General features: G+C 63.7%; 61 protein-coding genes and 1 pseudogene (2 of these 62 only partly in view). 33 read left to right on the plus strand and 29 right to left on the minus strand.

The annotated features are described in order from the left end of the window. Both IG197_RS22785 and IG197_RS22790 read right to left on the minus strand, forming a co-directional pair. A protein-coding gene (locus IG197_RS22785; RefSeq protein WP_192315102.1) for a serine hydrolase crosses the window boundary here: on the minus strand, positions 1 to 42 show its 5' portion. The gene continues 1,314 nt to the left of window position 1, outside the view; only the first 42 of its 1,356 coding nucleotides appear in the window; the start codon lies at positions 40 to 42; the stop codon falls past the left edge of the window. An 86-nt stretch (positions 43 to 128) separates the two neighbouring features. Next, the gene (locus IG197_RS22790) at positions 129 to 1,325 is read right to left on the minus strand and encodes a diaminopropionate ammonia-lyase (RefSeq protein ID WP_192315104.1); all 1,197 of its coding nucleotides are present in this window, start codon (positions 1,323 to 1,325) and stop codon (positions 129 to 131) included. Between the two features lie 102 nt (positions 1,326 to 1,427). Here IG197_RS22790 and IG197_RS22795 point away from each other — a divergent pair, with 102 nt between their 5' ends. Next, entirely contained in the window at positions 1,428 to 1,913 is a 486-nt protein-coding gene (locus IG197_RS22795) for an Lrp/AsnC family transcriptional regulator (protein WP_246765219.1), read from the plus strand. A gap of 133 nt (positions 1,914 to 2,046) precedes the next feature. Beyond that, complete coding sequence (locus IG197_RS22800) at positions 2,047 to 2,415, plus strand: hypothetical protein (protein ID WP_192315108.1); 369 nt, start codon at positions 2,047 to 2,049, stop codon at positions 2,413 to 2,415. A 52-nt stretch (positions 2,416 to 2,467) separates the two neighbouring features. Here the strand turns inward: IG197_RS22800 and IG197_RS22805 are convergent, their stop codons facing one another. The 3 genes from IG197_RS22805 to IG197_RS22815 all read right to left on the minus strand — a co-directional run bounded on the left by IG197_RS22805 (position 2,468) and on the right by IG197_RS22815 (position 4,246). Further along, complete coding sequence (locus IG197_RS22805) at positions 2,468 to 2,731, minus strand: hypothetical protein (RefSeq protein WP_182573309.1); 264 nt, start codon at positions 2,729 to 2,731, stop codon at positions 2,468 to 2,470. A 128-nt stretch (positions 2,732 to 2,859) separates the two neighbouring features. Further along, positions 2,860 to 3,840 (minus strand): 4-hydroxy-tetrahydrodipicolinate synthase, encoded by a 981-nt coding sequence (gene dapA, locus IG197_RS22810; RefSeq protein ID WP_192315109.1) that lies wholly within the window; start codon positions 3,838 to 3,840, stop codon positions 2,860 to 2,862. Beyond that, a complete protein-coding gene (locus IG197_RS22815; RefSeq protein ID WP_154384791.1) occupies positions 3,815 to 4,246 on the minus strand; it encodes a hypothetical protein in 432 nt (143 codons plus the stop codon). The genes dapA and IG197_RS22815 overlap by 26 nt, the downstream gene beginning before the upstream one ends. 230 nt (positions 4,247 to 4,476) lie before the next feature. On the opposite strand from IG197_RS22815, the gene IG197_RS22820 reads away from it, so the two are divergent. After that, a complete protein-coding gene (locus tag IG197_RS22820; RefSeq protein ID WP_192315111.1) occupies positions 4,477 to 5,094 on the plus strand; it encodes a glutathione S-transferase family protein in 618 nt (205 codons plus the stop codon). A 42-nt stretch (positions 5,095 to 5,136) separates the two neighbouring features. Here IG197_RS22820 and IG197_RS22825 read toward each other — a convergent pair whose 3' ends face one another. Both IG197_RS22825 and IG197_RS22830 read right to left on the minus strand, forming a co-directional pair. Continuing rightward, positions 5,137 to 5,559 carry a glyoxalase/bleomycin resistance/extradiol dioxygenase family protein gene (locus tag IG197_RS22825; protein WP_067959564.1) on the minus strand — a complete coding sequence of 141 codons (423 nt, stop codon included), beginning with the start codon at positions 5,557 to 5,559 and terminating at the stop codon, positions 5,137 to 5,139. A 197-nt stretch (positions 5,560 to 5,756) separates the two neighbouring features. Next, positions 5,757 to 6,629, minus strand: a complete 873-nt coding sequence (locus IG197_RS22830; protein WP_192315113.1) for a LysR family transcriptional regulator — start codon at positions 6,627 to 6,629, stop codon at positions 5,757 to 5,759. Between the two features lie 88 nt (positions 6,630 to 6,717). On the opposite strand from IG197_RS22830, the gene IG197_RS22835 reads away from it, so the two are divergent. Then, positions 6,718 to 6,948 (plus strand): DUF1127 domain-containing protein, encoded by a 231-nt coding sequence (locus IG197_RS22835; protein ID WP_182573303.1) that lies wholly within the window; start codon positions 6,718 to 6,720, stop codon positions 6,946 to 6,948. 38 nt (positions 6,949 to 6,986) lie between these two features. On the opposite strand, the gene uvrB is transcribed toward IG197_RS22835, so the two are convergent. Both uvrB and IG197_RS22845 read right to left on the minus strand, forming a co-directional pair. Then, entirely contained in the window at positions 6,987 to 10,040 is a 3,054-nt protein-coding gene (gene uvrB / locus IG197_RS22840) for an excinuclease ABC subunit UvrB (protein WP_192315115.1), read from the minus strand. Positions 10,041 to 10,150: 110 nt separating this feature from the next. Next, positions 10,151 to 10,570 (minus strand): SH3 domain-containing protein, encoded by a 420-nt coding sequence (locus tag IG197_RS22845; protein WP_192315116.1) that lies wholly within the window; start codon positions 10,568 to 10,570, stop codon positions 10,151 to 10,153. Positions 10,571 to 10,822: 252 nt separating this feature from the next. Here IG197_RS22845 and IG197_RS22850 point away from each other — a divergent pair, with 252 nt between their 5' ends. From IG197_RS22850 to IG197_RS22860, 3 genes are all read left to right on the plus strand, one after another. Next, positions 10,823 to 11,914: a glycosyltransferase family 4 protein gene (locus tag IG197_RS22850; RefSeq protein WP_192315118.1), complete on the plus strand. Its 1,092-nt coding sequence runs from the start codon at positions 10,823 to 10,825 to the stop codon at positions 11,912 to 11,914. A 72-nt stretch (positions 11,915 to 11,986) separates the two neighbouring features. Beyond that, on the plus strand, positions 11,987 to 13,048 hold the full coding sequence (locus IG197_RS22855) for a CapA family protein (protein ID WP_192315120.1): 1,062 nt from the start codon (positions 11,987 to 11,989) through the stop codon (positions 13,046 to 13,048). Between the two features lie 105 nt (positions 13,049 to 13,153). Next, positions 13,154 to 14,107: a DUF3137 domain-containing protein gene (locus IG197_RS22860; RefSeq protein ID WP_192315122.1), complete on the plus strand. Its 954-nt coding sequence runs from the start codon at positions 13,154 to 13,156 to the stop codon at positions 14,105 to 14,107. 111 nt (positions 14,108 to 14,218) lie between these two features. On the opposite strand, the gene IG197_RS22865 is transcribed toward IG197_RS22860, so the two are convergent. Next, positions 14,219 to 14,476: a SemiSWEET family sugar transporter gene (locus IG197_RS22865; protein ID WP_154384799.1), complete on the minus strand. Its 258-nt coding sequence runs from the start codon at positions 14,474 to 14,476 to the stop codon at positions 14,219 to 14,221. Between the two features lie 463 nt (positions 14,477 to 14,939). On the opposite strand from IG197_RS22865, the gene IG197_RS22870 reads away from it, so the two are divergent. Next, positions 14,940 to 15,182 carry a DUF1344 domain-containing protein gene (locus tag IG197_RS22870; RefSeq protein ID WP_067959585.1) on the plus strand — a complete coding sequence of 81 codons (243 nt, stop codon included), beginning with the start codon at positions 14,940 to 14,942 and terminating at the stop codon, positions 15,180 to 15,182. A 144-nt stretch (positions 15,183 to 15,326) separates the two neighbouring features. Here IG197_RS22870 and IG197_RS22875 read toward each other — a convergent pair whose 3' ends face one another. Next, positions 15,327 to 15,740 carry a hypothetical protein gene (locus tag IG197_RS22875; protein WP_192315124.1) on the minus strand — a complete coding sequence of 138 codons (414 nt, stop codon included), beginning with the start codon at positions 15,738 to 15,740 and terminating at the stop codon, positions 15,327 to 15,329. Between the two features lie 248 nt (positions 15,741 to 15,988). On the opposite strand from IG197_RS22875, the gene IG197_RS22880 reads away from it, so the two are divergent. Continuing rightward, positions 15,989 to 16,927, plus strand: coding sequence for a diacylglycerol kinase family protein (locus IG197_RS22880; protein WP_192315126.1), 939 nt, complete (start codon positions 15,989 to 15,991; stop codon positions 16,925 to 16,927). A 64-nt stretch (positions 16,928 to 16,991) separates the two neighbouring features. Here the strand turns inward: IG197_RS22880 and IG197_RS22885 are convergent, their stop codons facing one another. The 4 genes from IG197_RS22885 to IG197_RS22900 all read right to left on the minus strand — a co-directional run bounded on the left by IG197_RS22885 (position 16,992) and on the right by IG197_RS22900 (position 21,278). Then, complete coding sequence (locus IG197_RS22885; RefSeq protein ID WP_067959595.1) at positions 16,992 to 17,213, minus strand: DUF6500 family protein; 222 nt, start codon at positions 17,211 to 17,213, stop codon at positions 16,992 to 16,994. A gap of 223 nt (positions 17,214 to 17,436) precedes the next feature. Beyond that, positions 17,437 to 18,354 (minus strand): NAD(P)-dependent oxidoreductase, encoded by a 918-nt coding sequence (locus IG197_RS22890; RefSeq protein ID WP_192315128.1) that lies wholly within the window; start codon positions 18,352 to 18,354, stop codon positions 17,437 to 17,439. Positions 18,355 to 18,361: 7 nt separating this feature from the next. Then, on the minus strand, positions 18,362 to 19,573 hold the full coding sequence (locus IG197_RS22895; RefSeq protein WP_192315130.1) for a mandelate racemase/muconate lactonizing enzyme family protein: 1,212 nt from the start codon (positions 19,571 to 19,573) through the stop codon (positions 18,362 to 18,364). A gap of 88 nt (positions 19,574 to 19,661) precedes the next feature. Then, the gene (locus IG197_RS22900) at positions 19,662 to 21,278 is read right to left on the minus strand and encodes a GMC family oxidoreductase (RefSeq protein WP_192315132.1); all 1,617 of its coding nucleotides are present in this window, start codon (positions 21,276 to 21,278) and stop codon (positions 19,662 to 19,664) included. A gap of 181 nt (positions 21,279 to 21,459) precedes the next feature. On the opposite strand from IG197_RS22900, the gene IG197_RS22905 reads away from it, so the two are divergent. Continuing rightward, positions 21,460 to 21,852 carry an acyl-CoA thioesterase gene (locus IG197_RS22905; protein WP_154384803.1) on the plus strand — a complete coding sequence of 131 codons (393 nt, stop codon included), beginning with the start codon at positions 21,460 to 21,462 and terminating at the stop codon, positions 21,850 to 21,852. Between the two features lie 199 nt (positions 21,853 to 22,051). Here IG197_RS22905 and IG197_RS22910 read toward each other — a convergent pair whose 3' ends face one another. Then, positions 22,052 to 22,420 (minus strand): helix-turn-helix domain-containing protein, encoded by a 369-nt coding sequence (locus IG197_RS22910; RefSeq protein WP_067959608.1) that lies wholly within the window; start codon positions 22,418 to 22,420, stop codon positions 22,052 to 22,054. Between the two features lie 102 nt (positions 22,421 to 22,522). Between IG197_RS22910 and IG197_RS22915 the strand changes: the two genes are divergently transcribed. Continuing rightward, a complete protein-coding gene (locus IG197_RS22915) occupies positions 22,523 to 23,128 on the plus strand; it encodes an NADPH-dependent FMN reductase (protein ID WP_154384804.1) in 606 nt (201 codons plus the stop codon). A 225-nt stretch (positions 23,129 to 23,353) separates the two neighbouring features. On the opposite strand, the gene IG197_RS22920 is transcribed toward IG197_RS22915, so the two are convergent. From IG197_RS22920 to IG197_RS22940, 5 genes are all read right to left on the minus strand, one after another. Then, a complete protein-coding gene (locus tag IG197_RS22920) occupies positions 23,354 to 24,643 on the minus strand; it encodes a hemolysin family protein (RefSeq protein WP_192315134.1) in 1,290 nt (429 codons plus the stop codon). A gap of 93 nt (positions 24,644 to 24,736) precedes the next feature. After that, positions 24,737 to 25,444, minus strand: a complete 708-nt coding sequence (locus IG197_RS22925) for an LssY C-terminal domain-containing protein (protein WP_192315135.1) — start codon at positions 25,442 to 25,444, stop codon at positions 24,737 to 24,739. Between the two features lie 146 nt (positions 25,445 to 25,590). Further along, positions 25,591 to 26,592 carry an extensin family protein gene (locus tag IG197_RS22930; protein WP_246765220.1) on the minus strand — a complete coding sequence of 334 codons (1,002 nt, stop codon included), beginning with the start codon at positions 26,590 to 26,592 and terminating at the stop codon, positions 25,591 to 25,593. Between the two features lie 112 nt (positions 26,593 to 26,704). Continuing rightward, positions 26,705 to 27,289, minus strand: coding sequence for an extensin family protein (locus IG197_RS36300; RefSeq protein ID WP_246765221.1), 585 nt, complete (start codon positions 27,287 to 27,289; stop codon positions 26,705 to 26,707). Positions 27,290 to 27,791: 502 nt separating this feature from the next. Next, entirely contained in the window at positions 27,792 to 28,217 is a 426-nt protein-coding gene (locus IG197_RS22940) for a DUF3775 domain-containing protein (RefSeq protein WP_192315137.1), read from the minus strand. A gap of 155 nt (positions 28,218 to 28,372) precedes the next feature. Here IG197_RS22940 and IG197_RS22945 point away from each other — a divergent pair, with 155 nt between their 5' ends. Both IG197_RS22945 and IG197_RS22950 read left to right on the plus strand, forming a co-directional pair. Beyond that, the gene (locus IG197_RS22945; RefSeq protein WP_192315138.1) at positions 28,373 to 28,723 is read left to right on the plus strand and encodes a DMT family protein; all 351 of its coding nucleotides are present in this window, start codon (positions 28,373 to 28,375) and stop codon (positions 28,721 to 28,723) included. 60 nt (positions 28,724 to 28,783) lie between these two features. Beyond that, positions 28,784 to 29,371 (plus strand): tetratricopeptide repeat protein, encoded by a 588-nt coding sequence (locus IG197_RS22950; protein WP_192315139.1) that lies wholly within the window; start codon positions 28,784 to 28,786, stop codon positions 29,369 to 29,371. Positions 29,372 to 29,415: 44 nt separating this feature from the next. Here IG197_RS22950 and IG197_RS22955 read toward each other — a convergent pair whose 3' ends face one another. Then, positions 29,416 to 29,895 carry a hypothetical protein gene (locus IG197_RS22955; RefSeq protein WP_192315140.1) on the minus strand — a complete coding sequence of 160 codons (480 nt, stop codon included), beginning with the start codon at positions 29,893 to 29,895 and terminating at the stop codon, positions 29,416 to 29,418. A gap of 126 nt (positions 29,896 to 30,021) precedes the next feature. On the opposite strand from IG197_RS22955, the gene IG197_RS22960 reads away from it, so the two are divergent. From IG197_RS22960 to IG197_RS36090, 6 genes and pseudogenes are all read left to right on the plus strand, one after another. Then, positions 30,022 to 30,561: a tetratricopeptide repeat protein gene (locus IG197_RS22960; protein WP_192315141.1), complete on the plus strand. Its 540-nt coding sequence runs from the start codon at positions 30,022 to 30,024 to the stop codon at positions 30,559 to 30,561. 158 nt (positions 30,562 to 30,719) lie between these two features. Next, positions 30,720 to 31,232: pseudogene (locus IG197_RS36855) on the plus strand (LysR family transcriptional regulator); the annotation flags it as partial. Positions 31,233 to 31,359: 127 nt separating this feature from the next. Then, positions 31,360 to 31,617 carry a hypothetical protein gene (locus IG197_RS36860; RefSeq protein WP_371746559.1) on the plus strand — a complete coding sequence of 86 codons (258 nt, stop codon included), beginning with the start codon at positions 31,360 to 31,362 and terminating at the stop codon, positions 31,615 to 31,617. A 70-nt stretch (positions 31,618 to 31,687) separates the two neighbouring features. After that, on the plus strand, positions 31,688 to 32,146 hold the full coding sequence (gene msrB / locus IG197_RS22970) for a peptide-methionine (R)-S-oxide reductase MsrB (RefSeq protein ID WP_210346931.1): 459 nt from the start codon (positions 31,688 to 31,690) through the stop codon (positions 32,144 to 32,146). Further along, positions 32,143 to 32,652 carry a peptide-methionine (S)-S-oxide reductase MsrA gene (gene msrA, locus IG197_RS22975; RefSeq protein ID WP_192315145.1) on the plus strand — a complete coding sequence of 170 codons (510 nt, stop codon included), beginning with the start codon at positions 32,143 to 32,145 and terminating at the stop codon, positions 32,650 to 32,652. Before msrB ends, msrA begins: the two co-directional genes overlap by 4 nt. Before the next feature lie 268 nt (positions 32,653 to 32,920). Continuing rightward, the gene (locus IG197_RS36090) at positions 32,921 to 33,211 is read left to right on the plus strand and encodes a hypothetical protein (protein ID WP_210346881.1); all 291 of its coding nucleotides are present in this window, start codon (positions 32,921 to 32,923) and stop codon (positions 33,209 to 33,211) included. A 122-nt stretch (positions 33,212 to 33,333) separates the two neighbouring features. Here the strand turns inward: IG197_RS36090 and IG197_RS22985 are convergent, their stop codons facing one another. Continuing rightward, positions 33,334 to 34,467: a PQQ-dependent sugar dehydrogenase gene (locus tag IG197_RS22985; protein WP_192315147.1), complete on the minus strand. Its 1,134-nt coding sequence runs from the start codon at positions 34,465 to 34,467 to the stop codon at positions 33,334 to 33,336. Between the two features lie 281 nt (positions 34,468 to 34,748). Between IG197_RS22985 and greA the strand changes: the two genes are divergently transcribed. The 6 genes from greA to IG197_RS23015 all read left to right on the plus strand — a co-directional run bounded on the left by greA (position 34,749) and on the right by IG197_RS23015 (position 40,098). Beyond that, positions 34,749 to 35,222: a transcription elongation factor GreA gene (greA, locus tag IG197_RS22990; RefSeq protein WP_115731214.1), complete on the plus strand. Its 474-nt coding sequence runs from the start codon at positions 34,749 to 34,751 to the stop codon at positions 35,220 to 35,222. Between the two features lie 43 nt (positions 35,223 to 35,265). Then, a complete protein-coding gene (locus tag IG197_RS22995) occupies positions 35,266 to 36,351 on the plus strand; it encodes a glycosyltransferase family 4 protein (protein WP_371746483.1) in 1,086 nt (361 codons plus the stop codon). 295 nt (positions 36,352 to 36,646) lie between these two features. Next, positions 36,647 to 37,501: a glycosyltransferase family 25 protein gene (locus tag IG197_RS23000; RefSeq protein WP_067959654.1), complete on the plus strand. Its 855-nt coding sequence runs from the start codon at positions 36,647 to 36,649 to the stop codon at positions 37,499 to 37,501. Between the two features lie 12 nt (positions 37,502 to 37,513). Continuing rightward, positions 37,514 to 38,287: a glycosyltransferase family 25 protein gene (locus IG197_RS23005; RefSeq protein WP_192315148.1), complete on the plus strand. Its 774-nt coding sequence runs from the start codon at positions 37,514 to 37,516 to the stop codon at positions 38,285 to 38,287. Positions 38,288 to 38,331: 44 nt separating this feature from the next. Beyond that, the gene (locus IG197_RS23010) at positions 38,332 to 39,123 is read left to right on the plus strand and encodes a glycosyltransferase family 25 protein (RefSeq protein ID WP_192315150.1); all 792 of its coding nucleotides are present in this window, start codon (positions 38,332 to 38,334) and stop codon (positions 39,121 to 39,123) included. Positions 39,124 to 39,225: 102 nt separating this feature from the next. Beyond that, the gene (locus IG197_RS23015) at positions 39,226 to 40,098 is read left to right on the plus strand and encodes an FkbM family methyltransferase (RefSeq protein ID WP_192315152.1); all 873 of its coding nucleotides are present in this window, start codon (positions 39,226 to 39,228) and stop codon (positions 40,096 to 40,098) included. A gap of 31 nt (positions 40,099 to 40,129) precedes the next feature. Here IG197_RS23015 and IG197_RS23020 read toward each other — a convergent pair whose 3' ends face one another. Beyond that, positions 40,130 to 40,600: an Lrp/AsnC family transcriptional regulator gene (locus IG197_RS23020; protein WP_067959664.1), complete on the minus strand. Its 471-nt coding sequence runs from the start codon at positions 40,598 to 40,600 to the stop codon at positions 40,130 to 40,132. A 241-nt stretch (positions 40,601 to 40,841) separates the two neighbouring features. Here IG197_RS23020 and trxB point away from each other — a divergent pair, with 241 nt between their 5' ends. The 5 genes from trxB to IG197_RS23045 all read left to right on the plus strand — a co-directional run bounded on the left by trxB (position 40,842) and on the right by IG197_RS23045 (position 44,270). Then, on the plus strand, positions 40,842 to 41,816 hold the full coding sequence (trxB, locus tag IG197_RS23025; RefSeq protein ID WP_154384817.1) for a thioredoxin-disulfide reductase: 975 nt from the start codon (positions 40,842 to 40,844) through the stop codon (positions 41,814 to 41,816). A 32-nt stretch (positions 41,817 to 41,848) separates the two neighbouring features. Further along, positions 41,849 to 42,745, plus strand: coding sequence for a LysR family transcriptional regulator (locus tag IG197_RS23030; RefSeq protein ID WP_067959672.1), 897 nt, complete (start codon positions 41,849 to 41,851; stop codon positions 42,743 to 42,745). 292 nt (positions 42,746 to 43,037) lie between these two features. Continuing rightward, positions 43,038 to 43,352, plus strand: a complete 315-nt coding sequence (locus IG197_RS23035; protein WP_067959677.1) for a helix-turn-helix transcriptional regulator — start codon at positions 43,038 to 43,040, stop codon at positions 43,350 to 43,352. 2 nt (positions 43,353 to 43,354) lie between these two features. Continuing rightward, on the plus strand, positions 43,355 to 43,822 hold the full coding sequence (locus IG197_RS23040) for an SRPBCC family protein (protein WP_067959679.1): 468 nt from the start codon (positions 43,355 to 43,357) through the stop codon (positions 43,820 to 43,822). 28 nt (positions 43,823 to 43,850) lie between these two features. After that, positions 43,851 to 44,270, plus strand: a complete 420-nt coding sequence (locus IG197_RS23045) for a GFA family protein (RefSeq protein ID WP_067959682.1) — start codon at positions 43,851 to 43,853, stop codon at positions 44,268 to 44,270. Positions 44,271 to 44,317: 47 nt separating this feature from the next. On the opposite strand, the gene IG197_RS23050 is transcribed toward IG197_RS23045, so the two are convergent. Further along, positions 44,318 to 44,857 (minus strand): isoprenylcysteine carboxylmethyltransferase family protein, encoded by a 540-nt coding sequence (locus IG197_RS23050; RefSeq protein ID WP_192315154.1) that lies wholly within the window; start codon positions 44,855 to 44,857, stop codon positions 44,318 to 44,320. A gap of 756 nt (positions 44,858 to 45,613) precedes the next feature. Between IG197_RS23050 and IG197_RS23055 the strand changes: the two genes are divergently transcribed. Beyond that, positions 45,614 to 46,048, plus strand: a complete 435-nt coding sequence (locus IG197_RS23055) for a GFA family protein (protein WP_246765223.1) — start codon at positions 45,614 to 45,616, stop codon at positions 46,046 to 46,048. 106 nt (positions 46,049 to 46,154) lie between these two features. Here IG197_RS23055 and msrP read toward each other — a convergent pair whose 3' ends face one another. Further along, positions 46,155 to 47,114 carry a protein-methionine-sulfoxide reductase catalytic subunit MsrP gene (gene msrP, locus IG197_RS23060; protein ID WP_067959687.1) on the minus strand — a complete coding sequence of 320 codons (960 nt, stop codon included), beginning with the start codon at positions 47,112 to 47,114 and terminating at the stop codon, positions 46,155 to 46,157. Between the two features lie 175 nt (positions 47,115 to 47,289). Further along, the gene (locus IG197_RS23065; protein WP_192315156.1) at positions 47,290 to 49,341 is read right to left on the minus strand and encodes an elongation factor G; all 2,052 of its coding nucleotides are present in this window, start codon (positions 49,339 to 49,341) and stop codon (positions 47,290 to 47,292) included. Positions 49,342 to 49,639: 298 nt separating this feature from the next. Between IG197_RS23065 and IG197_RS23070 the strand changes: the two genes are divergently transcribed. Then, positions 49,640 to 51,229, plus strand: coding sequence for an ABC transporter substrate-binding protein (locus tag IG197_RS23070; protein WP_192315158.1), 1,590 nt, complete (start codon positions 49,640 to 49,642; stop codon positions 51,227 to 51,229). A gap of 255 nt (positions 51,230 to 51,484) precedes the next feature. After that, a complete protein-coding gene (arsK, locus tag IG197_RS23075; protein ID WP_182573284.1) occupies positions 51,485 to 52,678 on the plus strand; it encodes an arsenite efflux MFS transporter ArsK in 1,194 nt (397 codons plus the stop codon). A 31-nt stretch (positions 52,679 to 52,709) separates the two neighbouring features. Here arsK and IG197_RS23080 read toward each other — a convergent pair whose 3' ends face one another. After that, positions 52,710 to 53,624 (minus strand): pyridoxal-phosphate dependent enzyme, encoded by a 915-nt coding sequence (locus IG197_RS23080; RefSeq protein WP_154384823.1) that lies wholly within the window; start codon positions 53,622 to 53,624, stop codon positions 52,710 to 52,712. A gap of 115 nt (positions 53,625 to 53,739) precedes the next feature. Beyond that, positions 53,740 to 54,386: the 3' portion of a helix-turn-helix domain-containing protein gene (locus IG197_RS23085; protein WP_192315160.1), read on the minus strand. It continues 31 nt past the right edge of the window; only the last 647 of its 678 coding nucleotides appear in the window; its start codon lies beyond the right edge, outside the window — the gene reads right to left on this strand; it ends in the stop codon at positions 53,740 to 53,742.

The raw sequence follows: 54,386 nt of genomic DNA on the forward strand, positions 1-54,386 counted from the left end.
AAAGTGCGGGTTGGAGGAAACTGCCGCGGCAGAAAAGGTCATCTCGGACGTGCCCTCATATCAGACTGGAAATCGCTGATAGGCGGCGGACATTGCACTAGCATGGCGCGATGAAGCGCTGCCGTGCGTCACTTCCCCGCGATGGCAATATCTCCCGGCGTCAGGCCGACGAGCTCGCGGTAGCGGTCGGGGTCGGTGGCACCCTCGGTGATGACGAGCAGGACGCGCGAATGTACGTCGAGGCCGATAGCGGCGCGCATGCCGGCGTCACGCGCGGCGACGAGCAGGCCGGCGAGGCCGGCGCCGCCGCTTTCGCCCGCGACCACCACGGGATCATGGTCGAAGGGGCGGGCAAGCAGGTTCATAACTTCGACGGCTGTCTCGTCCTCGACGGTCATGAAGGCATCGGCGACGCGCGACAGCACGCGCCAGGCGACCTGCGACGGCTCGTAGCATTCGAGCATCGCCATGACGGTCGGTTCGCCATGGGCGATCTTGACCGGTTTGCCTTGCCGCGCGGTCTCGAAGATGCAGGCGGCGCGGGCGGGATCGACGACGACGAAGGTCGGGCGCGCCTCGCCATAGCGGTTGGCGAGATAGCCGGCAGCGGCAGCGGCGATGCCGCCGACGCCGGCCTGGATGAAGACATGGGTCGGCGCTTCAGGCAGCTTTTCGAGGGCTTCGCGGAAGATCGCCGTGTAACCCTGCATGACTAGGCCCGGGATGCGCTCGTAGCCGGGCCAGGAGGTGTCGGAGACGACGGTCCAGCCATTGGCCTCGCAGACCCGCGCCGCCTCGGCGACGGAGTCGTCATAGGTGCCGGCGACGCGCTCCATCACAGCGCCGTAGCGGGCGATGGCCGCAACGCGCGCGTCGCTGACCCCGCCATGGACAAAGATCACCGAGCGCGCTCCGACAAGCTGCGCCCCTTGCGCGACCGAGCGGCCGTGGTTGCCGTCGGTGGCGCAGCCGAAAGTCATGGCGGCGGAGATTTTTGCCACTTCGGGGCTGTGCAGTTCGGCGATGGCGACCGGACGGCCGAGCCGCGCTTCCGCCGCCTCCAGCACGAGGCGAATGACGGCATAGGCGCCGCCGAGGGCCTTGAAGCTGCCGAGGCCGAGGCGAAAACCCTCGTCCTTCAGATGGACGGCGCCGATGCCAAGTTCCCGGGCCAGCGCCGGCAGCGAGCGAAGCGGAGTCGGGCGATGGTTGGGCCGGCGCGACAGGAAGCGTTCGACCGTCTCGGCGGCTTCGATACCAAGCGTTTCCGCATCGACCGCTTCGAGCGGCTTGCGATAGTCGGCGTGCTGGTTGCGGATAAGCATGGGCGATATCTCCTCGATCGACGCATTCATATTGCACCGGTCATGAGAAATGCGCTCTTATCTGGCCAGTTTTGTGCAAGTTTGTATCGCGGGGACGATGTCTTGAGGAATGTCGGCAAAGCTGTCGAGCTCGACGATTTCGACCTGAAGATCCTCGATGTTCTGCAACGCGACAATGCAACGCCGCAGCGCGAGATCGGCGAGGCGGTGCATTTGTCGGCGCCGGCGGTGCAGCGGCGCATCAAGCGTATGGAGGAGGGGGGCGTCATCGCGGCCAACGTCGCTGTCGTCGACCCCGACAAGGTCGGGCGGCCGATCACCATCATCGTCGAGATTTCCATCGAGAGCGAGCAGATCGGCCTGCTCGATGCCACCAAGGCAAGTTTTGGTGCGGCACCCGAGGTGCAGCAATGCTACTACGTCACCGGCGAGGCGGATTTCGTGCTGGTGGTGACGGTGGCCAGCATGGCCGAATATGAGGCGCTGACGCGGCGGCTTTTCTTCGCCAATCCCAACATCAAGAAGTTCCGCACGCTGGTGGCGATGGACCGGGTCAAGGCCGGGCTGACGGTACCGCTGGGTGCTTGATATTCCCATGAGGCCGACTTGATCTGAATCCCAACGGCCCGATGGGCGAAAAAAGAGACCCGCCGGAGCGGGTCTGTGAGGTGCTGGGGATCGGCATTGAAAACTGAATGGAGCTATATCGGATCAGTTCGAATTGGTGTTCGAGTTGCTCGAAGAGTTGGTACTCGTCGAGGTGCTTGTCGAGGAACTGGTACCCGTATTGCTCTGGGAGTCGCTGTCGGTGGTGCAACTGCCGTTGGAGCAGCTTTTCGAGCGCGAGCTGGATTTGCTTGTCGACTTCGAGACGGTGACCGACCTGCTGCCGATCAGAATGAGGTCATCGTTGCGGGACAGGCCTGCCGGGTCACCTGGGGCTGATACCATCGGTGCCACATCGGCGACCGAGAATGCCACTACTGTTCCGAGGATGCCTGCCGCGAAGGCGAATGTGCTGAGACCTGCCATGGCGCCGTGCTCCTTTCCCGCCGGCAGCCCCGGAGGGGGCAGCCATGAGGGTCATTGAACACGCTTAGGCGGGAGGCGTGAATTCGCACATTGGAGCTACTGCTCCAGGGCTAGTGGTGGCCGGTGCCGGCTGCGGTTTCGTGAGCCGAGATCGGCTCGATGTTGAGCGTGACCTCGCAAGGCGCGCAGAATACCGCGCCCGGCATATGGTCGCTTTCGGCCAGGGCGAAGCGGACCGCCGAATCCTTGTCGGCAAAGATGCCGCCGACCATGCCCAGTTCGTCGCTGACGACCCAGCGCCCCTGCGGGTCGCGGCCGACCATGAAGCGGTGGGCGTGAAGCGCCGGATGGATGTCGCGAGCAAGAGTACCCATGATGTCGTGCCTTTCCTGAAGTTCCCGGGAACGGTGCTGCCGTCTCTCGAGAGGTTCGTTGCATTTCACGATGTGATGCCCTCGCCATATGAATTCGATTGGCGGCGCGGGACGAAGAAATTCAAATCTCATAAATGCCTGGCGTTGGAGGCCGCGCGGGCGGCCATCCGGACGGAACGGAGCGCGCGCGAGGGGCGGGTCTGTGCGTCGAGCACCGACAGGTTGTCGCTGATAGCGGATGCAGTATTCGGTTCGACCTCGACCAGGGGCAGCCGGACGTCCGATGCCATCTTGCCCATCAGGTGAAGCGCATGCTTGACCGGCACCGGGTTGACTTCCAGTTCGAGTGCCGCAATGAGCGGGCGCAGGCGGTTGTTGATGACGCGGGCGGCGTGCGGGTCGCCGTTGCGGCAGGCGTTGTGCATGGCAGCGCACAGGCGCGGCGCGATGTTGGAAACCACCGAGATGGTGCCACTGCCGCCCATGGTGTTGAAGCCGAAGGCGGTGGCGTCGTGGCCGGACAGCCAGACGAAGCGCTCGCCGAACCTTTGGGCGAACGCCATTGGGCGCGACAGGTCGCCGGTCGCGTCCTTGAAGCCGACGATGTTGGGGATGTCGGCCAGCCGCTCGATGGTGGCAGGCGTCAGGTCGACGCCGGTGCGGCCCGGCACGTTGTAGACGATGATAGGAGTGTCGACCTTGGCGGCGATGGTCTCGAAATGCCTGACGATGCCGGCCTGGCTCGGCCGGTTGTAATAGGGCGTGACGACCAGCACGGCATCGGCGCCGAAATCGCGCGCCGCGGCGGTGAATGCGATCGTCGATTCGGTGCTGTTGGTACCAGTGCCCGGGATGACCGGAACGCGCCCGTTCGCCACTGTGACCGTCTTGCGGATCACCATGATGCGTTCATGCCAGGACAGCGTCGGGGCTTCGCCCGTGGTGCCGCAGGGAACGAGGCCGTTGATGCCTTCTGATATCTGCCAGTCGACAAAAGCTGCGAGGCTTTTCAGGTCGACTTCACCGTCCCTGAAAGGTGTGGGCAGCGCTGAAATGGCGCCGAAAAGGCGACCGCGAAGCTGGTCATTGTGCGTGGCGTTGGTGTTCATGGCTGGAAGATCCATCATGCTGGTGGGAAGGGGGGCGGTGGCGGTGCGCTACAGTCGGCTGCTGGAGGCTGGCCAGCAGTGACGCAAGAACGGCGGCGGCGAAATCGGCGTGTTCGGCCGTGGCGGTTCGTCTGTTGCCGGCTGCGTCGCAGCGCACGGTACAGACCCAGTGTCCTCTCTGATTCCTGACGTTTCCGACCGATCTCGGCGGGTCGGCGCTCGCGGCAAGCGACAGCACCGCGTCGAGCAGCGCGTCGGCTTCCATCAGCGCCCTGAACTTGCGGCGCATCGTGCTGTCGAGGTCATCGAAGCCGAAAATTTCGGCGGCTGCCCAGACGTGGTGCTCGCGGAGGATCCTGACGTCGGCGACACGGTCGATCAGGGCTGCGATGGTTTCCGGCTTCATGACGGAAGAGATAGTCCTCCGCGCCATGTGAATTCGAGAGAGGGAAGCGGGCTGCTTTATATGAATCGCATAGGGACGAAGCGGCCTGTTGCCACATGCGGAAACACGTATCGAAACGGCAGGCAGGCGTGCAACGAAGTTGCGCCAGCGTGCGCCAATGAGAGCGCAATTCTCGCTGCGTGCAGGCTAGAACGGCGTAGCTAACTGGTGCCAACCTGCATGGGAAAACGATGATCCTTTATTACCAGACGCATTCGCCTTTCGCCCGCAAGGCGCTGGTGTTCGCCCAAGAGGCCAGCATCGTCGACCGGCTGGAGGTGATCCACCACGAGACAAGCCCGACCCTGCGCAATGCGCGTGTCTACGCCGAAAACCCGCTCGGGAAGGTGCCGGTGCTTTTGCGCGACGGCGGCGAGCCGATCTTCGATTCCGACGTCATCTGCGCCTATTTCGACACGTTGCATGACGGTGCGAAGCTGATTCCTGAGGCGGGCGAGGCGCGCTGGCGGGCCCTGCGGCTGCAGGCAGTGGCGCAGGGGCTGGCGCAGGTGGGCATCGGCCTGCGCTGGGAGACGGAACGGCGGCCCGAGCATCTGCGCTATCAGCCCCTTGCCGAGGGCTACAGCGACAAGATCGAGGCGAGCTACGATTGGCTCGACGGTGCGATCGATACCGATGCACCGCTCAATGTCGGAGACATCGCGGTGGCGACGGCGCTGTCGTGGATGGCGTTTCGCGAGCTTCCGTCGTTTCGCGGGCGGGCGCGGCTGACAGCCTGGTTCGACGCGTTCGAGCAACGTCCGTCGATGCTGGCGACACCCTTGTCGGGCGAGACGCACGACCGGTAGGTCGCTGCGCGCCTTGGCGGCGCGCAGCGTGGTTTAGGACTCTCAGGCCGGCTTGACCGGCGCGTTCATCGCCCAGGCGACGCCGAACGGATCGCGCAGCTGGCCCCAGCGGTCGCCCCAGAACATGATGTCGAGCGGCACGACCACTTCGCAGCCGGCATCGACGGCGCGCTTCCACCAGGCATCGATGTCGTCGCCGAGGATGAGCTGCATGACGTAGCCCTGCGCCTTCTCGTGCGCATGGCCGTGTTCGGGATAAGCATCGTTCAGCATCAGCGACGAGCCATTGATGTAGAGGTGGCAGTGCATGGTCCGGCCCTGCTCATCGGCGGGGTAGGCGAAGACCTGCTCGGCGCCAAAGGCACGCTTGTAGAACTCGGCCGCCTTGAAGGCGCCGTCGACCTGCAGGTAGGCGATCAGGCCGCCAAGGACCTTCGGGGCAGGGTATGCTTGAGCTTCCGACATCAGTTGTCTCCGTTCCTCACTTGAGCCGATTGCCACTTGCGGTGGCGCATTTCAGGACATCCGTAGCCGCCGTCGGCCGATGCCTCACTGCAAGGACGAGCGGCGGCCGCCACATCCGACATGGTCGGCGAGATTCTTTTGGACCGGAGCCGAAGTAGGCTGAAAGCGTGCGGCTCCGTTGCAAACAACGACCTGGATCACGCTACCAACTGCGAACGGGTGCCGACAACGTCGCGTATGTGCACTGCCAATTCTGCCGAGAGGCGCGTCGGCCCAGCATGCGGCTGATAGAGATTGATCCAGAAGCTTGGCAAGGACGGCAGCCCATGCCGCTCGCCCAGAACTTCAAAACCCGGCGGTATGGTCGAGGCCAGCAGCGGTGCTACCGCAATATCGGCGTCGAGTGTCGCCAGGATGGGATCGAAATTGCTGTCTTCGCAGACCCAGCGCCAGACGCGCCCATGGTCTGCCAGAGCCTTGAGCGCGAAGGGCCTGAGGAAACAGGTTTCGTCGTCCGTCGATATCGGCAGGGGATCGCGTTCGAAGGCCTGGCCACCCTTTGCACCGACCCAGACCAGTGGGTCAGATAATAGCGTCTCGCCATTGTGGCCACATTTTTTCTCCACCGCGAAGGTCAAGTCGACTTCGCCGCCGTCGAGCTTTTCAAGCAGGCGCTGGCTTGAGCCGCAGACAAGGGACACCCGCACGCGGGGCCAAGCCTGGTCGAATTGCCTGAGGATCGGTGCGCCGAAGCAGCGGACGAAATCGGAAGGCATGCCGAGACGGATTTCTCCCTCGAATTCGGCTTCGTTCATCGCCGACCAGACCTCGTCATTGTTGCGGACAAGGCGGCGCGCCTGAACGACAAGGCGCTGGCCCGTTGGCGTCAGCTTCAGGCCCTTGCGGTCGCGTTCGAAGAGGGCGCAGCCGAAACAGTCTTCGAGCCGCTTCACCTGCTGGCTTACGGCTGCCTGTGTGAGGTTGAGTACCTTGGCCGAACTGGTCATCCCGCCGGTGTCGACCACGGCCAGGAATGCTCTCAGCAACGCGATATCGATGTTGTTTGGCATAAGGACCTCTTATCGAGGCCATAATATACATTCGTTTCCATTATGCCAGTCGGGTCGCTAGCCTGTTCCCATTCCCTGGAGACCGGCCATGACGACCATGATCGAAAATCAAGGCAAGACCCCATATGGCGGCATGCTCGCCCGCGCCATCCTGGTATCAGTCAGTTCGGCGGCATCGACCTTACGCGAATGGCGTGCTGCGCGGAGACTGTCGCGCCTGGACGATGCCGCCTTGAAGGATCTCTGCATCTCGCGCGGCAATATCGATTGGCTGGTGCGGCATCGACCGGATGAGCATCAGGACAATGAGCCGTGCTAGCTATGGTTCTTTGTCGCCGGCAGTGAAACTGCGCTTGCTCACTTCCCCGGCCGTCCTGACTTCCCCGGCTTCTTTTTCGCACGCGCGGCTTCGGCCGGATCCTCGTAGGAGCCGGCGCCGATCTTGGCGCGCTTGATCGGCTTGACGCCTTCGACCGGCTTTTCAGTGCGGCGGACGGTCATCTCGTCGAGGTCGTTCTTCCTGAACAGCGACTTGCCGTCGTCAGGGACGCCGTAATCGGAGCCGTGGGCTTCGGCGGCCGACTGCTTCTTGAACAGCGACCGCGAGACCGCGCCGGCGGGCGTGGTCATGTCGGTGCCTGGTCCCATGTCGTCGATGTGAGGCTTGGCAAACAGCGACTTGCCTGCGGGAACCGTACCGTCGGCGCCCATCTCGTCGAGCTTCGGCTTGCGGAACAGGTTCGGGCGGGCAGCCTTGGCCGCTTCCTCGGCGGCGCGGGCCTCGTCCAGCTTGCGGAAACGCTCCTGTTCCTCGACCGTGCGGTGCTTGGCGACGCCCTTGTTGTGCTTGCCTTTCTCGCGGCCGGAAGCGGGGCTTTGGCCCTCGACCTCGCGCGCCAGCGGATCGTCCGAAATGGCGAGCTCCATGTCGCGCAGGCGCTTGATCTCGTCGCGGATGCGGGCGGCCTTCTCGAAATCGAGGTCGGTGGCGGCGTTGCGCATCTGCTTGTCGAGCGCTTCGAGATGGGCCTTCAGATTGTTGCCCATCATGGCACCGGCACCGTCGGTGAATTGCGAGATGTCGGCGCGGACGTGATCCTTCTCGTAGACCGAGTCGAGGATGTCGGAGATGCGCGACTTGACGCTCTCTGGCGTAATGCCGTTGGCTTCGTTCCACACCATCTGTTTTTCCCGGCGGCGCGTGGTCTCGGCCATTGCGCGCTCCATCGAGCCGGTGATCTGGTCGGCGTAGAGGATGACCTTGCCGTCGACGTTACGAGCCGCGCGGCCGATGGTCTGGATCAGCGAGGTTTCCGAGCGGAGGAAACCCTCCTTGTCGGCATCGAGAATGGCGACGAAACCGCATTCGGGAATATCAAGGCCTTCGCGCAAAAGGTTGATGCCGACCAGCACGTCAAAAGCGCCAAGGCGCAGGTCGCGAAGAATCTCGATGCGCTCCAGCGTGTCGATGTCGGAGTGCATGTAACGGACGCGGACGCCGTTCTCGTGCAGGTATTCGGTCAGGTCCTCGGCCATGCGCTTGGTCAGCACAGTGACCAGCGTGCGGTAGCCGGCCTGGGTGGTGGCACGGATCTCGCCGACGACGTCGTCGACCTGATTCTTGGCCGGGCGCACCTCGACCGGCGGGTCGATCAGGCCGGTCGGGCGGATGACCTGCTCGGCAAAGACGCCGCCGGCCTCTTCCATCTCCCAGTTGCCCGGCGTCGCCGACACGGCGACCGAGAGCGGGCGCATGGCGTCCCATTCCTCGAAACGCAGCGGCCGATTGTCCATGCAGGAGGGCAGGCGGAAGCCGTATTCGGCCAGCGTCGCCTTTCGCCTGAAGTCGCCCCGGTACATGCCGCCGATCTGGGGCACGGTGACGTGGCTTTCGTCGATGAAGACGAGCGCATTGTCGGGGATGTACTCGAACAGCGTCGGCGGCGGATCGCCGGGGCGGCGGCCGGTGAGATAGCGCGAATAGTTTTCGATGCCGGCGCAGGAGCCAGTCGCTTCCAGCATCTCCAGGTCGAAGCGGGTGCGCTGTTCCAGGCGCTGGGCTTCAAGCAGGCGGCCAGCCTTTTCAAGCTCTTGCAGGCGATGCTGCAGCTCTTCCTTGATCGACTTGATGGCCTGATTCAAGGTCGGCCGCGGCGTCACATAGTGCGAATTGGCGTAGATCTTGACCGACTTGAGGTCGCCGGTCTTCTGGCCGGTGAGCGGATCGAACTCGGTGATGGCATCGATTTCGTCACCGAACAGCGAGATGCGCCATGCCGAGTCTTCCAGGTGGGCGGGGAAGATCTCGATGGTGTCGCCGCGGACACGGAACGAGCCGCGGACGAAATTGATGTCCTGGCGCTTGTATTGCTGGGCGACGAGGTCGGCGAGCAACTGGCGCTGGTCGAGGCGGTCGCCGACCTGCATCTGGAAGGTCATTGCCGTGTAGGTCTCGACCGAGCCGATACCGTAGATGCAGGAGACCGAGGCGACGATGATGACGTCGTCGCGTTCGAGCAGCGAGCGCGTCGCCGAATGGCGCATGCGGTCGATCTGCTCGTTGATGGTCGATTCCTTCTCGATATAGGTGTCGGTGCGCGGGACGTAGGCCTCGGGCTGGTAGTAGTCGTAATAGGAGACGAAATACTCGACCGCGTTGTCGGGGAAGAACTTCTTGAACTCGGCATAGAGCTGGGCTGCCAGCGTCTTGTTGGGCGCGAGAATCAGCGCCGGGCGCTGCGTCTGCTCGATCACCTTGGCCATGGTGAAGGTCTTGCCGGAGCCGGTGACGCCGAGCAGCACCTGGGTGCGGTCGGCATTGCCGACGCCCTCGACGAGGTCCTTGATGGCGGTCGGCTGATCGCCGGCCGGCTCGAATTCCGACTGCATGACGATCTGGATGCCACCTTCGGATTTTTCCGGTCGAGCGGGGCGGTGGGGAACCCAGATCTCGCCGTTCTTGTGCAGCGGGTTGCCGCTCTCGATCAGGGCCGAGAGCGCCGCGACGGTGGCGGTGACGCCGGAGTTGGACAGCGACGCCGCGTCCTCCAACGAAATGTCGAGGCCGGCGACAGGGTTGAGACCGGCGGCGGCACGCTCCTTGGCGGAGGCAGCACCGCCCATCGAGGTGCCACGCGCCGAACGGGTCGGGGCCGAGCTCTTCTCCGGGATTTTCTTGGCCTTGGGCTGGGGCTTCTCAGCCTCGCGGGCAATCTCTTCGGCCCAATCCGAAATCGAACCGGACAGCGGTGCGCCCGAGAACGCGGCCTGCGGCGCTTCGCCGAAGCCGGGGCGATGCAACGGCTCGGAAGCGTCGAGGAAGTCGGTTACGCCATTGCCGCCGCGCTTGCGCTGTGCGGCACGGTTGTCGCTTCCCGAAGCGGGCGATTTCTTGTCAGGAGATTTGGCCATGAGCGAAATATGGGCGGTCTCGGCAAAAATGGAAAGGGCGCGGATGCCGGAAAGCCGGCACCCGCATGGAGAGGTAATTCGGCTCCTGACATCAGGCTGTCAGGAGGTTGTCACCTTGGGCAGGGAAAGCCGGGCGCGATCTTGCAGTTGGCGCCGGGCGGGCGTGGCCTCGGCGGCCGTGGCTTGGGCGGGCGATTCCAGTGAGGAGGGCGGTTCCAGTGCGGTGGCCGCACGATGATGGTGGGCGCGACGACCACGGCCGGCGGACGACCGACATATTCGTCGAGATGGTTGGCCGAGACCCAGCCGCGCAGGCGCGGGCCGTAGACGTTGCACCAGTTGCCGTCGCAGCCGCGCAGGTCGACGCGCGTGCCCTCGTAGAGCATGCCGATCCTGGCATAGCCAGTGCCGGGGCCGCTGCGGACGTTGACGTTGCCGGTGGTGTAGGCTTCGGCGGCGATCGCACCGGCAGGCAACGCCATCAACCCGGCCAGCAAGGCCGCAGCGGTGGCAAGTCTTCGAAGCATCATGGGCAGTCCCTCCAGACCCGGTTCATTGCGAACTGCTTGAGATTACTGGCAATTGTTGCGCGCGCCAGTGTGCTGAAGGCATCATGCTTTATGCCTGGGTAACAAGGCGGCAAGAGCTGCGGGCGCGGCGAGGTGGCGTCCATAAGCCGTGTTTGCCTGATCGTCGCGGGATGTTAGAGAGCGTGCACTCAGTTCCTGACCCGGACGCCAGATGACCTTTCCGATCCACTTTCCGCAGCAGACATCGGCGCTATGAAGATCGCGCATCTTGTCGGCCATGGCGCGCTCAATGGCGTCGCCACCAGTTCCAGGATTCTGATCCAGGCCCAGCTCGACGCCGGGCACGAGGTGATGCTGGTGCATTCGCTGGGTTCGTGGATCGAGCATCAGCATTTCGACGGCCCGGTCCGGATGATGGGATCGAGCTTCGCCACGACGCCAAGGGAAATCCGCCGCGTCGGTTATGCCATCCGCGATTGGGGAGAGGACGTGGTGCACTGCCATGGCAGCCGCGGCAACAAGTTCGGGCTGGTGTTCCGCTGCGCGGCCGGTACGCCGATCGTGATGACGGCGCATGCGCGCCAGTACCAGCTGCCATGGCTGTTTGCCCATGAGGTCATCGGGCTGAGCCAGTGGACGGTGGACTATTACGTCAAGCACTGGCTGGTTTCGCGCCGGCACATCCACCTGCTGCCCAACATGTTCGACGTCGGCCGGATCGAGCCGGTGTCGGTCGCCTCGCGGGCGCGGGCTCGCGCTGCCCTCGGCATTCGCGATGAGGCGTTCCTGATCGGCTCGGTCGGCCAACTCGGCGGGCGCAAGAACCAGATCGACATGGTGCGCGTGCTGCGCAAACTGCTGGATGACGATGTCGACGCCGAACTGCTGGTCATCGGCTCGACAAATCAGGGCAACGACATCATGGCCGAGTGGGACGCGGCGATCGCGGCGCCTGAGCTCACGGGCCGAATCCATTTGCCTGGACTGCGCAACGACGCGCTCGAGCTGCTGCCGGCCTTCGACCTGTTTCTGATGACCTCGCGCGACGAGCAGGCGCCGATCGCGCCGCTGGAGGCGATGGCGGCCGGGCTACCGGTTCTGTCGACGCGGGTCGGCAACATGGTCGACCTCTTGCCGAGGGAGCAGAGCTTTGCCGTCGGCGACGTCGATGGCATGGCGGCGGCAGCACTCGACTTGCGCGACGCGACGCAGCGTCGAGCCGTCGGGCAGGCGGGGCGACAGGAGATCGCACGGCAGCTCGACCCCAAGCGGATCGTCGGCGAGATCGACAGAATCTATCGCCTGGCCATCGGCCGCTCGAGCAAGAAGCGGCGGCAAAAGTAACGGCCGGCCGAAAGCGCCAGCTGTACGCAATGAAAAGCTGCTAGGGTGGCCGCAGTCAATTTCAGGCGTGGCGTGTCCAACTATCCTTTCTCCTACAAGATCTCCTGGCCAGCGCGGTTCATCAGGCCGTCGCTGCGGCGTAACGGTCCGGGCTATCTGCCTGATCAGGTGCGTTTCCTGCCCAAGCCCGGGCAGAGCGTGCGCCTGGCATTCGTCGGCGACATTTCCGCCGTCGCCAACAAACAGCCGCCGATTTTCGACCGCGAGCTGACGGCCCTCCTGGCCGCGGCCGATCTGGTGGTCGGCAATTGCGAGAGCCCTGTCGTGGAGCGGCCGAGCGCGCGGCTGGGAACGCGGCTCGGAACGCATCATGCGATGACCGAAGAATTTCTCACCGGAACGCTGGCGGCGGCTGCCATCGCGCCAGAGCGGCTGGTGCTGTCGCTGGCCAACAACCATGTGCTCGACCAGGGGGCAGACGGTTATCATGCGACGCTTGCGGCATTGGGCAGGCTTGGCATTGCGACTATCGGGACGACCACCGAGGTGAGCAAGGTGGCAGCCGGCTCGTTGACGCTGGGGCTCGTCGCATTCACGCAGTGGCGCAATGCGCCCGCGGAGGCTTTCGCTGGGCGCGTGGCCATGGCCGATGACTTCTTTGCCGCGGCCGGCAACGGGTTAGCGGGCGCAGAAGGCGCCGATCTCGTTTGCGCGGTGCCGCACTGGGACTGGGAGTTCCGGCATTTTCCGCGCGCCGTCACGCGTGGCTGGGCGCGGATACTGGCTGAGCTGGGTGTCGGGCTCGTTGTCGGGCATCACGCCCATGTCGTGCAGCCGATGGCGCGCGCCGACGACACGCTGGTGGCCTACGGCCTGGGCGATTTTCTCGGCACGGCGCTGGCGCGGCAGCCCTGGCCGGGACGGATCGGCGCGATCCTCGTCGTCGATGTCAGCGCCGACGCTCACACGCGTGGCGAGATTGCAAGCTACCGGCTGGTGCCGTTCATGCGCCAGCGCGACGGCGCGCACGAGAGCATGGTGCCGCTCGACAAGGTCGACGGCGAGCTTGGAACGAAAGTGCGGGCGCGCTGGCAGGCGGTTCACGGAGCCGCTGCCGCCAGCCTCACCAGCTGAGTCCGGATACCGTTGCATCTCCTTGTTTACGCCGCGACATTTGGCGAAAAGCCGCTATCATCCGGTAAGTGGGCGGCACGATCTCGGCGCGCCATGGGGGCACATATGAGCGCAGCTGGTTTCATGCCCGACGAGGCGACGACCGCGGGCATCAAGAAGGACCTCGAAGCCTATCAGGCCGAGCGCAATGCGATCAGGCTTTCGACGGCGTGGCGGGTGCCCCTCTATCTCGGCGGCGTGATCGTTGCGGTTCTGGTTCTGGCGCTGATCTTCAACTTCATAGCCGACCTCAACGAGCAGTGGCTGTCGACGCCGCATGTCTATCTTTATGTCGTGGGCTTCATCGCTGCGTTCTTCGCCTATTTCCGTGCGATGCGGCCGCTCGAAGCCGCCAACGCATCGTTCCGAAACAAGCTGCTGCCGATCGTCTTCGGCTTCATCAAAAATATGCGCCATGAACGGGGCGCGACGCCACCGTCCTTTGTTAACTTACCGGAATCTACGGTTGGCAAGTACAACAACCTCGAGATCGATGATTTCATTTCCGGCAATTACGATGGTTTCGATTTCGAGCTGTACGAAACACTGCTCACGCAACGGGCGGAAAAGCACGCCTCCACGACCTTTCAGGGCGTGATCGTGGCGTTTGGACTGAAGAAGCCGTTTGAGGGTACGCTGGTCGCAACGATCCGGACCAATGCGGTCCTGAGCTTTTTCGGCGAACTCTTTGGCAGTGGCCTGAAGGAACTCCGGTCGGGGGTCCAGGACCTTGATATGGCCTACGAGTTCAGCAGCGACAATGTCGAGGCTGCGCAGCCGCTGGTGTCGGGGCAGATGGCGCAGGCGCTGACCTGGCTCAAGGAGGCATGGCCGGGCGAGCCGGCGCGGATCGCGCTGTCGGGCACGAGCGGATTTCTGCTCTTGCCACACCAGAAGGATTTTTTCGAGCTGCCGGCATCGGATGTGGCTCTCGACTACAGGGTGCATGTCGAGCCGATGATCGCCGACATGGCGACGATCCTGGCGACGGCCTCGCTGGTGCGCAAAATCGGGTCGTAGGGCGCGGTTGGAGCGGCGCGCGTCCGTACGGACGCGCAAAAGAATGCTCCAATACCTTGAAGCGCTGTATCGTGCTTTCCGAAATCCGAATCCGGTATTCGGGCCGATCCGCTAGCCGAAGCGGAGCTTGAGCCCGACGATGGCGAGGATGAAAACCAGCGTGACGATGTTGGACACGATGACCGGCAGCGAGCCAAGTGCGATGCCGTAGACGATCCACAGCGAGATGCCGGTGGCGAGTGCGGCGTTGGTGCCGAGCGAGATGTCGCTTGTCTTGCGCTCGCGCAGGATCTTCATGATCTGCGGCAACCAGCACAAAGTGGTCAGGATGGCGGCGACGGCGCCGACGATTTCAAACAGGGGGTTCAAGACGGGAGCTTCCCAAAAGCACAAATCGTGCGGCGCGAGCTATGCCAGAATCACCGGCGGCTGTGAAGGCAACCGGGCGGGCTGGACCAACGAAACGACGGCGCAAAACGTCGCGGGAGGGTGGCGGCTCGCGCGAAAAAAATCTGTCCACGCCGATGTCGAACGGCGTTTCGTGATCGGCCATTCCGGAATCCGACCTTGGGGTGGCGGCGCGATGACGGTGGTGTGACGCCGGCCAGCGTATGGCTGGCAAGGGCTAGGGCGAGATCGGGGTGATGGCGAAGCATCCAGACATGTGCCGGTTGCGGTCAAATGCGGCGGAAATAAGCCTATGATTACGTTCGATAATTTCACGCTTCGTGATTTGCGTCGGACCATTCCGCAGGTCAGTCTCCATCTCGTTCGGCGGGCCTTGCTACGAGGGCAGGACCAGCCGGGACAGACCTGAACGGGAGTACCAGACATGAACAAGATCCTTGCAACGACTGTCGCTTCGCTCGCCTTCATCGGTGCCGCCTATGCCGCCGAGGTCCAGGGCACGGTCCAGTCGGTCGATCCGGCGACACGCTCGATCACGCTCGACGACGGCAAGACCTATGTCATCCCCGAAACCCTCAAGGTCGACGGCCTGGCCGCCGGCGCCAAGGTCAAGGTAACAGTGGACGACACGACAGGTGCTGTGACCGCGATCGAAGCGGCCTCGTAACGGCCGTGTGCACAGCCGCCCTGCCGGCACTGCCATGCGCCCGGCGGGTTGGGTGAGGTTCTTGAGACCTTCCAAGACGCAGAACCAAACTATGGCCGGCCTCTTCCCGAGGTCGGCTATTTTTCATGCCGCCGGACGTTCGGCTCAGAAGCCGATATTGGCTGCCAGCCAGCTTGACGAGCGTTTTGCTGCGGCAACCGTGCCGGCGGCGGCATCGCTGAGGCCGCTGCGCGCCAGCGCATAGCCATTGGCGGTGCGATAGAGGACCGAGCGTCCGCCTTCGACGATGCCGGCAACGGTGGTCCGCTCGGCTGGCTCGGCTTGCTTGATTTCGGCCGGGGCCGATGCCAACTGCGGCTCGGCAAATACCGTGGTGCGGCAGATGCCGGTCACCAACGGATAGGCGTGGTTGCCTTCTCGCAGGATGCGGCTCTTCATCGCCGCCTCGCAGTCTGCGACTGACGTCCACTGTGCCGGCGTCTCGCCGATATATTCGCAAAGCTTGGCGTCGCAGTCGCAACCGACGATGGTCATGGCGACAAGGGCAGACTTGATCACGGTCCGAATCCTCAAGGATTGTTGACGCCGCGATTTCTCCGCTCCGATCGCGGCGCCAGTTGGCCGCAATCATGGCATGACGGTGGCGTTATGCATGCGCGGCAGCGTTGTAGCCATCCGGCGACATGTTCTTCCGCCAAGGCGGCCGACAGGATGTGAACTTCGCAACCTTTCCCTTGCGCATTTGCCTCTGCGGCTAACAATAAGGCGGAGGCGGCGGCGCGTTGGCTGCCGGGGAGGGTGCGTTCGTGAAAGTCGGCGTCGTCAGGAATCCGGTGGCCGGCGGCGGCAGACTGGACACGCATTGGACCGAGGTTGCGGCAGCGCTGACGCAGCGCTTCGGCGAAGTCGAGTTTCGCGAGACGACCGAGCCGGGCGACGGCGCGGTTCTTGCCCGCGACATGGTGGCGCTTGGCTGCGAACTGGTCATCGCAGCGGGCGGCGACGGCACGATCAGCGAGGTCGCCGACGGGCTTTTGCAGATGCAGGCCGAAACCGGCGATGCGGCCATTCTCGGCGTGCTGCCCTGCGGCACCGGCTCCGACTTTGCCCGCGGAATGGGCATTCCCGTCGAAATATCTTCGGCGATCGCGCGCATTGCCGAGGGCAGCGACCGTCTGATCGACGCTGGCCGTATCTCCTTCGTCGAGGACCATGGCCGGCTGGCGAGCCGGCATTTTGTCAACATCGCCAGTCTCGGTATGTCGGGGGCGACGGTGCGGGCGGTCAACAACGACCGGCGCAAGCGCTGGGTGCCGGCCAAGGCGCTGTTCTTCTGGCGCACGGTGATCGAGTTCGTGCGCTACCGCTTCCAGGACGTACGCATCACCGTCGACGATGGCGAACCGGTCGAGGCCAGGGTGGCGCTCGTGGCGGTGGCCAACGAGCGGTTCTTCGGTGGCGGCATGATGATCGCCCCCGATGCCGTTCCAGATGACGGGCTGTTCGACATCGTCATCCTGCGCGCGGCGAGCAAGCTCAAGCTGATTCTCGACCTGCGCCTGCTTTATGGCGGACGCCACCGCAACCATCCCGCCATCACCATTCTGCGCGGACGCAAGGTGACGGTCGAACCGCTGGGCGATCCGCTCGCCAATGCCGCACTCGTCGATATCGACGGCGAGTCGCCCGGGCATATTCCGGCGACCTACGAGATGGTGGCGAAGGCTTTGAAGGTGAGGTGTTGATGCAAGGGGCTCGGATTCTGAGTCCGGGGATTGGCGTAAGTCGCTGAAATTGAAGGGGTGGAAGTTAGGCGTCCATCGCCCTGACCATCGCCTCGATCTTGGCGGCCTTTTCGAAGTGGTCGAGCTTCTGGGTCCTGATCCACCATTCGGCGGCCTCCATCAGAAGCTCTGGGTCGTCGTTCCTGTTGGCGAAGAATGCGTAGAAGGACAGACCGACATCAGGGCCCTTGGCGGCGATCTTGCGCGCGCAGACGTCGAGTATTTTCGCGCGCAGGCTAGGCCGCATCGGAGAATCTTTCCCGGGTGGTGGTGGCGAGAGGTAAGTCGAGCCGAGGGCGGGTGTCAAACCGGGGCGAGAAGAGGCGGTGCCAGGCGCGTTTGCCCGCCCTTGTGGGAGACCGATCCGCGAGGCGGAAGGGAGGCTGGCTGGGCTCAGAGCTTTCGACTACCCCACCCCGGCGCTACGCGCCGACCCTGCCCACAAGGGGAAGGGTTAAGAGACGTCAGCCTCACAGCTTCGCCGGAAAGCCGGGCGCGCGCAGGTCGGTGGCAGTCGCGTCCTCCAGGAGTTTGACGATCATAGTCGACCAGGCGTCGCCGCCATAAGCCACCTTGCCCTGCTGGAAGATGGTGTTGACGCGGGCGGCGAGGTCGAGCGGGACGCCGCCCTCCTGCGCCATGGCGAGCGCAAAGCCTAAGTCCTTGAGGGCAAGGTCCATGGTGAAGCCAATGTCATAGGAGCCGTTGAGCACCAACTGGCTCTCGGTCTCGTGGACGAAGCTGTTGCCCGAGGAGGCCACGATGGCGTGGTAGGCTTGGGCGAGGTCGAGGCCGCCCTTCCTGGCCAGCATCAACGCTTCGCCGGCGGCGACGAGATGGATGAAGGCGAGCATGTTGGTGATGACCTTGATCACTGCCGCCGAGCCGATCGGCCCCATTAAGAAGGCGCGGGCGCACATTGCCTCAATGGCCGGTCGGTGGCGCTCGTAGAGCGCCGCGTCGCCGCCGACAAGTGCAGTGATCTTGCCCTCGGCAGCGAGATGCACGCCGCCAGTGACGGGGCATTCCAGCGTATCGACGCCGGCCTCAGTGGCTAGGTCGGCAAGGCGCAGGATCTCGTCGCGGCCGTTTGTCGACATCTCGATCCAGGTGCCGCCCTTGGGCAGGCCTGACAGCAGCCCGTCGGGGCCGACCAGAACCGCCTCGCTTGCCTTGGGCGAGGGCAGGCAGGTGATGGCATTGCCGGCGCGGGCGGCCGCGTCTGCAGGGCTTTTTGCAGCGGCGGCACCCTGCGCAACGAGGTGCTCGACAGTTTCGGGGTTGCGGTCGTAGACGACGACCTCGAAGCCGCCGCGCACAAGGCATGCCGCGAGATTGGCGCCGAGATGGCCAAGGCCGATGAAGGCGTAGGCGAGGGGCTGGGTCACGCGCGCCTCACGGCATCAGCGGGGTCTGCACCATCTGCAGGTGCAGGTGGGGACCGTCATATGGATTGGCCTCGCACACCGCCTCGTCGAGCTCGACGCCGAGGCCGGGCTCTTTCGACGGGATGACATGGCCGTCCTGCCATTCGATCTTCTTTTTCAGCAGCTTGGCGTGGAAGCCGTCCCATTGCTTGAGCGATTCGAGGATGAGGAAATTGGGTAGAGTGACGGCGAGCTGGATGTTGGCTGCACCGACGATCGGGCCGCAATAGCAGTGGGGTGCGATCTGGATGTGGTAGGCCTCGGCCATGGCGGCGATCTTCTTGGTCTCAAGAATGCCGCCGGAGCGGCCGAGATCGGGCTGCAGGATAGTGGCGGCGCGGTTTTCGATGACGCGGGCGAACTCGAATTTTGTGGTCAGCCGCTCGCCTGTCGCGATCGGGATCGATGTGCCGCGCGCGACCTGGGCCATCACCTCCGGCATGTCGGGCGGCACCGGTTCTTCGAACCACAAGGGATCGTAGGCCTCGATGGCGCGAGCCATGCGCAGGGCGCCAGAGGCGGTGAACTGGCCATGCGTGCCGAACAATATGTCGGCACGGGTGCCGACGGCCTCGCGGATGGCCTTCAGCATGCGCACCGACAGGTCGATGTCGATGAGGCGGGGCTGGTGGCCGTCATAGGCGGTCCAAGGACCGGCCGGATCGAGCTTCACGGCGTCGAAGCCCTGGTCGACATAGAGAGCTGCACATTCGGCTGCCATGTCGGGGTCGTTGTAGACGTTCTTGGGAGCAACGTCCTCGGTATGGACGCTGCCGGTGTGTGGATAGAGATAGGTATAGGAGCGCAGCGTCTCGTGCACCTGACCGCCGAGCAGCTTGTAGACGGGCTTGCCGGCCTCCTTGCCGACGATGTCCCAGCAGGCTATTTCCAGCGCCGAAAAGCAGCCCATGGCCGAGACGTCGGGGCGCTGGGTGAAGCCGGAGGAATAGCAGCGGCGGAACAGGTTTTCGATGTCGTGTGGGTCCTGTCCCACGAGGTAGCGCTCGGCCATGTCCTCGATCATTCGCGCGGTGACATGGGCGGAGAAGGTGGCGTTGTAGGCCTCGCCATAACCAACGACGCCGCCGTCGGTGGTGAGCTTGACGAAGATGAAATACTTGCCGCCGATGCCAGGGGGCGGGTTGTTGACCACGAAGGTCTTGACGTCGGTGATCTTCATCGATGGTCCTCCCGGTCGCGTGACATCGTCGATTTTTGGCGTAGCCCTCAGGGTGAGGATGAGCGGCTGCGCAAACATCGGAAACTGCTCACCCCGCATCCTCCAGCAACAGCTGCGCGCCCTTCCAGCCAGTCATGATCGAGGCGGCGTTGGTGTTGCCGGTGATGTTGTCGGGGAAGATCGAGGCGTCGATGACGCGAAGCCCGGTGAGGCCGTGGACGCGCAGCCGGGGATCGACAACCGAGCTCGTCGGATCCGGGCCCATGCGGCAGGTCGACACCGGGTGATAGACGGTGCCCGAGCGCTTGCGGAAATCCTGAATCAGGTCGGCGTCGGAAGTGATTGACGGGCCTGGCAAAACCTCTTCTGCGATGACGTCCGCGATGGGCGATTGCGCAGCGATGCGGCGCAGGAATTTGACCGCGTCGAGCATCTCGGCGACGTCGCTGTTGGTCGAATAGGCGTTGACGGTGATGCGCGGCTGCACGGTCGGATCGGCTGAGCGGATCATGATCTCGCCGCGGCTCGACGGGCGGCAATTGGACAGGCCGATGGAAAAGCCGGGGAAGGGGTCGGGCGTCAGGATCGGGCGCTCGCCGGCCTTGGGCAGCACGGTGGAAAAGACCTGGAAATAGAGTTGCATGTTGGGGCGGGCGCGGCTCAAGTCGGTGCGGAAGAAGCCGCCGCCCTGGTTCATGCTCATCGACAGGGGGCCCGAGCGCAGCAAAAGATACTGCATGCCCGCCAGTGCCTTGCCCCACCACGGGCGCAACAGCTGGTTGAGGGTCGGCACCTTGGCCTTCCAGGTGTAGTTGATGCCCTGGTGGTCCTGCAGGTTTCGACCGACATGTTCGTTTGCGTGCAGCACATCGATGCCGAGATCGGCGAGCAGTGCTGCTGGGCCGATGCCGGAGAGCTGCAGCAACTGCGGCGTGTTGACCGAACCGCCCGACAGGATCACCTCGCGCCCGGCGCGAGCCGTCTGCTTGGCACCGTTCTGCAGATATTCGACGCCGCAGGCGCGCTTGCCCTCGAACAGCACCTTGGTGACCAGTGCATCTGTCTCGACGGTGACGTTGGCGCGCTTCATCGCCGGGCGCAGGAAGCCGCGCGCCGCCGACATGCGGCGGCCGCCTTGGGTGGTGATCTGATAAACACCGACGCCCTCTTGGGCCGCGCCATTGAAGTCCTGATTCAAGGGCAGGCCGGCCGCTTGCGCGGCAGACAGGAAGCGATGGGTCAGCGGATGGACGTTCTTCCTGTTGTCGGTGACGTGGATCGGACCGCCGGTGCCCCGCAGGTCGGTGCCGCCTGCCTGATTGTCTTCGATCGCCTTGAAGGTTGGCAGGAGATCGTCAAAACCCCAGCCCGGATTGCCGGCCTCGCGCCAGGCGTCGAAGTCTTCGGCAGCCCCCCGGATCCAGACCATGGCGTTGATCGAGCTCGACCCGCCGAGGATTTTTCCACGTGGCCAGTGGTCCTTGTTGCCGGCAAGGCCGGGGTCGGCTTCGGCCGCGTAATTCCAGTTCACCTTGGGGTCGAAGAAGGTTTTGCCGTAGCCGAGCGGCATCTGGACGAAGAAGCGGCGGTCGGTGCCGCCGGCCTCGAGCACCAGCACCGAGAAGCGTCCGCTCGCCGACAGCCGCTCGGCCACCACCGAACCGGCGGAGCCCGAGCCCACTACAATGAAATCGAACGTCTGCATGCTGTCGGCTGCCTGTCGAAATTCCACGATGCGGTCAGACTATCGCCTCAGTCGCAGGCTTCGGCGTCGCTTACGGCATGGCCTGTGAAAAATACGACCGGGCGATGCAAGAGATGCGTCGTTGACGCGGCTGCTGCCACGACGATACGGGTGGTCGGAGGAAATTCTGAGGGAAAAGACGATGGTTCAGTATGCCGATGGCCAGCCGACGGGCGAGCTCACGCTGCGGACGCTGGCGATGCCAGCCGACGCGAATGCAGCCGGCGACATCTTCGGCGGCTGGGTCATGGCGCAGATGGACCTTGCCTGCGGAATTCGCGCCGCCGAGCGCGCGCGCGGTCGCGTGGTGACAGCGGCGGTCAAGGAAATGGCCTTCGCCAAGCCGATGAAGATCGGCGACACATTGTGCATCTACACCCATGTCGAGCGTGTCGGCCGCACCTCGATGACGCTCAAGGTCGAGGCCTGGGCGCAGCGTTATCTCTCCGACCTGATGGAAAAGGTGACCGACGCCGATTTCATCATGGTAGCGCTGGACGGGCAGGGCAAGCCGAAGCCGGTGCCGGCGGAGTAGGCGCGCGTCCCTCAAGGCTTGAGTCGCGTGCGCCGGCGGTGTCAGCACTTCACCTGCCCATAGATGCAATGCGCTGGCTCCAATGTCCGGCGCTGCCACGGTTCTCATCCTGAGGTGCGAGCCGGCAGGGCTTATGTGATTTTGGCGCGGCGTGCGCGGCGAGCTCTCAAAGGGCGCAGCGAAGATGCCGCCGCGCGCGTCACTCCACCGTCGTATCGAACTTCATCCGTGCCTCGGCGACACGGGCCTGGTTGAGCCTCGCCCACTCGCCGAGCGCGAACACCGGCACCAGCAGTTCGCGGCCAAGGTCGGTGAGCTCGTAGTCGACGCGCGGCGGGATTGTCGGGAAGACGGTGCGGGTGACGAAGCCGTCGCGCTCCAGGCCGCGCAGGGTGGTGGTCAGCATCTTCTGCGAAATACCACCGACAGCGTGGCGCAGCTCGTTGAAGCGCATCGGACCGTCGCCGAGCTTGCCGACGACGAGCACCGTCCATTTGTCGCCGACGCGCTGCAGGATATCGCTGACGGCGCGGCAATCCTCGGTGCGGTGCGGGTGCCTCGGTATCAAAAAAGTGCCTCCTTGTGCGGATGATTTTCAGTCACCTATATAGCGTCGGTATCCATTTGTTACCAGTGTCGTTCAGATACTCACGCCCGAAAGGTTCCTACCATGTCCAAACCCAAGATTGCCATCGTCGTCGGCTCGACGCGTGCCGCACGCTTCGCCGACACGCCGGTGGAGTGGATTGCCAGGATCGCAAAATCCCACGCCGATATCGAGGTCGAAATCGTCGACCTCCGGGATTTCCCGCTGCCCTTCTTCGACGAGGTCGCCTCGTCCGCCTGGGTGCCGTCGCAGAACGAGGTTGCCCAGCGCTGGCAGAAGAAGGTGGCCGAGTTCGATGGCTACATCTTCACTGCGGCCGAATACAATCACGGTCCGACCGCCGTGCTGAAGAACGCGCTCGATTATGCGGCCACCGAATGGAACAAGAAGCCGGCCGGTTTCGTCGGTTATGGCGGTGTCGGCGGGGCGCGGGCCGTCGAGCAGCTGCGCATGCATGCGGTGGAACTGCAGATGGCGCCGACCAAGGCCGCCGTGCACATCGTCTGGGCGGACTTCCTGGCTGTGCGCCAGGGCGAGAAGCAACTCTCCGACTTTGAGCACCTCAACCAGTCGGCGAACGGGCTGGTCTCCGAGATCGCCTGGTGGGCCAAGGCGCTGAAGGTCGCGCGTGAGGCCGACGTTCTTGCCGAAGAAGCCAAGGCTGCCTGAGCAGCTTCGGACCTTTTCCTCCCAAGGGATTCTGGGGCGGCCTTGTGCCGCCCTTTTTCGTTGTGCCTTTGGGGCATCTGCGATGCCGTGACAGCCAAGAGTCAGACACGGTCCAGAACCATGACGGCTAAACGTCGGCCCAGGACCATAACCAAGCCTCGCAACGCGAGCTGCAGTGGCTCAGCGGCCCGGTGTATCCGGGCGAGCACCAACCCGGTCGCTGTGTCAGCCGGGCAGCTTCGACGCCAGCACCTTGTCGATGCGGCGGCCGTCGAGGTCGACGACTTCGAAGCGCCAGCCTTGCGCGTCGACGCATTCGCCGGTCGCGGGCAGGTGGTGCATATGCGACAGCACGTAGCCGGCGACGGTTTCGTAGTCGCGGTTCTCCGGCAGGTCGATGCCGAGCTGGTCGGCCATCTCGTCGGCCTGCATGTAGCCGGCGAGCAGCCAGGAGCCGTCCTCGCGCTGAACGGCATTGTCGACGTCGTCCTCGTCGAGGTCGGAGCGGAACACGCCGGTGATGGCCTCGAGAATGTCGGCGGGCGAGACGACGCCTTCGAAATGGCCGTATTCGTCGTGGACCAGCGCCATCGGCACTTCGGACTGCTTGAGGGTGGCGAGCACGTCGAGCGCGTCCGCCTGATCGTGGACGATCGGGGCGGTGCGGACATGCTTACGTGGGTCGAAGCTGCGGCCGGCAAGCAGCGCGGCGAGCAGTTCGCGGGTCTGGATTACGCCGACCATGGCGTCGACCGAGCCTTCGCCGGCGGGCAGGCGCGAGTGCTGCGTTTCCATCAAAAGTTTGCGGGTGGCGGCCTCGTCGGCCTGCAGATTGATCCAGTCGACTTCGGTGCGCGGGGTCATGACGGCGCGCACGGCGCGATCGCCCAAGCGCATGACGCCGGCGATCATGCGCCGTTCGTCGGATTCGATGGTGCCGTGGTGCTCGGCCTCGGCGACCAGCATCTTGATCTCTTCGTCGGTGACCTTTTCCTCACTCTCACCGCGCTGGCCGAGCAGCCAGAGCACCGAGCGGCCGGAAATGTCGAGCAGCCAGACCAGCGGCAGCGCGACCTTGGCGAGCGTCGACATGGCTGGGGCGACGCGGGAGGCGACGCCCTCGGGATCGCGCAGGGCGATCTGCTTGGGCACGAGTTCACCGATGATCAGCGAGGCATAGGTGATGATCGCAACGACGACGCCGACGCCAAGCGCGTTGGAGGCGCCGGCGCTCATGCCGTTGGCGGCGAGAAATCCGCTCAGGCGTTCGCCGAGCGTGGCGCCCGAGAAGGCGCCGGAGAGAACGCCGACGAGAGTAATGCCGATCTGCACCGACGACAGGAACTTGCCGGGGTTGGCACCGAGTTCGAGCGCGCGGCCGGCGCCCTTGACGTTGCGGTCGATCATCGCCTTGAGGCGGGCTGGACGGGAAGAAACGATGGCAAGTTCGGACATTGCCAGAAGGCCGTTCACACAGATGAGGACGACCACGATAGCGATTTCAGCGTATAACATGATGCTCGCTGCATAGCATTGCTTAAGGCCTTTCGAAAAGACGGCAGCAAAAATACTCTTCCCCAGCGGCACAAGAGCGGGTCGAGGCTGGGGCTATTTGTCAGGCACCAGAACTGCCATCAGCATCTTTCCGTCGGTGTAATAGGGGTCACCCTCGCCGTTGCGGCCGGCCTTGGTCAGGCCGATGCCTGACATCGTCTTTACCTCGATGATGCGTCCGGCCGATGTCAGATCGCCGATCAGCGAATCGCGCTCGGCATCGATGTCGGGTCCGATGTGATGGGTGACGGCGCCGGTGTCGTGGCTGACGCCTATGCCGCGATCGAAGCTCGCCGCACCATACCAGGTCGGGCGCCCGTCGGCACCGGGCGTGAAGGTCAGCCACAGCCGAACATGGTGGCGGACGTCGGCGCTTTTGCCGACAGGCTTTTCGAATGCGAGATCCTGGCGCCGGCCGTTGAACAAGAGCGTGCTGACGGGCGCGTCGACATAAGGCCGGTCGAGCAGCACGCTTTCGCCGATTTCCAGCGCTGATCTCACCGACAGTTTGTCGGCGCGGTCCCAGCCGGCGGCGGCAAACGCGGCGGTCACGTCCAGCTCGCTGCCGACGAGGCCGATATTGATCGGGTCACCCGGGATGCCTTGTTCCGTCGTGGTGAGCAGCGATTCAGGCCGGGGGCCGTCGCGCAGGAAACGGAGCGACCAAAATTCAGGAGCCGCGAAATAGGCGAGCGCGAGATAGCTCACGCAGAGCGCAATGAACCAAAGGGTCGCCTGTCGGTGCAGTTTTCCCCGTAGCATCAAACCCCGCTGCCGATGGGTCGAGCCAAAGCAGTGGCGCGACATTGAACTCGGGACAAATCATGGGTTGCATCGGCAGATTAAGTATTAGCGATGTCTTTTGTAAAGCGCATCTTGTCTGGCTTCATGACACGGGCGCGCAAACGCTAGCGGCAGGCGCGGTACCCGTTGCGGCGCTGCTTGATGTCGAAGTGGAAATGATTGCGGTGGTCGTAATTGTAGCCGGGGCCAAGCACGGTGTTGAAATAGCTGCAGCCGTCGGCGCGAATGGTGTTGAGGAAGCCGCGGGTGCGGAAGGCGAACAGGCCGGGCTTTTCGACGTCGATGTCGCGGCCGCTGTTCAGCTCGATGCGCATGATGTCCAACGCATTGCCCTTGCCATGTTCTGACAGGGTGCGGGTGCCGGCGATCTTGCGGCAGGAATAGCTCGAGCCCTGGTGGATGGTCTTGACGCCGGAGAAATAGCGCAGCCGGGCGGAGGGGACCAGGTCGCGCTTGGTCCAGGCGGCGAAACTGGCCGCCATCTGGCAAGTGACGACGGCTGCCGGCTTCATCTGCACCGAGCCGATGGCCGACACCTTGACCGGGTAGTCGATACCGCAGGCGGCGCCGTCGCGGATCGGCGGAAGGTCGCGGTAGGTGACGTCGAGTTTCTTCAGGTCGCTGCGGCAGTCAACCTCGTCGGCCGGCATGACGGCAGGCCGTATCGGCGCACTTTGTGGCTCGTTGGAGGGATCGTCGAGCTTGGGATAGGCGACCATATAGGGATTGGACGGCACCAGCGTCTGCATGCCGCGCCCCTGGGCAGGCGCGAGCGCGGCGGTCTGCACAGGCTGTGGCGCTTCAGGCTGGATCTGCTCGAACTGCGCGGCCTGTGCGTCGAATGTCGGCTCGATCATGGGCGCCGCCTGGGCGACAAGCGCCGGATCGGACTGCGGCTCGACAATGACAGGGGCGGCCTGTACGGGGCCGAGCGACGCTGTCTGGGAGCCGACATCGACGGCGGGCTGGAGCGCGAACACATCGCCCGATGTGCATGAGCTGAGGCCGAGGCCGACGGCGACAAGGGTCGTGGCGAGCAGCAGCGCGCGCTGACGCGCGGCTCGCGGCGATCCGACCGGGATGGTGGCGCGCGAATCTGCGGCCATGTGAAGGCTCCTGTCCCCTTGAGGAAATGAGCCTAGCCGCCAAGGGTAAAGGAAAGATCAGCGGCAGCGTTTACGGCTGGGGCCGAATTGCGGCGTGGGTGGCGGGCCAGGCCTACTGGCAGAATGTGCCGCCATTCTTGCGCGGGGCGAGGTCGATATGCAGGTGCCGGGCGTGGTCGGCGTCGCTGCCTGGACCGAGCACCGTCTTGAACGGCCCGCAGGCCGCCTTGCGTATAGCATCAAGAAACTTGGCATTCTTCTCCGGCGGCGCCGGCTCGACCTCGACCGACGTGCCACCGGTCAGGGTAAAACGGGCAATGTCGAGGGCGTTGCCGAAGGCATGCTCGGACGGTTTGCGGGTGCCGTTGCGCGGCCGACAGACATAGGCCGAAGCCTGCCCGACGACGGTCAGTTCCTCGCCGAGCTCGGTTCTCGCGGCAGGGGCGATGACTTCCGTGGCGAAGCGGGCGGAGGTCTCGGCGGTGGCACAGTTGATGATCGCGTCGGGCTCGATGTCGATGGACCGCGAGAGACGCTTCAGCTTGAGCGGAAAGGGCAGGGCGCAACCGTCGGCGTCGCTTTGCGGCGCCTGCTCCTCGAACTCGGCGCCGAGCACCTTCAGGCGCGTGCGGCAGGCGGTCTCCTCGATCGGCATCTTTGCCGGCCGCGCGACGTAGGAACGCTTGTCGGGCAGCATCTTTGGCGCCGGCGGACCAAACGTCTCTCGCCCACGTGGTGCTTCGGGGCCATCCGGGCGCGAGGACGGAATGGGGACGGTTGTTGGTATTGCTTCAGCCTTCGACATCGCTTCAGGAATTGGCGGGCCGAACATTTCTCGGGCTCGCCGCTGGTCGGGAACGTCGGGACGCGGCTCGGGTGTGGGAACCAAAGCCTGCCCGGCTTGTGTCGGCGCAACCGGGGGCGGTTTGGGCAGGGCCTGCGCGGGTGCGGCCTGTGGCACCGGAGCTCGATTGGGCAGTGACGTCTTGCTTGCTTCGACCTTGCTGGCTTCGGCAAAGCCGTGCGGGGTCGCTGCGAATGTCGCCAGCGGCAGGACAAGGATCAGGGAAAGCAGGCGGGATTTGGCTGTGTGCATCGCCGCTCAACGTTGTCGATCGTTCGCGGTTGCCGAGGGGACGCTGCCGCGCGATCAAATTCGGTGACGGCGTTGTCATCTGGCGGAAGTGTCGAGCGATGCTTCAGGCGCCCAGGGCCTCGAGGCCTTCCTCGAGCCAGTCGCCCAGCATCGGCATGCCGAGCAGGTATTTGGCGGTACGACGATTGCCGCGCTGCCGTGCCTCGGCGACCGCGTCCGCCCATTCGGCGGCGTCGTAGTCGCCGCGCCCGACCCAGGCGAGCGCCACCAGTTCGGCAGCCTGGTCGACATTGAGGTCGGCGATCAGCCCGCGTAGCTCTTTTTCGGTGAGGTTTTCCGCCTCTTCCTCGGCGAGGCCATCATGGCGATGGTTGTCGTGGGTGTCGCCGTCATATTCGACCTCGTGCTCGGCGCCGTCTTCATAGTCTTCGTTGACGCCGGCGCTGATCGCCTTGGCTTTGAGGATGAACTGCCGGACGGTGTCCGGGCCAATGGTCAGGTCCCACTCTTTTTCGCGCCGCTGCTGCACGAGCGTGCTCCTGTTGCCTTCCCCCCGGCTGATGATAGCGCATTTGGCGGCGACGTCACTGCCTCGATATTCGCGGCGGGGTTGCCGTGGTTGACATGACTTTAGGAGAGGCGGATATAGCGCGCCTTCCTCCCCCCCTCCAGACGGTATTCCCCATGGCTTTTCTGCTTTCGCCCAAGGTTCTTCCTGTGCTGATGCTGATTGCGTCCAACGTGTTCATGACCTTCGCCTGGTACGGGCACCTGAAGTTCAAGGCGGCCCCGCTCTATGCGGCGGTGATTTTCTCCTGGCTGATCGCCTTCTTCGAATACTGGCTGGCGGTGCCGGCCAACCGCATCGGCCACGAGGTCTATACGGCGGCGGAACTGAAGACGATGCAGGAGGTGATTACACTCAGCGTCTTCGTCATCTTCTCGGTCTTCTACCTCAAGGAAGGCCTCACTTGGAACCACGCCATAGGTTTCGCGCTGATCGCCGGCGGGGCAGCACTGATTTTCCGCGGCTGAGGACGAAAGAGCTCAGCCGATGCGTTTGCCTCGACGGGGGACGCATCGGTGGAGGTAGCCATGCATAGCCAATATCTGAAGCTTCTGGCTGGCGCGCTGGTGGCGCTGCCGCTGTTTGCCGTTCCCGTGATCTCCGCCGACGGAGGCGGGGGTGGAGGAGGCGGTGGTGGCGGCGGAATGGGTGGCGGCAGCGGCAGCGGCGGCGGCAGCAGCGACCCGGTGAAATGCCGCACCGGCCTCGTCTACAACAAGAAAACCAAGAAATGCGAGCCACCCAAGGCCGGCATGATCGATGACGACAGCCTCTATCTGGCCGGGCGGGCGCTGGCCATGGACGGCCGGTACGACGACGCGATCAAGGTGCTGACGCTGGCGCACGACAAGACCGACGCCCGCATCCTCAACTATCTCGGCTATTCGCACCGCAAGGCCGGGCGCATCCTCGTCGGCATCGGGTATTACCAGGAGGCGATCCTCGACGATCCCGACTACATGCCGGTACGCGAATATATGGGCGAGGCGCATCTGACGCTCGGCGACGTTGCCGGTGCCAGGCAGCAGCTGTCGGAGATCGAGAAGCGCTGCGGCATCGACTGCCGCGAGTACGGGCTGCTGCGGGAGCAGATCGACGGTTATCTGAAGGGCTGACAGGCGTGGCCTGCCGGAGGTCGTCGCAGGCGCCGCTGCGGCGGTCAACTGTTGAACAGGCCCCCGACGCGTTCGCGAAAAGCGTCAGCGGTGTTGCGGGTGCCGAAGTCGCGGGTGTCGAAGCGCTTGCCGTCGCGGGCGGTCATGGTGACGCGCCAGTTGCTGGCGCCTTCCATGGCAGGGCATTTCCGGGTTTCGAACCGTTCGATCTGGTCGGGCCCGAAGAGGTGATGCCTGGCCTGCCTGAACGGACGCTTCTCGACAATTTCGATGCGGCCGGAGCCGACTGTCCAATGGATCGCCGGCCCCGTCAGGCCGCCCCAGATCGCCGGCACGCCGACGGACCAGGCGCCGAGAATGGGGCACAGGAAGAACGGGCTCGTGGCATTGAGCGGCCAGACGCCACGGTAAAGCTCCCAAGTGGCGATGCTGACGACGAAGGCACCGATGGCGACCAGGCCGACGCGAAGGGCAGGTGCTGGTATGTCGAGTTGCAGCAGCCCGTCGCCGTCGATCTCGTCCATGCCGCAAGCCTCCGTGCGTCCACGCTAGCAGCTGGGCATGAACGGTTCGCTATGCGATTTCAGCGCGGGATGAAAAGCAGCTCGATCTGCGTTAGTCTGTCGATGGGCGCATGTTAGGAGGTAGCGATGCAGACCCGATTTGTGAAAGTGCTTGCAGGTGCAATGGTGTCGCTGCCCTTGCTGGCAGTGCCGGTGTTTTCGGCCGACAGCGGCGGAAGCAGCAGCGGTGACGAGCCGAAATGCGACAATGGCCTGGTCTACAACAAGAAGACCAAGAAATGCGAACCGCCCAAGGCCGGCATGATCGACGACGATAGCCTCTATTCGGCCGGACGTGCGCTTGCCATGGACGGCAAGTATGACGAGGCGATCAAGGTTCTGACGCTGGCCCAGGACAAGACCGACCCGCGCATCCTCAATTATCTTGGCTATTCCCACCGCAAGGCCGGGCGCGTGCTCGTCGGCCTCGGCTACTACCAGGAAGCGCTGCGCAACAACCCCGACTACACGCTGGTGCGCGAATATATGGGCGAGGCGCATCTGATGCTCGGCGACGTCGCGGCCGCCCGCCTGCAGCTGTCGGAAATCGAAAATCGCTGTGGCAAGGGTTGCCGTGAATACGGCATGCTGGAAGAGCAGATCGACGCCTATCTGCGCGCCGGCTGATTTGTGCCGATGACATGATCCAAAGGACCGGGCTTGGCCTGGTCCTTTTCCTTGACACGAATGCGGTGACGGCAGCGCAGGTCGCGCGGCCTTCATTCTGCGCAACTCCTGACTGAAAGCCGCTGCACATTTTTCCCGGAATTGCTTAGGGTTGGGCCATGAACCTCGCCCAGATCCGCTACTTCCTGACCCTTGCCGAAACATTGAACTTCACCGACGCGGCGCGATTGTGCGGTGTCGCGCAGCCGACACTGACGCGCGCGATCCAGAAGCTCGAGCATGAGCTTGGCGGCACGCTGGTCTACCGGGACGGCAAGGACACACGGCTGACTTCGCTCGGCAGCGATGTCCGTGAGGAGTTCGCGGCCATCGTCGGCGCCGAAGACAGGATCCGTGCTTCGGTGAACAGTCGCATCTCGGGCCGGCGCGAGCGCCTCAATCTGGGGATTGCGCATTCGGTGGCGCCGGCGCCAATCAGCCGGTTCATCACGCACGCGCTCGGCGAGATGCCGATGCTGGAGATCCTGCTTCATCCAATCGACGGGAAGATGGGGTCGGGACTGCTGCTGGCCGGCACGCTGGACGGCGTCTTCCTCGCCGACAAACCCGCCGACAATACGAAGCTGTCGGTGATCGAGCTGTTCAGCGAGAGGCTGATGCTGGCTTGCGCGAGCAGCCATCGGCTGGCGAAGTTCGACATGGTTCCGCCGGAGGAAATCGGTGTCGAAAGCTATCTCGACCGGCTCGGCTGCGATTTTCGCTCAGGCAATCGACTATTTCATGAACGCCGAGCTGGTGATGCGGCCGCGGCTGCAGTCCGAACGCGAGGACTGGATGCAGCAGGCCGTCGCCGATGGCGCCGGCATTTGCCTGTTGCCCGAATTCTCCGCCATCGTGCCGGGGCTGGCCCTGCGCCCGGTATCGGGGCTGAATCTCGAGCGCCAGGTGTCCTTCGTTTCGGTCAGCGGATCGGGCAATGCGCCGGCACTGCGCCATCTGCGCATGATGGTCGGCTCGCATCGCTGGCCTCATTCAGCCGGTGCATCGAAACAATAGCCAACATGCATTGGCGCAGGCACCCCTCCGATACCCATCTCTGCCTCATCACCGAAATGGAGGACAGATGATGAGGGCCTACAACAAGAATCCCGACGCCGTCTCGGCACTGTCGCCGGAGCAGTATCGCGTCACCCAGAAGGATGGGACCGAGCGTCCCTTCACCGGCGAGTACTGGGACAAAAAGGAGCCGGGCCTTTATGTCGACGTGGTTTCCGGCGAGCCGTTGTTCGCCTCCGTCGACAAGTTCGACAGCGGCAGTGGCTGGCCGAGCTTCACCAAGCCGGTCGATGCCGAAAATGTCGTCGAGATCAGCGACCGCAGTTATGGCATGGTGCGCACCGAAGTGCGCTCGACGCATGGCGACAGCCATCTCGGCCATGTCTTTCTAGATGGCCCGCGCGACGCTGGCGGCTTGCGCTATTGCATCAACTCGGCGTCGTTGCGCTTCGTGCCGGTCGACGAGCTCGAAAGCGAAGGCCTCGGGCACTATGTGAAGCTATTCGTGAACAAGGGAGACGTCGCATGACAACCGAAACTGCAATTCTGGCCGGTGGCTGCTTCTGGGGCATGCAGGACCTGATCCGTCGGCTTCCCGGCGTCGTCTCCACCCGTGTCGGCTATTCGGGCGGCGACGTCCAGAACGCGACCTATCGCAATCATGGCAGCCACGCCGAGGCGATCGAGATCGTGTTCGATACGTCGAAGACGGATTTCCGCAGCATGCTGGAGTTCTTCTTCCAGATCCATGACCCGTCGACGAAGGACCGGCAGGGCAACGACCGCGGTACGAGCTATCGCTCGGCGATCTTCTACACCTCCAAGGCGCAGAAGGAGATTGCCGAGGAGACGATCAAGGACGTCGATGCCTCCGGACTGTGGCCGGGCAAGGTGGTGACCGAGTTGGCGCCGGCCGGCGACTTCTGGCAGGCCGAGCCCGAGCACCAGGACTATCTGGAGCGCTATCCCAACGGCTACACCTGCCACTTCGTCCGCCCGGGCTGGAAGCTGCCGCGCCGGTCGAGCGCCGCCTGATCTGACGACGTCACCGCAAAGAACTGCAACCGGACGCCTTGCTGACGCGGGCGTCCGGAACGGTTTAGCGTGTCTAGGAGGATGCCATGGAACTCGGACTCCTGGGGCGTCGCGCCCCTGAGCTCAGGGGCGGAAACTGGATCGACGCCGGCAGCCGCTGCGGCTTTCCGACCTGAGCGACGGCTGCAAGATACTCTACTGCTTCCAGCACTGGTGTCCCGGATGCCATGCCCGTGGATTTCCGACGCTGAAGCGGCTGGTCGAGGCATTGCCGGCCGACAAGTTCGGTTTTGCCGCCATCCAGACGGTGTTCGAGGGTGCAAGCATCAACACCGACGACAAGCCGAAGCTCGAACAGGCGCGCTACAGGCTGATGATCCCGTTCGGGCACGACGTCCCGCCGGAGGGCGAACACTATCCGACTGTCATGCAGGACTATCGTACCGGCGGCACGCCGTGGTTCATCATCATCGATCCGGCCGGCAACGTCGTCTTCAACGACTTTCACCTTGATGCCGACCTGCTGATCTCGGCGATGAGCAGCCCGACCACCGCCTGACGCATTGAAACCACGCGGGCGCTAGAGAGATTTCGCTTTTCTTCGAATCGCGGAATCTCTCTATCCCTTTGTTTTCCGCAATTCCGGACGGAAAACCGCTGCACACTTTTCCTTGAATTGCTTTAGTCGCCGCGCGACAGCCTGACGATCATTCCGTCGCCTTCGTCGGTCAGAAGCCAGATCGAGCCGTCGGGCGCAACGTTGACGTCGCGGATGCGACCGAAGGCGCCGTCGAGAATGCGCTCCTCGTCCAGGATGTTGCCCTTTGCGTCGCGGTCGAGGCGGCTCAAAAGCTCGAACTTCAGCGAGCCGATCAGCAGGTCGCCCTTCCATTCCGGGAACATGTCGCCCTGGTAGCTGGCGAGGCCTGAAGGCGCGATCGACGGATCCCAGTAATAGAGCGGCTGCTCGTAGCCCTTGGCCGAGGTGCCGACGCCGATCTTGGCGCCGGAATAGTCGCGGCCATAGGTGATGACTGGCCAGCCATAGTTCTTGCCGGCCTGAGGGCGGTTCAACTCGTCGCCGCCCTGGGCGCCATGCTCGACAGTGATGAGGCTGCCCAGAACGGGATCGAAGGTCGCCCCCTGCAGATTGCGGTGGCCCTTCGACCAGATTTCGGCTGCCATGGCCTTGCCGTCGGGCGAGGGATTATCCTTGGGGATGGAGCCGTCGGCGTTGATGCGGATGACCGCGCCGGCATGGTCCTGCATATCCTGGGCGCGATCGCCCTGGCCGCGGTCGCCGGTCGTGACGAACAATGTGTCGTCGTCATTGACGACGATGCGCGAGCCGAAATGGTGACTGGTGCCGCTCTTGCGGTTCATCGAGAAGATGACCTTGACATCTTCGAGCCGCGCCTTGGCTCCGTCCCGGACCAGCTTGGCCCGGGCAAGCGCTGTGCCGGCGCCGCCGCGTCCCGGCTCGGAGAAGCTGACGAAGATCGTGCCAGACGTTGCGAAATCGCGGGCGACGGCAATGTCGAGCAGGCCGCCCTGGCCGCTTGCGGCAACCTCGGGCACACCCGACACGGGTTCGGACAAGCCGTTCTGCGACAGGATGCGGATCTGGCCCGAGCGCTCGGTGACGATTGCCTCGTTGCCGGGCAGAAAATCGAGGCCCCAAGGATGATCGAGCCCTCCGGCAATGACGTCGGCGCGCACGGTGACGGCTTCGGTGTTGAAGCTCTGGGTCTGGGCGAAGGCCGGCGAGGCGGCCAATGCGAAGATGAATACGAAATGCGGTGTGTTGATGCTCATCTATCCGACATAGGTGCGTTGGCTGCTGCGGCAACCGCTACAGAGCATCAAAGCGCGACAGCTTCAATCACAAGCGGGTGAGGGGGCGCAGCGTCAGGTTGCGCTGCTGCAACGTCAGTGGTGGCCAACGCATTTTTTGACGTGAATTCTGCGACAGGGTTGCTATATTCAGCAGAGATAGAGGTGAGACGGTTCCGTTAGCCGAGGCTGCCGGACCGTTTTCTTTTTTTGTGCCTCGCGGCAGCATAAGGCCGCGCGGCAAAGGCCAGGAGAGGTCGATTATGAACAAGGTTCCGATGACTGCGGGTGGTTTCGCTGCGCTGAAGGAAGAACTGCGCTGGCGCCAGCAGGAAGAGCGTCCGCGCATCATCGAAGCCATTGCCGAGGCACGTTCGCACGGCGACCTTTCGGAAAACGCCGAGTATCACTCGGCCAAGGAAGCGCAGAGCCTCAACGAAGGCCGCATCAACGAACTCGAGGACCTGATCGCGCGTGCCGAGGTGATCGACGTCAGCAAGCTCAATGGCGACAAGATCAAGTTCGGCGCCACCGTCGTGCTGCTCGACGAGGATACCGAAGAGGAAAAGACCTACCAGATCGTCGGCGACCAGGAAGCCGATGTGAAGTCGGGCCGCATCTCGATCTCTTCGCCCATAGCGCGCGCGCTGATCGGCAAGGAAGTGGGCGACGCCATCGAGGTCAACGCCCCGGGCGGCGCACGCGGCTATGAGATCGTCCAGGTCCAGTTCATCTGAGGCAACAGGCGGCATTGGCTGTGGCGATGCCGGATCAGACACGATGAACAAGGCAGGCAACCGCGCCGAAAACGCCGGCGCGGTCGACATGGCGCGCACCGAAGTGATCGCGCCCAATCTCAAGCAGCGGCTTTCCGGCGTCACCAGCACCATCGTGCAACTGGTGCCGGTGCAGGCGCGCAACCTCGGCATTGCCGTGTTCGGGCCTGGTCTGCCCGACAGCCTGCCCAAGATGCGCTGGTGGCAACTGCCTTGGCTGCTCAGGCGGCCTGAGACCGGGCGGCCGCGCATCTGGCACGCCAGGCGCAACACAGAGATGGTGGCAGGGCTTGTCCTGCGCCACTTCTTTCGGGCGCAGATCAGGCTGGTGTTCACCTCAGCGGCACAGCGCGACCACAGGCCCTTCACCAAATGGCTGATCCGCCAGATGGATGGCGTGATCGCGACCAGCCTGATGTCAGGGCGTTTCCTCGAGGTGCCGCACAAGGTGGTGATGCACGGGGTCGACCTCGAAAAGTTCCACCCGCCGCGCGGGCCCGACGACGCCTTTGCAGCCGCGGGGTTGCCCGGCAAATATGCCATCGGCTGCTTTGGCAGGGTCAGGCATTCGAAGGGCACCGACCTGTTCGTCGATGCGATGATTGCGTTGCTGCCGCACTATCCCGAGTGGACGGCTGTCATCACCGGGCGCATCACGGCGGAGCACAAGGGTTTCGGCGACGAGCTAAGGCAGCGGATCGCGGCAGCCGGCTTGTCGGAACGGATCCTGCTGCTCGGCGAGGTGCCCGACGTTGCCGTGTGGTACCGGCGCGTCACACTCTATGTCGCGCCGTCGCGCAATGAAGGCTTCGGGCTGACGCCGCTCGAGGCGATGGCATCGCGCACGGCTGTCGTTGCCAGCGACGCCGGCTCCTATTCGGAGATCGTGACGCGAGGCGTGACCGGCGATTTTGTTGCCGCCAATGACGGAAATGCCTTGCGCGAGGCGATCAGGCCATATCTCGCCGATCCGGCTCTTGCCGAGGCTCATGGCGCTGCCGGGCATGAAGACGTCTCCACACGCTTCCGGCTCGAAAACGAGGCGGCCGGGTTGCGCGAGATCTATGACCAGGTGTGGGCGAAGGGCTGACAGGGGCCTGGAACCGGCTTGCCGCATTGGCCCGAGTTTCTCCGCCGATTCTAATGTAACGCCCGCTTAAATGCTTTGAATTTCTCGTATTAAGTCAGTTTTGCTTTCCGGTTCTCCACCGGAAGCTGCAACAAGGCGATTAATGCGGAAAAACACTTGGGCGCCTGAAATAATGCTGAATTCTTGATCAAGGTTGCTCTATATTGCACCGCAATGCGCCCCCGGCTTGCTGCCCGCCCTCGCTTGCCTTATGGCAACCGCGGGTCGGGGGCACGACTATGGTAGAGATCGTGCTTTGAAAATCTATTTCATCAATCTCGACCGGTCGCCAGGCCGGCTCGATTGGTTCATGGCGCAGGTCGCCGGCATGGACGTTGCAACAGTCCGTGTGCCGGCGGTCGACGCCAAACAGCTGCCCGAACGGGAGTTCGAGCGGCTGCGGTGCCTGTCCTCCGGCGTCAACTCGATGTCGCCCGCCGAGGTGGCCTGCCTGCTCAGCCACCGCAAGGCGTGGGCGCTGGTGGCCGAAGGCGATGACGACTGGGCTTTCGTCGCCGAAGACGACATCCATTTCTCCGCCGATGCCGCGAGCTTCCTGAAGTCCGACCGCTGGATTCCGGCGGGGGTGGATCTGGTCAGGGCCGAAACGGATCTGGCCCGGGCCGAATTGTCCCACAAGACCTGGGGCGAGCCTGCCGGACACGAACTGCGCAGGCTGAAATCGGCGCAACTGGGGTCGGCAGGCTACTTCGTGTCGAGGACTGCCGCGCGCCGCCTGCTCGGCTATACCGAGCGCCACTGCGAACCAGCCGACGTCATTCTTTATTCTCCGGAGCGTGGCATCCTTGATGAACTCGTGGTGCTGCAGCTGATGCCGGCGGCCTGCATTCAAGACATGTGGGCGCCGAACGCTACCGTCGGCGGCTCGCTGACGAGCCAGATTGCCCAGGACCGGCGCCAGTTTCACCGCAGCGATCCTCGTTCCGCAAGACGGCGAGGGATCGCGAAGCTCACGCATGAATTTTGGCGGGTCGGGCGCCAGCTGGCGAGTCCCTTCCGCATGGCGCTGCTGGCGACTGCCAGGCAGTCGGTGTTCAAGAAGGTGTCCATTGAATTGACGGTGCGATCTGACACGCAGCGCGCAGGGTAAGCGTACGCGGGAATGAAGATTTTTGTCATCAATCTGGACCGCGCACCGCAGCGCCTCGAGCGCATGGCGTCGCTGTTTGGCGAGCTGGGGCTCGACTTCACCAGGGTGTCGGCCGTCGACGGCCGGGATCTGGCTGACCGGCAGGCTCGCAGGGGCATGTATTACGACCTGGGCAGTGGCGAGATCGGCTGCTTTCTCAGCCATATCAAGTGTTGGGACGCAGCGACGAAGGCAGACGGCGAGTACACCGCGATTTTCGAGGATGACGTCCACTTCGGGGCCGGTGCACGAGAACTGCTTGTCGACACCAGCTGGATTCCAGCCGATGCCGACGTGGTGAAGCTTGAAACCACCTTGGTGCGGACGCTGGTCGACCGCGACAGTGCTGCCCGGGCCGGCGACCGCTCGGTACGGCGCTTGCGCGATACGCATCCGGGGACGGGCGCCTACATCGTGTCGCGCAAGGGGGCGCGCAAGCTGCTCGAACTGAGCGCGGATTTCGCCGATCCGGTCGACCAGTTCATGTTCAATCCGGTCTCCGTCGCCTGGAATGCGCTGACGATCTATCAGGTCGACCCGGCGATCTGTGTCCAGGAGGTGGTCGTCGGCAAGGATGGTGCCGCCGATGCCTTGGCCAGCGGGCTGAAACACGAACGGCCGGTGCAGGAAAAAGCGCGCGGCACGGAAAAGCTGATGCGGGAGATTGCCAGACCGCTTGGGCGCCTTGCCGCGTCCGTCGGCGCAGGTCTTCGGGGGCAGCGATGGGGCAAGGTGCGGTTCCGCTGACCGGCGCCGGCCACTTGTTGAGGCAGGATTTGAACGACCATCCAATGAACATCTACCTGATCAATCTGGATCGCTCGCCCGATCGCCTGCAGCGTATGGCCACGATCTTCAGCGATCTCGGCCTCGACTTCACAAGGATGCCGGCTGTCGACGGAGCGAAGCTGATTGCCGAGGGCAAACTGCACCGACCTGAGCGGGCAGGGCTGATCTACCAGCTCGGACCTGGGGAAACAGGCTGCTTTCTCAGCCACCGGGCGTGCTGGGAGGCGATCGCCAACGCCGAGCAGAACCATGGGGCGGTCTTCGAGGACGACGTCCATTTCGGATCCGGCCTCGCCGAATTGCTGAGCAACGATGCCTGGATTCCTGGCGATGCCGACGTGGTGAAGCTGGAGACCACCAGGGTGCATGCCCTCCTCGACAGAACGGGCAACAAGCTTGCCCTGGGACGTTCTCTCAAGAGGCTTCGGTCAACACATACTGGTGCAAGCGGCTACATCTTGTCGAAGTCGGCCGCTCAGAAGCTCATTGCTTTGAGTGAGGATTTTGTCGATCCGGTCGATCAATTCATGTTCAATCCGGCTTGTACGGCTTGGGCTGATCTTACGATCTACCAGTTGACGCCCGCAATCTGCATTCAGGATATGCTGGTTGGAGCAGGTAGCCAGGTTGTCGGTTTCCAAAGTACTCTCGAAGATGAGCGGCCCGAACTCAAGAGCCAAAAAGAGCGGCTGAGCAAGCCGCTAAGAGAAATCATGAGACCCTTACGGCAGGCGTGGATGTTCTTGAACTCGCGCTTGCGCGGCCTTGAGCGGATCAGGGTTCCTTTTTCCTGAGTTTTGTTTACCCCTGTGGCCGGCTACAGGTCATTTTTGCAGACAATGTATTTGGACGTTGGAAAATACGGGACTGAAACAGACGTTTTGGATTGAGGGATTGTGAAGATCGCCGCTTTAAAGGGAATAGAAAACGCCCTGAGAAATTGGAAGGTTGCGTTCATCCGGAAACTGGTTTCCGGCAAGCATGGCCGACGCGTTTCATCCGAGGTGCTTTTGACGAACGTCACCTCGGTCACTATGAAATTCGATGACCACTTCATGTCTTTTTCGCCACATGAGTACATCGGGAGAAGTATTTTTCTCTCGGGAGATTTTGATCGGCATCTCTCTGACGCATTGGTCGCCTTCCTATCTCGTCGAGGCTATTTGCCGAGCGGTGGGGCGACCGTGCTGGAGATAGGCGCGAACATCGGCACTCAGACGGTGTATTTTTGCCGGTCTGGCAAAGTAGCGAGGGTTATCGCCGTCGAGCCGGATCCGAGAAACTTGTCTTTGCTTCGGCGCAATGTTGCGGACAACGATCTTGAGCAACGTGTCACCATCATCCCTTGTGCGGTCGGAAACGATATCGCGACAGGCAATTTGCATCGCGCTGAAGGCAATTTCGGCGGCAGCAGTCTGTTTCCGCTGCCAAATTCTGAAGGTGAAGTGGCGGTCGCGATCAAGCCCATGGCGCAGGTGCTTGCAGAGGCTGGTGTGCTTGCCGCCGACATCGATTTCGTGTGGATGGACATCGAAGGGGCGGAGCCCCTTGCCAGCCAATCGATGCACGAACTTTTCGAGCGTCGCGTGCCGGTCATGTTCGAGTACTCGCCTGGCGTCTATCCACCGGGAACCGCTCGTGAGTTCATAGCGCTTCTGTCGCGCTACTACGAAAAGTGCATGATCTTCGATGGACATAACCAATCGGAGATGAAAGTCGTCGACCTTCCGATCAGCATCGCCCAAACAAACATCCTGCTGCTGCCATAACGCTTGGCAGGCAGAGTGAGGGTTGTAGGGCCTAGATGGCCACCAGGCCGTCGTCCTTGACCTGCCTGATGGTCAGCGCCGTGCGCACCGTGTCGACGTTGGGGGAGGAGGTCAGTTCCTCGATGACGAAGCCCTGGAAGGTGCCGAGGTCGGGAGCGAGGCAGTGCAGCATGAAGTCGGATTCGCCCGAGACCATCCAGGCGCTGCGGACGATCGGCCAGTTGCGGGTGCGGTCGGCGAAGGCCTTGAGGTCGACTTCCGACTGGCGATTGAGGCCGACGAGGCAGAAGGCGACGACGTCCATGCCGAGCGCGGGCGCGTTGAGCAGGGCGCGGTAGCGCTGGATGATGCCTTCGTCCTCCAGCCGCTTTACGCGGCGCAGGCAGGGCGGCGCCGAGATACCGACGCGGCGCGACAATTCGACATTGGTCATGCGGCCGTCGTCCTGAAGCTCACGCAGAATCTTCCAGTCGATGGCGTCGAGGTCGGCCTTGATCGGCATATGTGCTCCGCGTTTGCGCAAGAATCTTGCGCAATGACGTAATAAAACTACTCGAAGCCCTTGGGAAGCCCATGGCCGGTGAAACGCCGCAGACGGAACAATTGCACCGTTCGGTGCGCAGCTTTCGGGGGAGTAACATCTTGCCGCCTTGCGCGGGGTGTGGGTGAACACCTAGATTAGGGACGATCCGCAGCCCGTTTTGACGGCTGCTGCATTTTCCATCGACCACGAAGGCCCTTCGATGACCGCCAAACATGCGCCAGTTCTCATCATTGGTTCCGGACCTGCCGGATACACGGCCGCGATCTATGCGGCGCGTGCCATGCTGAAACCGGTGCTCGTCGCCGGCATCCAGCAGGGCGGCCAGCTGATGATCACCACCGAGGTCGAAAACTATCCCGGCTTCGCCGAGCCGATCCAGGGCCCGTGGCTGATGGAGCAGATGCGCCTGCAGGCCGAGCATGTCGGCACCGAGATGATCAACGACATCATCACCGAGGTCGATCTCGACGTCAGGCCGTTCCGCGCCAAGGGCGATTCCGGAACCATCTACACCGCCGACGCGCTGATCATCGCCACCGGTGCTCAGGCCAAGTGGCTGGGCCTGCCTTCCGAGCAGGTGTTCCAGGGTTTTGGCGTTTCGGCTTGCGCCACTTGCGACGGCTTCTTCTATCGCGGCAAGGACGTGGTGGTCGTCGGCGGCGGCAATTCGGCGGTCGAAGAGGCGCTCTATCTCTCCAATCTGGCCAAGACGGTGACCGTCGTTCATCGTCGCGACCATTTCCGCGCCGAGCGCATCCTGCAGGAACGGCTGTTTGCCAAGGCCAACATCAAGGTGATCTGGGACTCGGCAGTCGAGGAGATTGTCGGTGCGCCGGCGCAGAAGCCGCTGCCGCCGTCGGTCAACGGCGTGAGGCTGAAGAATGTGCATACCGGCGCCATCACCGAAATGACTACGGACGGCGTGTTCGTGGCGATCGGCCATGCACCGGCGGTCGAGCTGTTCGTCGGCAAGCTCAAGCAGAAGCCGAACGGCTATCTCTGGACCGAGCCGAATTCGACGCGGACCAACGTTGCGGGCGTGTTCGCCGCCGGCGACGTGACCGACGACATCTATCGCCAGGCGGTGACGGCGGCAGGTCTTGGCTGCATGGCAGCGCTTGAAGCCGAGAAGTATCTGGCGGGAGTTGAAGTGCATCGCGAAGCGGCCGAATAGGCCGACCAAACGCCTTATAAACGAGGGGAAAAATGGCGTTGGATTGGGATAAGTTGCGCGTGTTCCACGCAGCGGCGGAGGCTGGCTCTTTCACGCACGCGGCGGAGACGCTGAGGCTGTCGCAGTCGGCGATTTCGCGTCAGGTGAGCGCGCTCGAACACGACATCGGCGTGCCCCTGTTTCACCGGCACGCGCGCGGCTTGGTGCTGACCGAGCAGGGCGAGATGCTGTTCCGCACGGCGCATGACGTCTTGATGAAGCTCGAGACGATCAAGACGCGGCTGACCGAAACCAAGGACCGGCCGTCTGGTGTGCTCAAGGTGACGACGACCGTCGGCCTCGGCGCCGGCTGGCTGACCGAGCGCATCCAGGAGTTTCTCGAGCTCTATCCCGATATCCAGATCCAGCTGATCCTCGCCAATGAGGAGCTGGACCTGACCATGCGCCAGGCCGATTGCGCAATCCGCCTGCGTCAGCCGCAGCAGCCGGACCTGATACAGCGCCGGCTGTTCACGGTGCATTTCCACCTTTATGCGTCGCCGGCCTACGTCAACAAATACGGCAAGCCGACATCTATCGCCGACCTCAAGAACCACCGTATCGTTACCTTCGGCGTGCCGGTGCCGACGCATCTGAGCGAGCTCAACTGGCTGGAAACCGTCGGCGACTTCGAGGGCGGCCAGCGTGTGCCGACGCTGCAGATCAATGACATCCTGTCGATCAAGAAGGCGGTGCAGACGGGTGCCGGCATCGCCATGCTGCCCGACTATGTCATCGGCAAGGATGCCGGACTGGTGCAACTCCTGCCCGAAACCGAGGTGCCGTCCTTCGACACCTATTTCGCCTATCCCGACGCCATGCGCGAGCAGGCCAAGCTGCACGTCTTCCGCGACTTCGTCATCGCCAAGGCCAGGAGCTGGGCCTACTAGGCTCCCACTCCGATCACGCCCGCTGCGAAAAGCCCTCGTTTCGGCGAGGGCAGGCTTTCCCACGCGTGGACGCAGGCGCGCCCCGACAATCGGTTTCCGTTCCAAGCGACAATGCGGCTGCGTTGATCGGCCTGTTCCCGGCTACCTGGCGCCTGTGCGTGGACCGGGCAGGCTGTACCGCTCGACAACCCGAGCGGACGAAGGTGTTCACATTAATATGCAGGTAAATACCTGCATGACTTGACATGCAGGTATTTGCCTGCATATCTATAGCGGTCAGTGAGTGAGGACGATGGACGCCGACGACATATTCAAGGCCTTGAGCGACCCGACCCGCAGGAAGCTGCTCGATCTTCTCTTCGAAAAGAACGGACAGTCGCTGGGTGAGTTGTGTGCAAACCTCGATATGGCTCGGCAATCGGCCACCCAGCATCTCGGAATACTGGAGGCGGCCAACCTGGTCACATCGGTTCGGCGCGGCCGCGAGAAGCTGCATTTCATCAACCCCGTTCCGATCCACGAGGTTTACGAGCGGTGGGTGCGCAAGTTCGAGGTCCAGCGGCTCAGCCTGCTGCATGACCTGAAGAAAGAACTCGAAGGAGAATAACAATGACCAGCCAGGAAAAGACGAGCTTCGTCTACGTGACCTACATCGTCTCGACACCGGACAAGGTGTTCGAGGCAATCACCAAGCCGGATGTCGCAAGGCGCTACTGGGGCCACGAAAACATTTCCGACTGGAATCCGGGTTCGACGTGGGAGCATGTCCAGGCCCATGGCGAGCGGGCCGTCAAGGTTGTCGGCAAGGTCGTCGAGACCGTTCCGCCGAGCCGCCTCGTCATGACCTGGGCAGACCCGTCCGAGGCTGCAAATCCTGCAAGCTTCAGTCGGGTGACGTTCGACATCGATGAATACGACACCATGGTTCGGCTGACCGTTACCCATGACGAACTCGAAGCCGGCAGTGGCATGGCGAAAGGCATCAGCAAGGGCTGGCCGATCGTTCTGTCCAGCCTGAAATCCTTCCTCGAAACGGGACGCCCCCTCGACGTTTTCGCCAAGCCAAAAACGGCATGATCGGCTGCCCGCATCCCGGAGACCCCCAATGACGACCAAGCTTTATGCCGGCGGCTGCGCCTGTGGTGCTGTCCGCTACGAGACGACAAACGAGCCGATCTTCCAGAACCACTGCCAGTGCCTGGATTGCCAGAAGCGTAGCGGCACCGGGCATGGCTCGTACCTGACCTTTGCCCGGCGCGCCGAGATGGCGATGACGGGCGAAGCAAAGCATTGGCGGGTCGTGGCCGACAGCGGCAAGGACAAGATCCATGGCTTCTGCCCTGAGTGCGGAACGCCTGTGTTCGTGACCTTCGCCGCAGCGCCGGAAGCGATCGCGATCCATGCCGGCAGCCTGGATGATCCGGGCCAGTTCCAGCCTCAGGTGCTGACCTACAGTGCCCGAGGCCACGCCTGGGACAGGATCGATCCCGATCTCGTGGCCTTCGCGGGCATGCCGAGCGGCTGAACCTTCGCCTGCCGACATCGTTTCCGGCTGGCCGATCTTCTTCCGGCCTAAGCTCCACGCCAGGGCGTGAGCCGGGGCAGCCAGCCGGGAACGTTTTGGCGGTAAGCTTCATAGTCGGCACCGTATTGCCGCAGCAGAACCGGCTCCTCATAGATCCGGACGAAGGTCGCCATCACAGCGCCCATGATGACGGCATAGGCGGCAAGCTGCCAAGATGCAAAGATCAGCGCCTGACCGAGGATGATCGACAGCACGGCGACATACATCGGGTTGCGCACGTGGCGGTAGACGCCGCCGACCACCAGCCTGTCCGTCGGCGCGATCGGGGCAGGGGTGCCGAGCCCTTCCAGCGCGAAACGGGCGAAGGCGTGCAGCACCACGCCGAGGCCGACAGCGACCAGCGCGGCGCCCAGGATGGCGAGTGGCCACGACGCCACCGGCAGGCCGTAGCGCCCGCTCGCGAGCCACGGCACGAGGCCGGCGACGACACCAGGTGCCGTGATGAAGAAGATGGCGCTGCCGAGGATGGCGGACGGTTTGCGCGAGGCTTGCACTCCTCTTGATCTCTCAGGTCGAAAATTCCGCATGTTGCCTATTGGCTTGGCTTTCGCCGCAACTATGAGCGTGCCGTGCCCGATTTGCCAGCATCTCCCGGCGCGGGGCATTTCAGGTCATCCTTGGCGTCGCCACGGCTGTTTGTTGTGCATTGCAGCATGCTCACGCTGCGATTTTCGGGGCGAAAACTGGTCCTATCGGGCTTCTAACGTCGTTAGACCACAGCCTGTATGTTTTTGCATGCGTGCATTGCAAAATAGATGCTTGTTTGTTGGGCAAGGAGAGCACATATATTGATCATCTCCAGGGCGCGTTCCTCCTCCCATTAGCGCCCTCGAGTGTTCCCCTCTGGAGGTTAGCCTTAATCGGCACTTCCAAACAAACTCAGCCGGATCTTCTTGGATCCGGCTTTTTTGTTGCCTGAAACAGGCCAAACCTCCCGCGTAACAGTGACATGTAACCCCCGGTAACATTCCCCGTACCCCGGGACGCGCCTAGTTTTTACATGGACGCGGTGATGGTGCGTCGGGAGATGGGGGCATCACCCGTGCGCGCCAGGTTCAGGCAACGCGCCGCGTCCAGCAGATTGCCGACGACCCAAGACGTTGGCCACGTAGCGGCGGACCTGCCGTCCCGCCTCCCGCGGAACGGTCCGCAAAAAAGCGGTGTCCGAGGATATCCTCGGGCGCCGCTTTTGTTTTGTCGGCGGCCGGTCAAGGCTGGGCGACATTGCTGCGAATCCATATTTTGCCAGGCGCGGCCAGATGGATCATTTGGGGGGGACATTTATGAGCATGACAGATGCGGCCAAGGGCGCGAGCAAGGCGGGTGTGGCCAAGGCCAAGGTCTTTGGTGGCGGCTGCCTGTGCGGCGCAGTCCGCTTCGAGGCGACCGGACCGGCCGGGAAGCCGCATACATGCTCGTGCCGCATGTGCCAGCGCCACACAGGTTCGCTGACCGCTTCCTGGGTCGAATTTCCAAGCGACCGCGTGACGTGGACCGGGCCGGGCGGCGCGCCATCGGTCTATCGCTCGTCCGACTATTCCAGTCGCGCCTTCTGCCCGGGCTGCGGCAGCTCATTCGGCGCTATCGACGACGCGCCCGTGGTCGCACTGCTGCTCGGCGTCTTCGACAAGCCCGGCGCGATTGAGCTCATGCCGAAGAGCCACTCGTTCAAGGGTGGTCGGCCAAAATGGTGGCATGTCGAGGCGAAAGCGGAGTAGGGCACCGCGCGCACAAACTGGCGCGCGGACACCTCCCAAGTTCTTTTTGACACTGCATGATCCCTCTCGACAATCGCTTCGATTTTTCGAGGGCATGCAGGTGGGATCACATGTAAAGCTTGGCGGGATCCTTGCCTGCGTAGAGCTGACCTATTTCGGCGGCATAGCCGTTGAACAGCTGTGTCGGCACCTGTTCGCCGGTGCCGAGCACGCGCTCCTTGGCCTGGCTCCAGCGCGGGTGCGGGACCTCGGGATTCACGTTCGCCCAGAAACCGTATTCGCTCGGCTGGATCGCTTCCCACAGGCCCACCGGTTGTTCGGCGACGAAGTCGATCTTGCGGATCGACTTGATCGACTTGAAGCCGTATTTCCACGGCAGGACGAGCCGTATCGGCGCGCCAAACTGCTTGGCCAGCGGCTTGTCATAGGCGCCGGTGACGAGGAAAGGCAGGTCGAGCGCCGCTTCCTCGATGGTGACGCCTTCGACATAGGGCCAGGGATAGACGAAGTCGTTCTGGCCGGGCGCCATGGACGGATCGAGGAAGGTCTCGAAGCGGATGAATTTTGCATCCGTCTTGGGGCTCGCCATGGCGACAAGCGCCTTCAGCGGGAAGCCGCTCCACGGGATGGTCATCGACCAGGCCTCGACGCAGCGGTGGCGGTAGAGCCGCGTCTCGAGCGGGAATTTGCGGATCAGGTCGTCGATGGCAAGCGTCATCGGCTTGTCGACAAGGCCGCCGATCTGGATGTCCCACGGCCGCGTCTTGAGCTGCTGGGCGTTGGCCGCGATTTCCTTGTAGGTGCCGTATTCGTAGAAGTTGTTGTAGTTGGCGTTGATCGCTTCGGGCGTCAGCGCACGGTCGAGCTTGTAGGTGGCATTCGGCTTGGCCGGATAGAGATCGGCGGTCGGATCGGCCTCCTCGGCGCGCGCCTTGCGGGGCAGGGCTGCGGCCGCGAGCCCAAGCCCCATGCCGGCCAGAATGCTGCGGCGGTTGAGGAAGATGTGCTCGGGTGTCGCCAGCGCTTCCGGAATTGCCCAGGACGGTCGGCGGTGAATGAATGCCATGCTTGCTCTCCAATAGGCTGGCCGCAAGGTCGCCCCTGCGGACGGCGAAATCAACGCTGTCACGTTCACATACGCGTGGAAACGTCGTCGCGTTACAGCGCCGTCCCGGATGGGAGATCAACAGAGCGTGAGGAGAGCTGCCGGACGACCCGCGTGGACCGCCCGGCTGCTGATCTCACGCGGCCTTGCCGCCCGACTGCATCGCTTCGTCGGCGAGGCGGCCGGTGAGTTCGGCCATGTGGTCGAACTCGGCGCGGTAGGTGGCGGCACCGGCGGTGGCTGAGCGCAGCTCGATGATCAGGTCGCCGATCTCCGATTGCGGCATTGTCGCCTCGACGACATCCCAGCCGGGCCAATCGGTGCGGGCGTCGTAGCCGAGGATCTGGCCGCGGCGCTGCGGCACCAGTGCGATGATGCGCGCCGTGGCATCGGAGGGGGTGAAGATCTCGACCTTCATGACCGGTTCGAGCAGCACCGGCGAGCAACTCGGCATACCCTCCTTCATCGCGATCTTCGCCGCCATCTGGAACGCCATGTCGGAGGAATCGACCGAGTGAAACGAACCGTCAGACAGGTTGATGGCGATGTCGACGACGGGGAAGCCGAGCGGGCCGGTCTTGAGGAAGTCGCGCGCGCCTGCTTCGACCGACTGGATGTATTGCTTGGGCACGACGCCGCCTGTGATGGTGTCGGTGAACTCGAAACCCGAGCCGCGCGGCAGCGGCTTGATCTCGATGACGACATCACCGAACTGGCCGTGACCGCCCGATTGCTTCTTGTGGCGGCCGCGCTGCTGGACCGATTTGCGAATGGTCTCGCGATAGGGCACCGCCGGCGCGTGACCCTCGACGGCGATCTGATTGCGGCCTTCGAGCCGCTCGCGCACCACCCTCAGATGCATCTCGCCATGGCCGGATAGAACAGTTTCCGCCGAGTCCTGGTTGTGGTGCAAGGTGAGCGAGGGATCTTCCTCGGCCAGGCGCTGGATCGCCGCCGACATCTTGACCTCGTCCTTGCGCTCCTTGGGGCGCAGCGCAAAGGCATAGACCGGCTTGGGCGGCTCCAGTTTGACCAGCGGCTTGATGCCGCCCTTGGCCGTGGTCAGCGTCTGGCCGGTCGCGGCATGTTCGAGCTTGCCGAGCGCGACGGTGTCGCCGGCGCCGGCGCCCGACTGCTTGGACTGGTCCTTGCCGAGCAAGCGGTAAATGCCCGAGACCTTCGAGGTGTCGGTGGCGTTGAGCCAGAGCTCCGTACCATCGGCGACCTGGCCGGACAGGATGCGCGACACCGACAGCTTGCCGGCGTGGGAGGTGTGGATGGTCTTCATGACCTGGACGACCGCAGCGCTGCCGTCGGATATGCCGAGGCGCTTGCGCGTTGCCTCGATGTCGGGGGCGTCGTGGCGGATCGCCTTGAGCAGGCGCAGCGCGCCATTGCCCTTTTCGGCCGAGCCGATCAGCACCGGCGTGACCGCGCCGTCGCGCAGGTCGGCGGCAAGGTCATCGAAGATTTCATCTTTGGGCGGCTCGATCTCCTCGAGCAACTGCTCCATCAACTGGTCGTCATGGTCGGCGAGGGTTTCCAGCATGGCGAAGCGGGCTTCGAGTTCGCGCGCCTTGTCGTCGCTTGGGATGTCGGCGATCTCGCTCTCGGCATATTCGCGGTAGATGTAGGCGCGCTCCAACGCGAGGTCGATCGAACCGACGACGACGCCGTCCTTGCGCAGCGGGATCTGACGCAGGAGCAGCGGCGTGCGGCTGACCGGCTGCAGCAGCTTCAGCGTGTCGCGGACGCCGGCGGCTGCCTTGTCGATCTTATTGAGGAACAGGATACGCGGCACGCCGAGATCGTCGAGCTTGCGCATGATCAACTGCAAGGCTGGGATCTTCTTCTCGTCGGGCTCGGCGACGACGACGGCGAGGTCGCAGGCGGCAAGGATGGGCTCGGCCTCGAAGGCGAACTCGACCGAGCCGGGGCAGTCGACGAAGGTGATGGCCTCGCCCATGAACTGGGTGGTGGCGAAGACCGCCTCGACGCTCATGGCATGCGCCTTGGCCTCGGCCGAGTGGTCGGAGACCGTGTTGCCGGAGGCGACCGGGTGCTGCTTGGAAATGGCGCCCGTGCGGGCGAGAAGGGCTTCGAGAAGTGTGGTTTTACCGCTGGCGAAGGGACCGACGATGGCGATGCACTTCGGTCCCGTGCGTCTTCCTCCGGCGCGACTACCCATGAGAGCTGACCTCCACTCAGGCATTTTTCCCTGAATGCGGCGGCCGGCCTGTGCGGCCGTCGCGGGCAAATTCGTCTGAGAACTTCCTCCCCGTTGGCGACATCGTCACACGGCTTTGAAGGCAGGGCAAGAGCCTTGCAAGGCAAGGGTTGATGCGGCGGCAGCAGAAAAGCCAGCTATTCCAAAAGCGCCATCAGATGTCGCGTCCGGCGGGCAGCGTGAAGCGGCCCGCCACTCAATATTACGTTGGGGAACCATGACGACATCAAGTCGCGCCCATCTGGAGGAACGCAGTCCAATGTCTCGTGAACTCGACCATCTCAGCCGTCTCGTCGTCAGTGGACTGATGTCGCGCCGCGACTTTCTCGGCCGTGCCGCAGCCCTTGGAGTCATGGGCCTTTCGGCCAACACGCTGCTGGCCGGTGCCGCACAAGCGCAAGCGCCGGTCAAGGGCGGCGTGCTCAAGGCCGGCATGGTCGGCGGTGCCGCCACCGACAGCCTCGACCCGGCGACATGGGCGAGCCAGGTGCCCTACACGCTTGGCCGCAGCTGGGGCGAGCAGATGCTGGAAGTGTCGCCGGCGGGCGAGATCGAGCCGCGCCTGGCCGAAAGCTACGAAGCCTCCGACGACGCCAAGACCTGGCATTTCAAGATCCGCAAGGGCGTGACCTTCCACAATGGCAAGGAGCTTACGCCTGATGACGTGATGGCGACGCTGGAGCGCCATGCCGACGCCAATTCGAAATCGGCGGCACTTGCCTTCGTCAGCCAGTTCGAAAGCATGAAGGTCGACGGCGACTATGTCGTCATCCAGCTCAAGGAGGCCAATGCCGACCTGCCTTACGTGGTCAGCGACTATCACCTCATGATTCAGCCAAATGGCGGCAAGGACAATCCGACCGAAGGCATCGGCACCGGCCCCTACAAGGTGATGGTCAACGAGCCGGGCGTGCGCCATGTCGGCGAGTTGAGCAAGAACTACTGGGGTTCCGACAAGCGCGGCCATGCCGACCAGATCGAGATCGTTGTGATCAACGACGCGACAGCGCGCACTGCCGCACTTCAGGGCGGCCAGGTCGATCTGATCAACCGGGTCGAACCGAAGATCGTCGACCTGATCAAGCGCGTGCCGGGCGTAGAGATCCGCAACGTGCCGGGCAAGGGCCACTACGTCTTCATCGCTCATTGCAACACCGCACCCTTCGACAACAACGATCTGAGGCTGGCGCTGAAATATGCCGTCGACCGCGAGGAGATGGTCAAGAAGGTGCTGAGCGGCTACGGCTCGATCGGCAACGACATGCCGGTGACCAAGGCCTATGCGATGTTCTCCGACGACATCGAGCAGCGCGCCTACGATCCTGACAAGGCGGCGTTCCACTACAAGAGGTCGGGTCATAGCGGCCCGGTGCTGCTGCGGACCTCCGACGTCGCCTTCCCAGGTGCTGTCGATGCCGCCCAGCTCTACCAGCAGAGTGCGGCCAAGGCCGGCATAACGCTCGAGGTCAAGCGCCAGCCGGGCGACGGCTACTGGTCGGAAGTGTGGAACAAGCAGCCCTTCTCGATGTCCTACTGGACCGGCAGGCCGACGCAGGACCAGGTCTATTCCATCGCCTATCTGTCCAAGGCCGAGTGGAATGACACCCGCTTCTTCCGCGACGATTTCGACAAGCTGATCCTGTCGGCGCGCGGCGAGCTCGACCAGGCCAGGCGCAAGGACCTCTACCGTCAGGCAGCCGTGATCCTGCGCGACGAGGGCGGCGTCATCGTGCCGATGTTCAACAACTACATCGACGCGACCGGCACCAAGGTCGGCGGCTGGGTCGACGATCCCAATGGCGAGCTGATGGGCGGCCATGCGCTGACCAAATGCTGGGTGAATGCATAGGCGAGGGCGCTTCGCCTGCTCCGGTAACGCTGGAGCAGGCGTTGTCTGCTGTTTGGACTGCGCAGTTTCTCTGGACGACGCGCCCAACCTGCTTGCGGTTGGGTGGGCGCACGCTTCGAACGTTGCTTCGATCACCGGCAAGGCTTGGCTTTTGCCAGGGCGCATGAGTTGTGCCAGGGCCTCACGCCGCTTGACCTGATGCGGCGGACATCGGAAGGAGGCGGCAGCAAAGACCGAGAACGAGCCGATTTCCCGATGACCGCCGTGCGTTCGCCGATTGCCGCCGTCATCGCGCTCGGCATCACCCAGATCGTCGGATACGGCACGCTCTACTACAGCTTTTCCATTCTTGCCCACGACATGGCCAAGGACTTGTCGTGGCCGGTCGAGTGGCTATTCGGCGCGCTGTCGGCGGCACTGCTCGTCGGCGGACTGACCGCGCCCTGGCTTGGCAACTGGATTGACCGCTATGGCGCCGGCCGCATCATGACGGCCGGTTCGGCTGTCGCGGCCGCAGCACTGGTCGCCTGTGCGGCAGCTCCTGAAGCGATCAGTTTCGTCATCGCGCTGGTGGCGATCCAGGTCGCCTCGAACCTCGTCCAGTATGGCGCGGCCTTTGCGCTGCTCGTCCAGATATCGCCGCGCGACGCCCAGCGCAACATCACCTATCTGACGCTCATCGCCGGCTTCGCCTCGACTGCCTTCTGGCCAATCACCACGGCACTGCACGCGCAGATGTCTTGGCAGGCGGTCTATCTCGTCTTCGCCGTCCTCAACCTGGTCGTTTGCCTGCCGCTGCATGCCTGGCTGTCGTTTCGGCGGACAGGGCAAGGCCAGATTGCCACCGAGCCGCACCAACATGTCGAGGGTTCGCTTGCCGCTGCCGTGCGTCCGCTCGGTTTCGCCCTGATGGTGATTGCGCTCTCGGTACAGAACCTGGTGAGCGCGGCAATTTTGGTCCACATGGTGCCGCTGCTCTCAGGCCTTGGGCTCGGCGCCACGGCTGCTGTCGTCAGCACGCTGTTCGGACCCGCCCAGGTGCTCAGCCGCTTCATCAACATGGTTGCCGGCATCAACCTCGCGCCACTGACACTCGCGATCATCTCGGCTGTGCTGATGACCGCTGGCGTGGGTGTGTTGCTGGCAACCGCTCCGTCGATAGCGGGTGCAATGACCTTCGCCGTCATCTTCGGCATGGGCAATGGTCTGTTCAGCATCGTCACCGGCGCGCTGCCGCTGGCGCTGTTCGGCAGCGACGGCTACGGCCGGCTGCAGGGCCGCGCCATGTCGGCCCGGCTGATCGTCTCTGCCGTCGCCCCCTTCGCACTGGCCTTCGCCATGGCCACCATCGGCATTTCCTGGGCGCTGTCCTTTACCATCCTGCTCGGCGTTGTCGCGCTGGCGATCTTCGTCGCCATCGGCCGCCTGGCCGCGCGCTCGCCCTGGTAGCTCGTCGCGCACCAAGGCCGATGCCGAAGGATCAGGCAGTGTGCCACGCCTGCAACTGGGCCAACGACGCGGTGGCGCCGCCGCAGGCGATCATCAGTACGCGGTTGTAGCGCGAGAGCGCATCCATATGGCTGTAGGCGAGAGCAAGCGTTGCGCCGCAGGCCGGTTCGACCAGTACCCGGTGATCGTCGAGGAAGCGCAGGCAGGCCTCGACGGCAGCATGGTCGCTGACCACGACGCTGTCGACGGACTGGGTCTGCGTCACTTCGAAGGCGCGCTCGCTGACAATGCGGGCGCCGAGTGAGGTGGCGATGCTGGTAATGGCCGGCAACTGCACCCGCTGGCCGGCCTCCATGGCGACAGCAAGCGAGGCAGCGCCCTCTGTTTCGACCGCGATGATCGGGATATGCGCGAGGCTGTTGCGGGCCAGGCCCTCGACAATGCCCGACATCAACCCGCCGCCGCCGACCGACAGGGCAACCGCGTCGAAGGACAAACCTTCCGCGACGACCTCGTCGATCATCGTCGCGTGGCCGGTCCAGAGCAGCGGGTCGTCGAAGGGGTGGATGAAGGCCGTGTCGGCATCGAGCGCCGACATGGCGCGTTCGTTGGCCTCTTGCCATGACGCGCCATGGACGATGACCTCCGCGCCCTCCTGGCGGATCAGCGCCTTGGCCAATTCCGTTGCCGTTTCCGGGACAAAGACCGACACCGGCATGCCAAGCCGGCGGCCGGCGTAAGCGACCGCGATGCCGGCATTGCCGCCGGAGGACGAGACGAAGCGGCGCTTGCCCGCCTTGGCATGATGTTCGCAGGCAGCACCTATGCCGCGAATCTTGAACGAGCCCGGTGGCTGCAGCGCATCCATCTTCAGCCAGATCGAGCGCCCGGCGGCGAGGCTCAGCGGCCGGGATTCGAGCAGCGGCGTGTTGATGTGCAGGGGCATGGAGTGGCGACCTCGGGGAAAGATGTCTGGTGCTTATGAGCCAAGTCTAGGACCTGCGCCAGAAAGCAGGTGCGGGAAACGACCAAGCCAGTGCCCTCAGCGCGCCGGCACGCCGCTAGGGCGCCAGGCCGGTCGCTGCCGGCGGCATCGGGAATGCCCGCAGCAGCTTGGCCATGGCCGACATGTCCCCGGTGATCCTGGCATCGCCCGCCTTCACCGCCGCCTCGACGGAGACGCCGCCGAACAGAATGCTGTCGAGAACGCTTGAGGTGCCGGAGAACATGGCTTGCGCTGACTTCAAGGCCTCGTCGCCGAACTGGATGTCGAAGCCTTCAGCTGTGCCGGAGACGACAGCCGTGCCGTCGGGCATGTCGAGGCAGATGCAGAAGCCGCCGTCGTCTTGTGGTCTGTACATCGCCCGCATGGCCAGCAGCAACCCGGCCCGGCTGATCGGCAGGCCCTGTTCCAGGAACGGCGAACGGGCGGCCCATTTGCCCAGAGTGACGATGGTGTCCTCGAGCTCGCTGCCCCACTCGGTCAGTTCATAGATCCAGGACGCGGCAGGCGGCGGCAGCTTGCGCCGGCGCACGATGCCTGTTGCCTCCAGCGCTTCCAGGCGCTGGGTCAGCACGTTGGGGCTGATGGTGCGCAGGTCGGTGCGCAGGTCGGTGAAACGCTTGGGCCCGAAGAGCAACTCGCGGACGACAAGCAGCGCCCAGCGCTCACCGATCAGGTCAAGCGCATGCGCCGTCGCACAGCCGT

The organism is Aminobacter sp. SR38 (genome assembly GCF_014843375.1).
In the GTDB taxonomy this organism is placed as follows: Bacteria; Pseudomonadota; Alphaproteobacteria; order Rhizobiales; family Rhizobiaceae; genus Aminobacter; species Aminobacter ciceronei.

Coding starts and splice junctions, on each gene's coding strand:
- IG197_RS22820 (WP_192315111.1), top strand. CDS start 4,477: ATGATCCTTTATTACCAGACGCATTCGCCTTTCGCCCGCAAGGCGCTG.
- IG197_RS23005 (WP_192315148.1), top strand. CDS start 37,514: ATGAAGATTTTTGTCATCAATCTGGACCGCGCACCGCAGCGCCTCGAG.
- IG197_RS23020 (WP_067959664.1), bottom strand. CDS start 40,600: ATGCCGATCAAGGCCGACCTCGACGCCATCGACTGGAAGATTCTGCGT.
- IG197_RS23010 (WP_192315150.1), top strand. CDS start 38,332: ATGAACATCTACCTGATCAATCTGGATCGCTCGCCCGATCGCCTGCAG.
- IG197_RS23050 (WP_192315154.1), bottom strand. CDS start 44,857: ATGCGGAATTTTCGACCTGAGAGATCAAGAGGAGTGCAAGCCTCGCGC.
- IG197_RS23030 (WP_067959672.1), top strand. CDS start 41,849: ATGGCGTTGGATTGGGATAAGTTGCGCGTGTTCCACGCAGCGGCGGAG.
- uvrB (WP_192315115.1), bottom strand. CDS start 10,040: ATGGCCAAATCTCCTGACAAGAAATCGCCCGCTTCGGGAAGCGACAAC.
- IG197_RS22825 (WP_067959564.1), bottom strand. CDS start 5,559: ATGTCGGAAGCTCAAGCATACCCTGCCCCGAAGGTCCTTGGCGGCCTG.
- IG197_RS22915 (WP_154384804.1), top strand. CDS start 22,523: ATGTCCAAACCCAAGATTGCCATCGTCGTCGGCTCGACGCGTGCCGCA.
- IG197_RS22930 (WP_246765220.1), bottom strand. CDS start 26,592: ATGGCCGCAGATTCGCGCGCCACCATCCCGGTCGGATCGCCGCGAGCC.
- IG197_RS23080 (WP_154384823.1), bottom strand. CDS start 53,624: ATGCCCCTGCACATCAACACGCCGCTGCTCGAATCCCGGCCGCTGAGC.
- IG197_RS22985 (WP_192315147.1), bottom strand. CDS start 34,467: ATGAGCATCAACACACCGCATTTCGTATTCATCTTCGCATTGGCCGCC.
- IG197_RS22900 (WP_192315132.1), bottom strand. CDS start 21,278: ATGCAGACGTTCGATTTCATTGTAGTGGGCTCGGGCTCCGCCGGTTCG.
- IG197_RS22895 (WP_192315130.1), bottom strand. CDS start 19,573: ATGAAGATCACCGACGTCAAGACCTTCGTGGTCAACAACCCGCCCCCT.
- IG197_RS36300 (WP_246765221.1), bottom strand. CDS start 27,289: ATGCTGCCCGACAAGCGTTCCTACGTCGCGCGGCCGGCAAAGATGCCG.
- IG197_RS22925 (WP_192315135.1), bottom strand. CDS start 25,444: ATGCTACGGGGAAAACTGCACCGACAGGCGACCCTTTGGTTCATTGCG.
- IG197_RS23035 (WP_067959677.1), top strand. CDS start 43,038: ATGGACGCCGACGACATATTCAAGGCCTTGAGCGACCCGACCCGCAGG.
- IG197_RS22885 (WP_067959595.1), bottom strand. CDS start 17,213: ATGCGGCCTAGCCTGCGCGCGAAAATACTCGACGTCTGCGCGCGCAAG.
- dapA (WP_192315109.1), bottom strand. CDS start 3,840: ATGAACACCAACGCCACGCACAATGACCAGCTTCGCGGTCGCCTTTTC.
- IG197_RS22830 (WP_192315113.1), bottom strand. CDS start 6,629: ATGCCAAACAACATCGATATCGCGTTGCTGAGAGCATTCCTGGCCGTG.
- IG197_RS36860 (WP_371746559.1), top strand. CDS start 31,360: ATGCGGCCGCGGCTGCAGTCCGAACGCGAGGACTGGATGCAGCAGGCC.
- msrP (WP_067959687.1), bottom strand. CDS start 47,114: ATGGCATTCATTCACCGCCGACCGTCCTGGGCAATTCCGGAAGCGCTG.
- IG197_RS22845 (WP_192315116.1), bottom strand. CDS start 10,570: ATGATGCTTCGAAGACTTGCCACCGCTGCGGCCTTGCTGGCCGGGTTG.
- IG197_RS23045 (WP_067959682.1), top strand. CDS start 43,851: ATGACGACCAAGCTTTATGCCGGCGGCTGCGCCTGTGGTGCTGTCCGC.
- trxB (WP_154384817.1), top strand. CDS start 40,842: ATGACCGCCAAACATGCGCCAGTTCTCATCATTGGTTCCGGACCTGCC.
- greA (WP_115731214.1), top strand. CDS start 34,749: ATGAACAAGGTTCCGATGACTGCGGGTGGTTTCGCTGCGCTGAAGGAA.
- IG197_RS22870 (WP_067959585.1), top strand. CDS start 14,940: ATGAACAAGATCCTTGCAACGACTGTCGCTTCGCTCGCCTTCATCGGT.
- IG197_RS22950 (WP_192315139.1), top strand. CDS start 28,784: ATGCATAGCCAATATCTGAAGCTTCTGGCTGGCGCGCTGGTGGCGCTG.
- arsK (WP_182573284.1), top strand. CDS start 51,485: ATGACCGCCGTGCGTTCGCCGATTGCCGCCGTCATCGCGCTCGGCATC.
- IG197_RS22955 (WP_192315140.1), bottom strand. CDS start 29,895: ATGGACGAGATCGACGGCGACGGGCTGCTGCAACTCGACATACCAGCA.
- IG197_RS22815 (WP_154384791.1), bottom strand. CDS start 4,246: ATGAAGCCGGAAACCATCGCAGCCCTGATCGACCGTGTCGCCGACGTC.
- IG197_RS23070 (WP_192315158.1), top strand. CDS start 49,640: ATGTCTCGTGAACTCGACCATCTCAGCCGTCTCGTCGTCAGTGGACTG.
- IG197_RS22850 (WP_192315118.1), top strand. CDS start 10,823: ATGAAGATCGCGCATCTTGTCGGCCATGGCGCGCTCAATGGCGTCGCC.
- IG197_RS23040 (WP_067959679.1), top strand. CDS start 43,355: ATGACCAGCCAGGAAAAGACGAGCTTCGTCTACGTGACCTACATCGTC.
- IG197_RS22945 (WP_192315138.1), top strand. CDS start 28,373: ATGGCTTTTCTGCTTTCGCCCAAGGTTCTTCCTGTGCTGATGCTGATT.
- IG197_RS22790 (WP_192315104.1), bottom strand. CDS start 1,325: ATGCTTATCCGCAACCAGCACGCCGACTATCGCAAGCCGCTCGAAGCG.
- IG197_RS22960 (WP_192315141.1), top strand. CDS start 30,022: ATGCAGACCCGATTTGTGAAAGTGCTTGCAGGTGCAATGGTGTCGCTG.
- msrB (WP_210346931.1), top strand. CDS start 31,688: ATGAGGGCCTACAACAAGAATCCCGACGCCGTCTCGGCACTGTCGCCG.
- msrA (WP_192315145.1), top strand. CDS start 32,143: ATGACAACCGAAACTGCAATTCTGGCCGGTGGCTGCTTCTGGGGCATG.
- IG197_RS23055 (WP_246765223.1), top strand. CDS start 45,614: ATGAGCATGACAGATGCGGCCAAGGGCGCGAGCAAGGCGGGTGTGGCC.
- IG197_RS22905 (WP_154384803.1), top strand. CDS start 21,460: ATGGTTCAGTATGCCGATGGCCAGCCGACGGGCGAGCTCACGCTGCGG.
- IG197_RS23065 (WP_192315156.1), bottom strand. CDS start 49,341: ATGGGTAGTCGCGCCGGAGGAAGACGCACGGGACCGAAGTGCATCGCC.
- IG197_RS22920 (WP_192315134.1), bottom strand. CDS start 24,643: ATGTTATACGCTGAAATCGCTATCGTGGTCGTCCTCATCTGTGTGAAC.
- IG197_RS22995 (WP_371746483.1), top strand. CDS start 35,266: ATGAACAAGGCAGGCAACCGCGCCGAAAACGCCGGCGCGGTCGACATG.
- IG197_RS22835 (WP_182573303.1), top strand. CDS start 6,718: ATGACGACCATGATCGAAAATCAAGGCAAGACCCCATATGGCGGCATG.
- IG197_RS22860 (WP_192315122.1), top strand. CDS start 13,154: ATGAGCGCAGCTGGTTTCATGCCCGACGAGGCGACGACCGCGGGCATC.
- IG197_RS22805 (WP_182573309.1), bottom strand. CDS start 2,731: ATGGGTACTCTTGCTCGCGACATCCATCCGGCGCTTCACGCCCACCGC.